Here is a 56,406-nt window from a genome sequence, read left to right on the forward strand (position 1 = left end):
GAACGCGCCAGCGCCGCCAGCGGCTCCGAGCGGCCGTGACGGCGCTCGTGGGTGCGGGCCTGCTGGCCACCGCGGCACCGGCGGCGACGGCGCAGGGCACCCCGGTGGACGGCGGCCCGAGCCCGACGGCCGGGAGCAGCGCCTCCCGGGTGGATCGGGGTTCCCTGAACGCCGCGGTGGCCGCCATGGTGAAGCAGGGCGGTGCCTCGGCCGCGCTGGGCGCCGTCCGGGAGGGCTCCCGCCTGACCTGGAAGGGCGCGGCCGGTACCTCCGAGGTCGCCACCGGCGCGCCGGTCGACGAGAACGGCCGCTTCCGCATCGGCAGCGTCACCAAGGCCTTCGTGTCCACGGTGGTCCTCCAACTCGTCGGTGAGCACCGGCTGGGCCTGGATGATCCGATCGAGCGCTTCCTGCCGGGCGAGGTGCCGAACGGGGCCGCCGTCACGGTGCGCCAACTGCTCAACCACACCAGTGGTCTGCCCAACCACACCAATGACCCGGCCTTCGACTTCACCAAGCCGGACTGGGTGGAGAGCGGCAGGTGGAAGGACTACCGGGCCCAGGATCTGATCGACATCGCCAACAGGCTCCCGCCGCCAGCCGCTCCCGGCACCGCCTGGAACTACTCCAACACCAACTACGTCCTGGCCGGGATGATCATCGAGAAGGTGACCGGGCACACCTGGAACGAGGAGGTGGACCGCAGGATCGTCCGCCCGCTCGGTCTGACCCACACCTCCATGCCCGTCAGCTCGCCGTTCATCCCCGGCCCGCACGCCCACGGCTACCTCCAGCTGCCCACCGGGCCGGCCGACGTCACCCTCGAGAACCCGACCTGGGCCGGCCCTGCCGGGAGCGGTATCTCCACCGCCGCCGACCTCGACCGGTTTATCGCCGCCCTGCTCGGCGGCAAGCTGCTCCGCCCAGCCGAACTCGCCGAGATGCAGCACACCACCGGCCTGGGCGACGGCAAGGACTACGGCCTCGGCCTCCAGCGGTACGACACGCCGTGCGGGCTGTACTGGGGCCTCACCGGCGGCATCCCCGGCTACAGCACCGGCATGTTCGGCGCGGCGGACGGGCAGCGCCAGTTCGCCGCGTCGGTGAACTTCTACGACCTGTCCGACCTCGCGGCCAGCGGAAAGGCGTGGCAGGACCTCGTCGACGCCGGGACCTGCGCCGGCCGGGGGTGAGCGACCGGCAGTCTCACCCGTAGGCCCTTGTCTGACTATTCCCGACGGGCGCGAATAGTCGGACAAGCCCCAGGACAGGCGCTGTCCCAGCCTCGCCCCAGCCCGGCCGGTATGTCTGGTATACCGGGACGATCCCAGCCCATTTCCCCAGGTGGCAGTGTTCCGACCCGGACCTGGGACAGAACTGGGACAACCCACCGCAGCTCGGCCACCTTGATGCCCGTCCCGGGTGCCGGGACGGGCGACCCGTCTCGATCAACCCTGACCGATCTCAACGAAGTTTGACCGTACGACGGTTCGTGTCTGTCGATCGGGGGTTCACCGGTACGGCCGCTGGTCGTCGCGGTAAGCGGTGATGCCGCCTTCAAGCCGCCAGGAGCGACTGTGCCGGGACAGGGTCCAGGCTTCCGGCGCGTGCCGGGCGGCACTGATCCAGGCCGCAAGCTCGGGAAGGGCGATCTGCCGCAGGGCGTGCCGAGCCGCGGCCCGTTCGGTGGCCGGGAGCGGGGCAACACGAACCCGCACCGTGGACCACCATCCGGGATGGATGCCGCCGCCGTAGTTGGAGGAGATGGGTGGCACCCACTCAACGTGCAACGCAGTCCCGTCCCCCCAGAGGCGGTCGCCGAAATCCAGGTCGACGGTATCCGTCTCCTGCGCGCCGAGGACGGTGCGGATGTCCGTTGGAGTGAGCGGCCACGACAGATCGCGCGGCAGACGGCGGTTACGGGCTGGCATGCGCCTGAGGATGGCAGATGCCATGGCGGAAGCGCATGCACGTTTCGACCTGGCGGTGACCACGCAGGCCGTGCGGATCGCCGACCTGGTCGCCGCCGAGAAGGCGGGCGAGCCGGTCACCGTGTACGCCACCTACGCGAGCCTGGAGCGCATCGTCCAGGGGTGCTGCCTGCCCGACCAGGCGGGAGCTGGTGGTCGCGCTGGTGTCCGCTCCGGACGATCCGTGGTGGGAGGTCCGGGTGTTCCATGCGAAGCTCTACCCGGCGAAGGACCGGAAGGCGTGACCTGCTGGTGGGTGGGGGAATCCAGGGGGCCTGGTCGGCTGTCCCGGGTCCGGTCGGCGGTGGTGCCGGCCAGGCTCGTCCTGGTGTCGTTGTCGCCGCCGCTGGCCGTGCCGTCCTGGAGGTGGTTCCGGGCGCTGCTGTAGGTGCGGAGGCGGTGGCCGTCAGAGGTGTGGGGCAGGCGGATGCGGTGGGCGGGTCCGGCGGGCGGGGGTCGGCTCTCCTACCCGTTGCCGATGGTGAGTTGGGCGATGGTCCCGAGTACCTCGGTGTCGTCCACGTCGAGCAGCGAGGCGCGGACGGACGTCGGGTCGCCCGCGGCATAGCCGTTCTGGTTCAGGGTCGCGACCGGGACGATTGACTTCACGGTCGTGCCCGTGCAGTTCGGGGTGAACCGGGAGGTGCCGAGGGCACCGGAGTGCTGGTCCTCGGCGATCACGGTCGCGGACCTGACGAAGCCACCGGCGTCGCAGGAGTACTCGATGGTGACGTTCACCGTCGTCGAGGCGCCGCCGGAGACGGTCGCGCCGTCGATCCGCACCCCGGTGCCGGCGTGCGCCGGAGCTGCGCCGAGCAGCATTCCCACGGCCAGTGCGGGGGCGCCGAGCCAGGTCACGATCCTGCTGTTCATGAGGGCCCTTCAGTTGTCGGTTACCGGTCATGCTACGAACGGCGGTGCGCACCGGCCAGGTCCAGCGATGAAGGTTGGACCGGCGTTCATCGGGACGCCAACCGTCGACGGCTTCCGGGAACCAGGGATCAGCCGCCCGCACCCTGCACTGCCCGGCGGCCCGAGCCGTCCCGGCCTGCGGCACTCAGCGGCCGCGCGGGCCGCGTCGGGCCGCTCGCAAGCGCTGGTGGCGGCGTCGGTCCCGCCACCACTGCAACCGGTCGTGTGAGGTCTGGGGGAAGACGGTGTTGAGCACGGCCCAGGCGGCGGCCGACGCGGGTACGCCACACTGCCCGGCACGACCGGGACGACGAAGACCGCGCCCCATCCGCCGGGCATCGGCGATGGCTGACCCCGGGCGTGCGGGGCACCGCTGCGGCCGGCACGTCGGGCGGCCGGGCCCATCGTTTGTGGCAGAGTGTCAGTTCGCATTCGAGCGAATGCCCATGACCGGGGAGTAGACATGCGAAAGACCCTCAGCTTCGGACGGACCGCCAGGACCGCGGGCGCCCTGCTCGCGCTGGTGATCTCGTCGACGGTGGCGACGGAGCAGAGCGCCGCTGCCGCAACGCCGGCCTTGCAGAACCGGCAGTCGGGGCTCTGCCTCGGGATATCCGGGGGCGGCAGCGCGAACGGGACGCCGGCCATCCAGTGGGAGTGCAACCACAATTCCGACCAGGCATGGTCGTTCGTGAAGTCCGGTGACGGCGTCGAGCTCGTCAACGATTACGGGATGTGCCTGGAGGCGCCCGGCTGGACCACCGCTGCGGGGGCCCAGCTCGGGCAGTGGACCTGCCACGGTGGTGCGAACCAGATCTGGTACTGGAGCGGCAGTGACACCGGGCCGATCCACCTGATCAACAAGAACTCGAACATGTGCATAAGCAACCGGGGCGGCAGCATGTCCTGGGGCACGCCGATCATCCAGTGGCCGTGCAACACCGCCGCCGACCAGCTCTGGGACACCCTCTGAGTACCGCGACGGGCTGACCCGACCGCCACCGCGGCACCTCCGGCCACGGTACGGGGACCCGGAATCAAGCGACGTACGACGAAGGCGGCGAGCGCGGCCGGGCCTTGCTGGAAGCGGTCTGCCCGGGACGTCCGGGGTCTGGCCGCAGCCGCCGCCCGAACGGCGGGCGCGGCGGCAGCCGGTGAACCCCAAGCGGCTCGCCCGGCAGGCCGCGAAGGAGCGGACGGCCCGGCCGCTGAGCACCGCCGCTGAGGCGGCTCTGGCCCGGGCCCACGAGGAGGCCGGCCACCTCAACCGCGCGGCGGCCAAGCGCCAAGCCGCCGAAGCCGCACGCGAGCGGCGGGCGTCGGCCCGGCGGCAGGCCGAAGAACGGCACCGCGGCCGATAGCACCTTGCCCCTCTTTCACAGTGGTCTTTCACAGTGGCGGCCTGCCCCCGAGCCGACGGTGGCGGGCCGCCGTACGGACCGGGAGCGCTATGCCCTGACGCGATCGGAGTCCCCGGCCTGGTCGAGGTGGTGGGCGAGCACGGCGGCTGCGTCCCCGGCGTCCGACCGGGTTGGCGGCGTGCCGGAGCCTGTCGTGCACGCCGAGGCGTGGCAGGTCGGCGCGACGCTGCACGCCGCCCTCGCCCAGCACCCCAACCGCCCCCGACTTGACGGCTGCGCTGGAGGGGGCTGGTTCAGGAGAGCCAGTCGGCGTAGTGGGTGGGGGCGATGCGGGCATCGTTCGGGGCGGTGAGGACGTCGCCGTGGGCGGCGGCGAACATGCCGGCCGTGTCATCGGTGACGACACGGCGCCCGTCGCCCTTGGCGGTCACGGTGAGCCGGCCGAGTTCGTCGAGGGGGTAAACGTCGGGACCCGCGATGTTGACGATGCCGTTCAGGGGGCTGCCTGCGGCGACTTCGGCGACCACGTCGGAGACATCCGCGGCGGCGATCGGCTGGATCGGTGTGCGCGGCAGGCAGATGGTGTCGCCGTCGGTGGTCATGGCCAGGGTCGCGTTCATGAACTCCATGAACTGCGTGGCACGGACGATGGAATACGGGATCGGTCCGGCCTTGAGGATCTCCTCCTGAAGCACCTTCGCGCGGTAGTAGTCCAGATCGGGCACCTGGTCCACGCCGACGATCGAGAGGATGACGAAGTGCCCGACCCCGCCTTGCCGGCTCGCGGCGAGAAGGTTGTCCATCGAGGTCCGGAAGAAGGCGAGCGAGGCGTCGTCGAAGGTCGGGGAATTCGTCAGGTTGACGACGACGTCGGCGCCTGCCACGGCCGCCTCCAGCCCCTGGCCCGTGATGATGTCCACGCCCGTGGACAGGGAGTGCGGTACGGCCTGGTGCCCGGCGGCGTTCAGGTTCTCCACGACCCGTGACCCGATCAGCCCGGTTCCGCCGATGACTGCGAACTTCATGGCATGCGCCTTCTTTCGATGACTGATGTCCGATATGTGCCCTGTGTAGTGCTAACCCTCGACGAACGTGACCGTCTCGGCGAGCGGTGCCCGGCCCGTACGGGCGTAACCCACCGTGACGTCCTCGAAACCGATCGACATACCGCAGAAGGAGATGAACTCGCCCGGGGCGACGCGACGTCGACCCCGCCACGCTGCGCCAGGTCATGGGCCGGCTGGTGCGCACCCGGCTCTCGCGCCGCGCGGCACCGAGCGGGCCCCGCCCGCACCTGGGTATGCCGCAGCCAGTTCTGACGGACCGCTCGGGCCCCAGGGCCTGCAGCCCTTCCGCCGCGCCCGGTCAGGCGGCGGGTGTCGAACTCCGGGGCTTCACGCCAACGGTCGTCCCGGCTGGGGCGAGACTGTCCGGGAGAGCCACAGGCGGATTGCTTCCGCTGTCGTGGCCACGTGCTCCTCGAGGACTGAGTGGTGGTCACCTGGCACTTCGCCGGCTCGCAGGTGCAGTGTCGGAACGGTCGTCTCTCCCTGCCAGTCCAGGAAGATGCGCGTGTACGCGCCCATCGCCGCGAGAGCGGGCTCGTCGAGCCTGATCGCGCCGCGGACCGGCAGTTCGGCGAGCCACTCCTCGTCCCGGAGCGGGTGGGTGTCCACCAGCACCACCGCCTCGGCGTCGACCCGTTCCGCGACGGCCTGCGCGACCAGGCCGCCGGTGGAGCGGCCCAGCAGTACCACCGGTCGGTCGAGCTGCCCGATCGAGGCGGCGTGGGCTTGGACGAGGGCCTCCATGTCCTGCGGCACGGGGCCGCCCTCGTATCCCGGGTGGGGGAGCACCCACAGGCCCGGCAGGTGCCGGGCCAGCGGGCCGTACTCCCCGGGGGGTGAGCCGAAGGCGGGGAAACAGACGATCGCCGGGCCTTCACCATCGCTGAGCCTGCGTGGGGTGGCGGAGGGGAGCGTCGCCGCCGACGGCAGCGCCCATGACGCGGAGACGAGCAGGTGCATGGCCTCCCGGGGCCGGCCCAGCTCGCACAGCTTGCGATAGAGGAAGGTGAGCGACCCCGGGGGCGGCGGCGGGCGCAACTGGTCGGCCAGGGCCCTGGGCGTGGCGGATTCGAGCACCACCGTGGCGGGGAGGCGCAGCCCGGTCCGTCCCTCCAGCCGGTTGCGCAGCTCGATCGAGGTCAGCGAGTCGAAACCGAGGTCGGGCATCGGGGTGTCCGGGTGCACGTCCGGGTAGCTCAGCACGGCGGCGACCTCCGCGCACACCATCTCCAGCACGTTGGTCGGGGGGAGCGGTTCCGGCGTGCTCCGGACCTTCGGCCGGGACGCGCGGTCGAACGCGATCGGCACCAGAACCGGCTCGTCGGTGCCCAGCGCGGCCTCCAGGAGTGCCACGCCCTCGGCGGGCGTGAGGGGCAGCAGGCCGGGATCAGCGGTCCGGTCGGCCATCATCCCGACCGTCCACGGGCCCCAGGCCAGGGAGAGGGCGGGCAGCCCCAGCCGCCGCCGGTGGCGCGCGAGCTCGTCCAGGTAACTGTTGGCCGCCGCGTAGTTGGCCTGTCCGGGGTGACCGAGTACACCGGCCGCCGAGGAGAACAGCACGAAGGCGTCCAGTTCCCGGTGCGCAGTCAACTCGTGCAGGTACCAGGCCGCTTCGGCCTTGGGGCGCCACACCGTCGCCAGGCGCGCCGGGGTCATCGAGGCCAGGATTCCGTCGTCGAGCACCCCGGCGGTGTGCACGACGGCCCGTAGGTCCTCGATCGAGTCGACCAGCGCGGCCAGTGCCTCCCGGTCGGTGACGTCGAGCCGCGTCTCGCCGGTGCGGCTGGCGACCACGACGCGTACGCCCAGCCCCCGCAGATGGTCGGCCACTGCCCGGCCCAGCGCGCCGCCACCGGTGACCAGGACGGTCCCGCGCCAGCTGAAGGCGCCGCCCGGCACCGGGACCAGGTTCGCGCGCTCGGACACGATCTCCGTCCGCCCGTCGCGGAGTTCGGCCAGGGTGAACCGGCCGGGGTGCTCCTTCTGCGCGACCCGGACCAGGCCGGCCACCGCCGCTCCGGCGAGGTCTCCCGGCCGCACCAGAACGGTCAGGTGCTCGTGAGCGGCCTGCAACTCCCGCAGCGCGAGCGCCAGGGCGTCGGGCGCGTCCCCTGCAGGCACCTCGAGGAGCTTTCCCTGTGGCGGTCCCGTAACCCGGTGCCACTCCGGGCGGAACAAGGTGCCCCGGCCGGTTCCGGTCAGCGCACGCGCGGTGAGTGATTCGACGTACGCCACCGGCCGGCCCGTCTGGTCGGTGACGTCGATCCGCCCCGCACGGATGCGGACGCGCAACGCCGTGGCGCCTCGCGCCAGCAGGTGCACGCCGCGCAGGGCGAACGGCACTCCGTCGCTGAGCAGCCGTGCCGGGTGCAACGCCGCGTCGAACAGGGCGGGGTGCAGCGCGAACCGCCCCGCGTCCGGGAACTCCCCGCGCACCTCGCCGAAGAGTTCGTCGCCGCGGCGCCACATCCTACTCAGCCCGCGGAACGCGGGTCCGTAGTCGGCGTGCTCGACTTCGAGCTCCTCGGCGTCCGGCGGGGGCCACTCGCCGATCTCCACCTGCGGCGCGGGCCGGGAGTCCAGCCGGCCGCTGGCACAGCAGACCCCGTTCGCGTGCACCTCGAACGGCCGCGCGCCGTCGGACTCCGGTCGCACCACGATCTCGGCCCGCCGGGTTTCCGGCAGGCGGATCGCCGTGTGCAGGACCAGTTCGTCGACGCTGTTGCAGCCGGCGCGTTCCCCGGCGTACAGCACCAGCTCCAGGATCGCCGTGGCGGGCACGATCGCCGCTGCGCCGACGACGTGGTCCAGAAGCCACACCGGACTGAGGTCGGCGACGCACACCACTTCACCGGAACCGGGCACGATCACGGTCGACTCGACCAACGGGTGCTCGGCTGCGCGGTCGAGCCAGTAGCGCTGGCGGTGGAAGGTGCGGGTGCCCCGCAGCCGGGCCACCGCCTGCTCGGGGTCGGTGGTGGGGATGACGCCCTCGACGAGCGCGGCCAGCGTGTCGCCCGGGCCCAGTTCGACCAGGGCGGCGCCGTCGACCATGGCCACGTGGTCGGCGAAGCGGACCGTCTCGCGCACGTGCCGCACCCAGTAGTCGGGATCGTCCGGGCGGGCGCCGATGATCGGAATAACCGGCGGACGGTACGTCAGGCTCCGTGCCACCTCGGCGAACTCGGCCAGGATGGGGTCCATGAGCGGGGAGTGGAAGGCGTGGCTGACGGTGAGCCGCGTCACCTGCTCGAACCCTGCGGTGACGGCCAGCACGTCCTCCTCCGGGCCGGACACGACGACCGAGTCCGGTCCGTTGACGGCCGCGATCGCGGTGCGCGGAGTGAGCCGGATCTCGCTCTCGGCGGCCCGGACGGCGACCATGGCGCCGCCCGCAGGCAGTTCGCGCATCAGCCGCCCTCGGGCAGTGATCAGTCTCGCCGCGTCGGGCAGCGACAGGACGCCCGCCACGTGAGCCGCCGCGATCTGCCCGGCGGAGTGCCCGATCAGCGCGTCCGGCCGGTGTCCCCAGGACTCCAACAAGCGGAACAGCGCCACCTCGTAGGCGAACAGGGCCGCCTGGGCGAAGTCCGTCCGGTGGACCAGGTCGGTGCCGATCGCCTCTCGTAGCTCCGGATCCAGCTGGGCGCACGCATGCTCGAACGCCGCGGCGAACACCGGATACCTGGCGGCCAGGTCCCTTCCCATGCCGCGCCGCTGCGCCCCCTGCCCCGGGAAGAGGAACGCCACCCGCAGCTGCTCGTACTCCTCGACGATCACGTGCGCGTTGGTGCCCGAGATCCCGAAAGCCGACACCCCGGCACGGCGCGGACGGTCCTGCGCCGGCCAGGGTGTTGGCTCGGTGACCAGGCGGAGCGCACCGGCGGCCCAGTCGACGTGCGGGGTGGGCTCGTCGATGTGCAGCGTGGCGGGAACGGTGCGGTGCCGCATCGCCATCACGGTCTTGATCACGCCCGCGACCCCGGCCGCTGCCTGGGTGTGCCCGAGGTTGGACTTGACGGTACCGACCAGGACCGGAGTCGACCGGTTCTGGCCGTAGGTGGCGAGCAGCGCGGCCGCCTCGATCGGGTCGCCCAGGGCGGTGCCGGTTCCGTGGGCCTCGACCACGTCCACCTCGGCGCCGGTCAGCCCGGCGTCGGCCAGTGCCTGCTGGATCACGGCCGCCTGGGCGGGTCCGCTGGGCGCCGTGAGGCCGTTCGACGCCCCGTCCTGGTTGACCGCCGAGCCTCGCAGCAGGGCCAGGATCGGGTGACCGTTGCGCACCGCGTCGGCCACCCGCTCGAGGACCAGCAGCCCCACTCCCTCCGACCAGGCCGTGCCGTCGGCAGCCGCGGAGAACGGCTTCACCCGTCCGTCCGGGGCGAGGCCGCGCTGCCGGCTGAACACCACGAAGCTGTCCGGCGTGGCCATGACGGTCGCACCGCCGGCCAGGGCCAGGTCGCACTGGCCGGCCCGGAGGGAGTCCGCGGCGAGGTGCATGGTGACCAGCGACGAGGAGCAGGCCGTGTCCAAAGTGAGCGCCGGCCCGTGCAGACCGAGGCTGTAGGCGATCCGCCCGGAGGCCACGCTCCCCGCCGCACCCAACGCGATCTGGGACTCCAGCTGGTGCGCGGCGCCCCGGAAGCGACCGGCGTAGTCGTTGTACATCAGGCCGACGAACACACCGGTGTTGCTGCCCCGCACCGACTCGGGCGCGATGCCCGCCCGCTCGAGCGCCTCCCAGGCCGTCTCCAGCAGCAGTCGCTGCTGCGGGTCGGTGGCCAGGGCCTCGCGCGGCGACATGCGGAAGAACCCGGCGTCGAAGTCGGCCGCGTCGGTCAGGAAGCCGCCACGAGTGACGTAGCTGGTGCCCACGTGGTCAGGGTCCGGGTCGAACAACTCGTCCAACGGCCAGCCCCGGTCCGTGGGGAATTCCGTGATCGTGTCCTGCCCGGCGGCAACCACCCGCCAGAGGTCCTCGGGGCAGCTGATCCCACCGGGATAGCGGCAGGCCATGCCCACGATCGCGATCGGTTCGGTGGCCTCGCGGGCGGGCGGCGGCGGGCTTGCGGCCCCGCCGGCGAGGTGGTCGGCCACCGCGCGGGGCGTGGGGTGGTCGAAGACCAGCGAGGGCGGCAGGGCGACACCCAGCTCCGTGCCCAGCCGGTCGCGCAGTCGCACTGCGCCGAGCGAGTCCAGACCGGCTTCGACGAACGGCTGGTCCGCCCCGGGCGCCAGGCCGGTGATCCCCGCGGTCTCCCGCCGGACCACATCGAGCAGGTACTGGAACCGGAGCCGTTTCCGCGCCGGCTTGCCCGAGGAGGTCTGCGGAATCCGGCTGATCGGGCGGATCCCGTCCGGTACCCGATGCGGTGGCAGCTGGCGGCGGGAGTGGGCGAGCAACGTCGCCGGATCCACGTCGCCCACGACGTAGGCGACCGGCACCTCACCGAGCACCGCGTCGGGCTCACCCGCCACGACCACGTCCTGGACGCCCGGGCAGCGGGCCAGCACCCGCTCGATCTCGACCGGGTGGATGTTCTCCCCACCCCGGATGATCATTTCACTGGCCCGCCCGGTCACCACCAGCCGGCCGCTCTCCTCGCGGCCGAGGTCTCCGGTGGCGTGCCACCGACCGGCACCGGGCATCCTCAGGTGGATCTCACCGTTCACCAGCCGGGTTTCGATTCCGGGCAGCACGACGCCGTCGATGGCGATCTTTCCGGACGCTTCCGTACTGCCGTAGCCGTCGTGCAGTTCACGGTCGAACGTGCCGCGGAACCGGGCCCGCAGCTCTTGCGGCAGCAGGGCCCCGGCCGACAGACACCGCAACGGCAGCGTGGCCTCGACGTCCAGGAGCTGGGTGAAGACCGTCGGCACGCCACCCAGCGCCGTGAACGGTACCCGGCGAAGCAGGGCGGCAGCCCGGTCCGGCGTGAAACGGTCCATCACGTAGGCGCTCGCGCCCAGAGTCAGGACGCCCACCACGCACATCGAATGCCCGAAGGCGTGGAACAGCGGCAGCGGCCAGAGCAGGTGGTCGTCGCCGGACATGCCCAGCAGTCCCCGGTAGGCGTGCTCCGCCGACCGGAGCCAGGCCCCCTGCGTCGACAGCACGCCCTTCGGGTCCCCGCTGGTCCCGGACGTGTAGTGGAGCCAGGCGGGCTCGTCCGGCCCGAGGTCGTCACGTGGCGGCGTACCGGTGGGCGCGAGCAGGTCGTCAACGGTCACCACACCGACCCCGGCCACCCGCCGGACCTGCGCCAGGTGTTCACGGTCGGTGACCACCAACCCGGCACCGCTGTCCGCCAGCCGGAACCGGAGCTCGTCGTCGCCGCTTCGCGGGTCGAGCAGGACTCCCACCGCGGCGGCACGGCAGACGCCGAGCGTGGCCGTGACAGCGGGCACCCCGTTGCCCAGGTACAGCGCCACCCGGCTTCCGCGATCGACCTGGAGGTTGCCGGCCACCCGGGCAGTACGGCGAGCGAGATCGCGGTAGCTCACCGCGTCATCGGCGTCGGCAAAGGCGATTTTGTCTTTGAGATCCGTCGCGTGATGGAGGATCAGCTCATGCACCGTGCACCTCTGCAATCGGTCACGACGGTCAACTGAAGGCGGGTATCAGGGTTTTGAACCGGGCCGGACCGCGGATGAACGACCTCAATGAGCCCACGGCGCTCCGCCGACGGCACCTGCCTGCCGATCGAGCGGACAGCGACGCACACGGAGCGGTGGCCGGAGGTCGCCCAGGCGGCATGCCCGGTCGCGACCGGCGGGGCAGCGCTCATCCCCCGAGGGCGCTGAACGCTGGACCCGGTCCGCCGGCGGCAGGCACCACGGCCTGCCAAGCCGCTGCCCCTCACCACGCCGCTCCCACACGGCTCGCACCAGCCGGCCGAACCGCTCATCCACACTCCCGTGAACAACTCCACCCACAGCGGTTCGACCCGCAGCACCCCGCCCGTACAGGAGAGGTGCCCCGAGCACAGCCTTTTGCAACGAGCTTCGGGCCAGAGTTCCGACCTACCCGGCAAGCGTAGCGAAGCAGGGCGGGGAACAAGGGCCCGGTCCGATCGGCGTGCTCCGTTCACAATCGGCTATCTGCCGTGGTCTGGAGCTCCGCCGCGTGGACACCCCACTGCCCCTGTGCTGTGGGCGAGTTGAGAGCCCCTCGGCGGAGGATCGCCCGCGACCTGGCGTCGATCGACGCCGAGCGTCACTCATTCACCGCTGTCTTGTGCGTGCGAGGCACCTTCGCGTGGCCTTCCCACCGAAGGCGGCCAGCGCCTCCAGGCCCTGCGCGAACCGGTCTGCCAGCGACGCCTTCGGCCTGGCCGCGGCTGTCGCCCGCGCGGCGGCCTGCTCCTGGTCCTCGGTGATCCCGGGTGCTGTCAGCTGGTCGTGCTGTTCCTGGTCGAGTTCGGTCCAGCCGGCTCGCTGCGTCCGCGCTCATCGGCGGAGCTGCTCGTCCGGGATATGGCCGGTCTGGCGCGATAGAGTGACCACGCTGTCACGTTCCGTGTCCATGGAGGTGTTGTATGCGTTTCTCTCTCGCGGGTGGCCGCACCGCGGTGCTCGCTGCCGCCACGTGTGCCCTGGCATTCGCGACGGCGGCGCCTGTGGCGGCCGCGCCTCCGGTCAGTGGTCCCGCCGACTGCTACCCGGGCTGGGTCTGCTTCTGGCCCCAGGCCAACTACGGCGGCCAGATGGAGGCCTACCAGGGCCCCTACATCCACAGCTGCGACCGTGTGCCCTCCGGCACGGTCCGCTCCGTCGTCAACCGCGACGACCAGACCTGGAGCCTGAGCCGGGACTTCATCTGTAACCGCATCGGCGCCAAGGTCGCCCCGGGCGAGGAGAACCCCGACCTCGGCGCCGACTACTACTACTGGAAGTAGCCGCCCTGCGCCCAGCTAGACCGGACCCCTGACCGCGAGGCCCCGCGGCACCGGAGCAGGCCGTCCAAGCGGCGCCATGCCGCCGTGACTGCGCCCCGGTCAGGGAGTCGGCAGCTGGGGTCGGCCGACCGTACGGCCGGCCGCCCCCCACACAACTGGATGCTGTTAAGACCGACCGGCAAATGGATCACTTGAGGCGGCGTGTGGTGGGACGGTCGCCCCACCGGTAGCGGGTGGTGGCGCGGCGGATCAGCATGCGGAGTGTGACGAGTGCGGCGGCCAGGTGGAGATAGAACTCGACGACCGCGCCGTTCCTCTCGGTACAGTGCCGCAGCTTGCCGTAGCCGTTCATCCACGAGTGCGTTCGTTCCACGGTCCACCGCTTGCCGGCCTGGATCGGGGCGGGTACGCCCTTGCGGGCGATCTCACCGGTGAAGCCCAACTCCCGAAGCAGAGTTCGGGACTTGTTGTTGTCGTAGCCCCGGTCGAGGTTGACATTCACGTCCTGAGGAAGGGGCCCGACCTGCCCGATGGCGGCCTCGAGGGTTGGTCCGAGAAGAGGCGAGTCGTGGCGGTTGGCCCCCGCGGCGATCAGGCCGAGCGGGACGCCGTGGGCCTCGGTGGCGATCGAGCGTTTCAGGCCCTGCTTTCCGCGGTCGACCGGGGACCGGCCCGCACGCTCGCCGCCGCACGGGGCCTTGGTGATGCAGCCGTCGACGGATATCTCGGACAGTTCCAGGCCGATCATGCGGTCGTACGCCTGGAGCGCGAGAGCGTGGACGGCCTCGGAAATGCCTTGTTCCGCCCATTCCTTGAGTCTTCGACGGATGGTGCGGTCCGAGCATCCGGGGCTGGAGAGGCGCTCGTAGCCCGAGCCGTGGACCAGTGCGAGTACCACGTGTTCGAACACGGTCCGGTCGGGGACTCTGCGGCGGTGGCAGCCGAGTGGGTGGCCCACAGCGAACTCCGGTCGTGTGGGCAGGAGTGCGGCGAATTGGTCCCAGAGGGGTTCGAGCAGGCAAGATGGCAGCGCGGGCACGGCTGTCCTTCGTGATCACTGAGCGTAGAGAACTCCATGATCGCGTGGACCCGTGCCCGTTCTGCCGTCCGGGCCACCTCGCCAGCACCTATTGCCGGTCGGTCTAAGAGGGTGTTCGATACCGATTTAGGCTGCCGCAGGCGGTTTCGGACGGAGGTATTGCCCGGTTCTGTCCGGGCTGGCGGTCAGGCGGTCGGTCATGGAGTTCACCATGGCCCACTGGATCATCGAGCGTGACCGGTCCGGCAGTTCCTCGTAGTCACGGTGGAGCCGCCGGTACCGGGACATGATCCCGAAGGTCTGCTCCACGCGCCAGCGGATCGGCTGGACGACGAAGCCTTTCTGCTCCTTGTCCCGGGCCACGACCTCGACGTCGATGTCGAGTGCGGCGCCGTGCTTGACGACGGCGTTGTTGTAGCCGGCGTCCACCCACGCTTTGGTCACGGTGGGCCACTGGGCGGCGAGGGTGTCCAGGACCTGCTTGCCGCCGGCGGAGTCCTGGACGCCGGCGGCGGTGACGATCAAAACCAGGAGCAGGCCGAGGGTGTCGGTGGCTATGTGGCGCTTGCGGCCCTTGACCCGCTTGCCGCCGTCGTAGCCCTGGCTGTCGGCCGGGGCGTTCGGTGAGGCTTTCACGGACTGGGCGTCGATGATCGCGGCGCTGGGCAGGATGCGGCGGCCCTTCTTCGCCCGGAGCTGGTCACGGAGTGTGTCGTGGATCCGCTCGGTGGTGCCGTCTCGTTCCCATTCCTTGAAGTAGCCGTAGACGGTGGTGTGGGGTGGGAAGTCGTGCGGAAGGTAGCGCCATGCGATGCCGGTCCGCGCGACGTAGAGGATCGCGTTGACCACCTCGCGCAGCCCGGTCGTGGGCTCACGTCCTTCGGCGCGGGTGCGTCGCCACTCCAGCAGCATGGGCTCGATGAGCTCCCACTGATCGTCCTTCAGGTCCGAGGGATACCGGCGTCGTTCCGTCACAGTTGATCAATATCGCGGACACGGACCCGGCCGCCACGAGATCCTGGAACCGAGTCCGCGCCGCAAGAACCAAAGCCGGACAGTTGGGGGGAATCCCCTATCGAACACCCTCTAAGAGGCTGCGCAGATAGGCGGTTGGTGGGACCAGTCGGCGGACGAGACAGGCACAGGTTCCTTGATCATGGAGTTGCGACGCTCTGTGATCATTGGGGAGACCTGTGCCTGTGCTGCCATTCTGGCTGACCGAACCGCTCTGGGACCAATTCGCCGCCCTGCTGCCGCAGCGGCCACAGTTCGATCCAGCCCACCCGCTGGGCTGCCACCGACGCCGGATCAGCGACCGGATCGTCTTCGACAAGCTGCTCCAAGTCCTGCGGTTCGGTTGCTCCTACGAGGCGATAGCGGACTCGACCTGCTCGGCCGCCACGATCCGAGGCCGCCGCGACGAGTGGATCGGCCTGGGCCTGTTCGCCCGCCTGAAGCAGATCGCTCTCCAGGCCTATGACCGCGTCGTCGGCCTCGTCCTCGACCAGATTGCCGTGGACGGCGCCATCACCAAGGCCCCCGGCGGCGGCGAAGCGGCCGGACGCTCACCCGTCGACCGGGGCAAGCAGGGCATGAAACGGTCCGGGATGACCGGTGGCTACGGCATCCCGCTCGGCCGCGTCCTGGCCGGCGCCAACCGCCACGACTCGCCGCTCCTGGCGCCAACTCTCGATCTCCTGGAGGGACTTGGGCCGTTGCCCGACGAGATCACCGTCCACCTCGACGCCGGCTACGACTCGGACAAGTCCCGTGCCGTGCTCGACGAGCGGAAGCTGTGCGGTCAGATCGCGCGCAAGGGGACCAAGGCGCCGGTCCAGGCCACCCGGCGATGGCATGTCGAGCGCACCCACGCCTGGCAGAACGCCTTCCACCGCCTCGCCCGCTGCTACGAGCGCCGCACCAGCGTCATCGAAGCCTTCTTCGACCTCGCCGACACCGTCATCACCGTCCGCAGTCTGATCCGCCGAGCCTGGACCACCCACCGCTGGGACACCCGCCCCCGACGCCGCCCATGACCAGCCGCCTATCTGCGCAGCCTCTAAGAGGGTGTTCGATACCGATTTAGGCTGCCGCAGGCGGTTTCGGACGGAGGTATTGCCCGGTTCTGTCCGGGCTGGCGGTCAGGCGGTCGGTCATGGAGTTCACCATGGCCCACTGGATCATCGAGCGTGACCGGTCCGGCAGTTCCTCGTAGTCACGGTGGAGCCGCCGGTACCGGGACATGATCCCGAAGGTCTGCTCCACGCGCCAGCGGATCGGCTGGACGACGAAGCCTTTCTGCTCCTTGTCCCGGGCCACGACCTCGACGTCGATGTCGAGTGCGGCGCCGTGCTTGACGACGGCGTTGTTGTAGCCGGCGTCCACCCACGCTTTGGTCACGGTGGGCCACTGGGCGGCGAGGGTGTCCAGGACCTGCTTGCCGCCGGCGGAGTCCTGGACGCCGGCGGCGGTGACGATCAAAACCAGGAGCAGGCCGAGGGTGTCGGTGGCTATGTGGCGCTTGCGGCCCTTGACCCGCTTGCCGCCGTCGTAGCCCTGGCTGTCGGCCGGGGCGTTCGGTGAGGCTTTCACGGACTGGGCGTCGATGATCGCGGCGCTGGGCAGGATGCGGCGGCCCTTCTTCGCCCGGAGCTGGTCACGGAGTGTGTCGTGGATCCGCTCGGTGGTGCCGTCTCGTTCCCATTCCTTGAAGTAGCCGTAGACGGTGGTGTGGGGTGGGAAGTCGTGCGGAAGGTAGCGCCATGCGATGCCGGTCCGCGCGACGTAGAGGATCGCGTTGACCACCTCGCGCAGCCCGGTCGTGGGCTCACGTCCTTCGGCGCGGGTGCGTCGCCACTCCAGCAGCATGGGCTCGATGAGCTCCCACTGATCGTCCTTCAGGTCCGAGGGATACCGGCGTCGTTCCGTCACAGTTGATCAATATCGCGGACACGGACCCGGCCGCCACGAGATCCTGGAACCGAGTCCGCGCCGCAAGAACCAAAGCCGGACAGTTGGGGGGAATCCCCTATCGAACACCCTCTAAGAGCAGATAGGTGCTGTGGAGGCCTCGGTGGCCCGGCACGGCTGCGCGTGGACACCGTCCGCTTCGGCCGGATCGACACCCCACTCCTGCGCTCGCGGCCGGGGCTGGACTCCGACGACGCTATCGCCGCCGCCGGGTCGACCACTCCCTTCGGCCGCTTCGGCACCGTCGAGGAAGCCGCCGCCTCGGCCCTTTACAACGGAGCGTCCGTCTGCTGGCGTGCCGGGGTCGAGAAGGCGGCGAACGCAACGTCCAGCAGTTTGCCGAGGTCCTCTTGGCCGTCGCTCGCACTCCATTGCCCGAGGACGATCCACAAGATTTCGAGCGCCGCCGCTACGCGAACGTTGGCGACGACCGACGACCCGTCGGCCGAGGAGGTTGTCTTCTGCAGTCGGGCGACGATCTCTGGTCGCCATTCAGTCTGCTTCTCGCGGAGGCGTGCGCACAGGGCTGGGGTCTGCTCGATGAGGCCGAGGATCGTCACGAGTTCCTGGACGTCGCGTACAAGGAACCTCACGGCTGACTCCAGGGCGTTGCGCAGCCTGCTCCAGTCGTCCTGGTTGGCCCGCTCGGCATCGAGCGCGTCCGTGATGACGTCACCGACAGGGTCGAAGACGAACAGGACCACGTCTTCCTTGGTGCGGAAGTAGCGCAGGAAGGTGCTCCGCGACACTCCGGCGGCTTCGGAGAGGTCGGCGAAGGTGACCTGGTTGAAGCCGGTGAGGCAGAACCGGTTGAACGCGACGCGGGCCAGCTCTGCTCGCACCGCGTGGCGGCTGATCTCACGGGTACCGACTGGCGCTGCGCTCATGGGGACGAGTGTACTCCGACACACTCGTTTGCTTCTTCGGATACAGGTTTCTAACCTGATACTCAGTGTCAGTCGCGATGCTGAGATTCGCGACGCTGTCCCCAGCCGGCGGCCCGGTCACGGGCCGTCTCTTACCGCGATATGGAGCCACCTCATGAGCTACGAAGACCTTCCCGCCCTGACGATCGACGTCTCGGACGGGGTCGCGACGGTGACAATCGATCACCCGCCGCTCAATCTGATGGACGCGGTCCTCCTGCCGTCACTCCGGGCATTCGTCGCGCGTGTGCGGGACGACGCCGACGTCCGCGTCATCGTCTTCGAGAGTGCTGACCCGGAGTTCTTCGTTGCGCACGGTGACATGGCCTACCTCACCGACCCTGACGCGCTGCCTGCGGCCACTCGCGCCGCGATCGCGGCCGCGCCGGGCTCGACCGTCCCGGAAGGCCTGAACATCCTCCAGGCGATGAGCGAGGAGGTCCGCTCGCTGCCGCAGGTCACCATCGGCAAGCTGGCGGGCTTCGCGCGCGGCGCGGGCAACGAGTTCTTCATGTACCTGGACATGCGATTCGCGGCGATCGGCAAGTCGGGGCAGGGGCAGCCGGAGTCCTTGATGGGGATCCTCCCCGGAGGCGGTGGCACGGTGAACATGACGCGCCTTGCAGGAAGGGCCCGCGCGCTGGAGCTCATCCTCGGCGCCGAACTCGTGGGCGCGGAGCTCGCGGAACGGTACGGCCTGATCAACCGTGCCCTGCCCGCCGCAGAACTCGATTCCTTCGTCGACGCCCTCGCCCGACGGATCGCCGGCCTCCGGCCGGAGGTGATCTCCATCACGAAGGCTGCGGTCGACGCGGTCGCGCCGCCGATTCCGCGTGCGGCGTACGCCGTTGAAAACGAGGGCCTATTCGCGGCGTTCGGCGATGAGGTCACCGAGCTCGCCCACAGGCTGCTCGCCGCTGGTATCCAGACCCGCGAGGGCGAACGCGACCACGAGCGCATCGCCAACAGCATCTGAGTGCCTACGCTCTCGCCATCCGTGCGCAGAGGCTCCGTGGGAAGAGTTCCCCAGCCATGGCCAGCACGCGCGTTGTCGAGTGCTCAGGTCGACCGCCCTGGTTCGCCGAGCCCGTAAGCGTTGACAACGCTGTCCGGCCGCGCGGATAGGCGCGGTTGGGAAGGTGGGTAGCCAAGCGGGCACAGGTCCCTTTGACCATGGAGTTGCTGACGCTCTGTGATCACCGAGGTGTCGGCGTACGGCCTTGACTCCCCAACTGCGTACGCCTAAACGTCCCCAGCTATCAGGCGGTCTCTGGCGCCAGATCTTGGCTGCTTGCCAGGAGGTCCCAACCGCTCAGGCCCAGTGCACGCGGGGCCTCCGCTACGCTGTCGACCCCATGGGACAGCTGCCGGAGAGCGTAGACCGCGACATCCTGGATCACCGGATCGTCTTCGCGATCAAGGCAATCCGGGAGGTGTCGGACTGCACGTTGCACGAGGCGTTGGACGCCTTCGTCGCGCGCTACGAGGAGCTCCGCCGTGATCGACCGGACGACTTCCAGCTGAACCGCGAAGAGTACGGCCGAGGCTTCTACTCCTGACGCACACTGACACCGGTCAAGCTCGGCGGACAGTCGACGTCCAACGAGGCTGGATGTCAGGCCACTTCCGCGTCTCGCTCGATGGCCTTGAGGCGGTTCTTCAGGCGGTAACTGGGGCCGTTGATGGAGATCACGTCGCAGTGGTGGAGGAGCCGGTCGAGGATGGCGGTGGCGAGGACCTCGTCGCCGAAGACTTGTCCCCACTCGCTGAAGGTCTTGTTCGAGGTCAGGATGATCGAGCCCTTCTCGTAGCGCTTGGAGATCACCTGGAAGACCAGGTTCGCCTCGGCTCGCTCCAGGGGCTGGTAGCCGACCTCATCGACCACCAGGACGCCGGGCCGCAGGTAGGTGCCGAGTTTGTTGGCCAGGCGACCGGCTGTCTCGGCGGCCTTGAGGTTGCGGACCATGTCGTCGAGGCTGGTGAAGTAGATGGAGTAACCAGCTCGGCAGGCCGCGACCGCGAGCCCGACGGCGATGTGTGTCTTTCCCACCCCGGGCGGCCCGAGGAGGGCGGCGTTGGCCTTGGCCTCGACGAAAGAGAGGGTGGCGAGGTCCTTGACCTTGCGCGGGTCGAGGTCGGGCTGGAAGGAGAAGTCGTACTCGTCGATTGTCTTGTGGTGGGGCAGCTTCGACAGCCGCAGGCCCTGGCGGAAGCGCCGGTCGTCGCGGACGGCGAGTTCCTCGGACAGGACCAGGTCGAGGAAGTCGAGGTAGCCCATCTTCGCCTCGTCCGCCCGCCGGGTGAACTCGTTGATGGTCTCCGCCAGGTGGGGCAGGCCGAGCTTGGCGGCCGTGGTCCGGATGCGGTTGCCGGTCAGCTGGCTCAAGAGGGTTCCTTCGTCGGTCGGTTGGTGGTGAAGGGGCGGGTACCGGTCAGCTCGTCGTAGACCGACAGCGGACGGCGGCCGACTTCGATGCGGGTGATCGCGGCCCGGTTCAGCAGGGATTGCAGGGGTCCGGCTTCCCGGCCGAGAGGCCGCTCGTGGCGGGGCTGGGAGGGGACATCACCCGTGGTGGTCCGGCGTCCCTTGCCGGTGGGCAGGCCGTCCCAGTGCGTCTCCTGGACGACGCGGGCACCCCGGCCGACCGCCCTGGCGTGCATGGCCAGCAGTGTCTCGCCGTCGGTGCCGGGGACGGTGGAGTGCAGCATGATTTGCGACTTCGTGGCCCGGATCTCGACCAGCTGGCGCGGTCGCACCTTGCGGGCCGGCACCGAGTAGAGGTTGCCGCCGAAGGCGACCAGGCAGTCCTTGCCGACGGGCCGCAGGTGCCGCTCGGCCACCAGATACGGGGTGGGTGGCAGCGGTTTGAGGGCCGCGTGGTCGCGGGCCGCCCGCTCGCCGATGACTTCGCGGTGTGTCTTGTGGATCTGAGCGCGCCGGATGGGCACCCAGGCGGCGAACGCGGAGTCCATCTCCTCGATGGAGGAGAAGGCCCGGCCGGACAGGACGTGGTCGCGGACGATCAGGACCTGGCGTTCGACCCGGCCTTTGCCGGTGGGGCGGTAGGCGGCCAGGACGTCGGGGTCGAAGTCGTAGTGGCCGGCGAAGCCGACCGCCTCCGGGTGCAGCGGGACCGCCTCGCCCGGGGCGACGTGGCGGCGGACGACGGTCTTGGTGCGGTCGTAGACGATCGTCATCGGTGCCCCGCCGAAGTGCGCGAACGCCCTGCGGTGGCAGTCGAAGAACGTCTGCAGGTCCTGGCTGGTGGTGAAGCAGCAGAACGGGTCGCGCGAGTACGACAGCGTCATGTGGAAGGAGTAGACCTTGTCGATGCCCATGTGGGCGAGGATCTTGCCCTCGTCCCCCCAGTCCACTTGGGCCTGGGCGCCCGGGATCACCTCGAACCGGCGGTGCATCCCCGCCAGCTCCTTCGGTGTGATGCCGAGTTCTTCGGCGATCCGCGGGCGGGCCTCCTGGAGGTAGAGCTTGACGCGCTGGTAGTTCCCGGTGAACCCGTACTCGGTGGCCAGGCGCTCGTGGATCACGGCGGCCTTCATCAGGACCTCCGCCCGGAGCATCGAGTCGACCAGCGGCGCGAACTCGTCGATGACCCTTGCCCGCGAGCGTCCGTTCGACGACCGGCGTGGTGGGGTGGCCGGGCCCGGGGCCGAGAGGTACTTACGGACCGTCTTCCGGTCCAGCCCCGTCTCCCTGGCGATCTCCGACAGACTCATCGACCCGGAATCGAACAGGCCACGGAAACGCCTCAGTTCCAACCAGCGATGCGGATCCAGAACCACCGTCAGCCGCCCTCCGCACTCTCCTCACCGACCAAGCAGCAGAGTGTCGGGCAACAGCCCACGACGCATCAAGAAGCGGCCACGTTCATCCGTACGTGGCTGGGGACGTTCACGTGTACGCCGACACGAGGAGACCTGTGCCTGCGCTTCCACCATGGCTGACCGAGCCGCTCTGGGACCAATTCGCGGTCCTGCTGCCCGAGCGGCCGGAATTCCACCCGGACCATTCACTTGGCTGCCACCGCCGACGCATCAGCGACCGGATCATCGTCGACAAGATGCTGCAATTGCTGCGCTTCGGCAGTTCTTACGAGGCGATCGCCGACACAACCTGCTCGGCCCCCGGGACCGAAGCCCCTGATCAGGGGTGTCCGTCAAAGCGAATCAAGCCCAAGTCCTGCCGAGCAACAGGGAGGCCCTGTTGTCCCAGTCTGTCGCGCTCGTGCCTGTTGCGTCCAACTCCCGTGCGTCGTCGTGTGATTGCCTCGCTCACACGTACGGGAACGCGGCCGACCATGGTGAGCGTGTTCGACGATATCCGTCGGACACGACCGATGCCGAGTGGGCCCAGGCCCGCGTCACGCTGCCCACGCCGGGCTGGTTGGAGGGCAGGGGCGGGCAACCGGAGGCGTACTGCCACCGGACCATGCTGGACGCGATCCACTACCTGGTCGACAACGGAATCAAGTGGCGGGCGATGCCCGCGGACTTCCCGCCGTGGGACCACGTATACGCGTTCTTCCGCCGCTGGCGCGACCTGGGCCTGGTCAAGGAGTTCCACGACCGACTGCGCTCGTGGGTCCGCTCCCGGGCAGGCCGGGACGCCGAGCCGAGCGCGGGCGTGATCGACTCGCAGTCGGTCAAGGCGGACGCCGTCGTCGGCGCCGACAGCCGCGGCTTCGACGGCGGCAAGCTGATCAACGGACGCAAACGACACGTCGTCGTCGACACGCTCGGCCTGCTGCTGGCAGTGACGGTCACTCCCGCGGACATCGGCGACCGCACCGCTGCGAAGGCACTGCTCGCCCAAGTAGCCGACGCGCACCACCTGCTGGATCTCATCTGGGCCGACGGCGGCTACACCGACGGCCTCATCGAGGACTGCTTCACCGCCCTGGTCCTCGCCGGGCTGGCTCCTGCCGCTCAAGGGCGACGGCACCCCCGTCCCCGGAGCGCTGCGCATGGGCATCGCCCCGGGCAGCCGCAAGCACGAGTCCTCGTCCCCCTGGCCGAGGCGGTGGCGGCGATGGAGCGCGGGGAGCACCCGTCCCGGCTGGTCCACCAGTTCGGCACCGACGGCAGCCCCGTCGAGCAGGTCGACGACGACGCCGAGGAAGACGGTGAGCTTTGATGGCGGGCAGGGGCATGTTCGGCAGGGTCCGCGAGGCGCTGTTCCCATCGCGGAAGGCACCGGTGTAGTCGACGACGCAGGCCGGGCAGGTGAAGGACAAGATGTTCGGCGGCTCCACCAAGGCCATGGCCGCGGCCTACGGCGTGAGCCGGAGGACGGTCGAGCGCTGAATCGACGGCACCCGCCAAGCCCCCGGAGCTCTCGCGCGCCGCCGAGAGGCGGTGGGAGAAGGAGAACGCCACCCGTGCCAGGCAAGGCCGGCCACCGCTCCCGCGCCCGACCACCTCGGCCGACTGGCTGGCCACCGACGCGGTCCGCGTGCAGACCACCGAGCGCAGCCGCGAGCGCAAGGCCAAGCAACTGGCGCAGCTCGGCACCTTCTCCGGCCACACCGCCCGCGTCGGCCGTGCCACCACCTTCAACATCCGCGGCTCGGACGCCGTCCGCTCGCGCGACGTCCACGTCACTCTGACCGGCGAGCAGGCCGCCGCCTTGGCGCTGGCCGAAGACGAGGACGAGGTGCGGGCCGTCATCGGCCCGGCGCTCGCCGACTACTTCAACGGCGGCACGTACGGAGGCTTCGGATCGGACGACTTCGAATGGGACGAGAACGACTTCGACGTCCGCTGAGAGGCGGCTCCGTGTCCGCCGCGACGTGCGCACCGGACCGGACGGGCCCGCTGCCGCTGTGGCAGCGGGCCATCCGACTTCCGGACAGTCACCGGTCGACGCCGACGGCGCCCGCCGGAGTTCGCCATGAACCCCGTTCCGGATATTCGGCGACATGAGCGATGGGAGGAATTGGGCGGGAGCCGGATTTCCGGCTCTTCGTAGACGAGGGTGCAGCGGTCGGAAGCTGGGCACCGGTAGCCGTACTGAGCGGTCAGCGACCCAATCGGGCCGCGAGGCCGTCGAGTACGCACTCCAGGCCGAACGCGAACTCCGCGTCGGGGTCGGGTTCTTCGGCCTCATGGACGCGGCGGGCGAGCATCGGGTGCTCGCCCGCCGCGAGGACGGCGCTGATGTAGGGGCCGAGGCTGCGCTGCCACTGCTCCTCACTCAGGCCGGTGCGTTGCTCGGCGCGCCGAGCGGCCTGCTGGGTGGCCACCGAGCCCAGCACGTACGCGTGCACGGCGCTGAGCGCCTGCGAGGCCAGGGTGATGTCGGGCGTGAGCGCGACAGCGGCGCGCAGGGCGGATTCGGCCCGGCGCAACGTGTTGGGGCCGAGCGAGGGCCTGCCCGCCAGTTCGGCCGCCAGCCACGGGTGGCGCAGCAGGGTCGCGCGCTGGGCGTGCGCGACCGCGGCGAGGTCGGTGCGCCAGTCCGGGGTGGGGTCGGGGAGCGGCTCCTCGCCCTGGGCCGCGTCGACCATCAGGTCCACCAACTCGTCGCGGTTGGTGATGTAGCGGTAGAGGGTGGCCGTCCCGGAGCCGAGGTCGCTCGCGACCCGGCGCATCGAGACCGCGGCCAGGCCCTCCGCGTCGGCGACGGCCAGCGCGGCGGCCACGTACTGGTCCACCCCCGGGGCGCGTCGGGCCGGTTCGGGGCGAGGCCTGGTCCACACCGACCAGGGAGCGGGTTCGGTCATCGGGTGCTTCCCTTTCTCGTTGACCGGCATTCTAGCTTCTGGCTACGGTGTAGCCATGACGGAAACAGTGTATCCGGAAGCGCCGGTCCTCGTGGTCGGGGGCGGCAGCGTAGGGCTGCTCACCGCGGCGTTGCTCGCCCACCACGGCGTCCCCGCGGTGCTCGTCGAACGCCGCTCGGGGCCGTCGGTCCACCCGCGCGCCACCGGCATCGGGCCCCGGACGGTCGAGATCCTGCGTGAACTCGGGCTGGACGCCGCCGTCGACGCTGTCGCTGTCGACCTGCGCGGTGCCACGGCCAAGGCGGTGGCGCGGACCGTCGTCGAGATGGGCGCGGGCGATGTCGTGACCGTGCCCATGCCGATCCGGTCCGCCACCGAGCTGGACACGACACCGTTCAGGCTGCGTGGCGTCTGCGCACAGGACCGCCTTGACGCCGTGGTGGCGGCCGACCTGGCGCGCCGCGGAGCGGATGTGCGCTGGTCGACCCGCCTGGTCGGCATCGCGCAGGACGCCGACGGGGTCGACGTCGAGCTGGAGGGGCCCGACGGTCGCTACTCGCTGCGCTGCGCGCGCGTGGTGGCCGCGGACGGCACACACAGCGCCGTGCGGACCGCGCTCGGCGTCGGCACCTCCGGGGCGGGCGACCTGGGCAAGTCGAAGATCAACATCCTGTTCCGCGCCGACCTCCGGCCCCACCTGCGGGGGATGTCCTTCGGCACCTGCACGATCACCACGCCGGAGGCACCCGGTCTGCTGGTGACCGTGGACGGAGCGACCACCTGGGTCTTCCACATGACCTGCGACGTGGACGGGGGCGAGCACCCCGAGGACTTCACGCACGAGCGCTGCGTCGCGGTCGTCCGCTCGGCGGTCGGCGATCCCGACCTCGACGTCGAGGTGCGCAGCGTGCTGCCGTGGCGGCCCCGGAGCGCCCTGGCCGACCGCTTCGCCGTCGGCCGCGTTTTCCTGGTCGGCGACGCCGCGCACACCGTGGCACCCCTGGGTGCGTTCGGTCTCAACACCGGTGTCGCCGACGCCCACAACCTGGCGTGGAAGCTGGCCGCCGTCCACCACGGCGAGGCAGGCGCCGGCCTGCTCGACACCTACGCGCAGGAGCGCGAGCCGGTCGCCACGGCGACACTGGACCAGGCGATGCGCAGGTTCGCCGACCCGGCGCTGCACTGGGGGCGTGGACCCGAGGCCGACGCCGCCAGGGGTGCGGCGGGGGTGTGGGCGGCGCCGGTCGTGCACCTCGGCCAGCGGTACGACTCGGCCGCCGTCGTCGATCCGCGGCCGGAACTCCCGTCCACGCTCGACCTGGCGGTGGCGCTGGACGGGTCGCCGGGTTCACGGGTGCCCCACGCGTGGGTCGACGGGGTCTCCACGCTCGACCTGGTCGCGTCCCGGTGGACCCTGCTGGTGGGCGCCGCGGGCGACCGGTGGCTCGCCGCCGCGGCGGGCGTCGGTCTGCCGGCGCACCGGGTCTTCGCACCGTGGCTCTCCGACGACGGGGCCCTGCTCGTGCGACCGGACGCGATCGTCGCGATGCGGGTCACGGCGCCGGTCCCGGATCCGGAGCGGTTCCTCGCCGACGCCCTGGACCAGGTGCTGGCCAGGCCGGTCGCGGTGCCGAGTGTCTGACCAGGGGCGAGGCGCCCCCGTCACAACTACGGCTTGGCCGTGCTGACCTCGAAGTTCGAGGAGTACGCGCGTACTTCCCGTTCGACGACCCGACCGCCGCCCGGATGTCCGCAGGCCTCCGCCGACACCTACCCGCACGCCGCCGGGGCGCGCTGAGCACGATGAGCCGTGCCACGACCTTCACGATCCGCGACTCGGATGCGATCCGAGCCCGCGACGTCCACCTGGACCTCTCGGGCGAGCAGGCCGCCGCCCCGGCCCTCGCCCATAGCGGTGGTAGACCTCCGGCAGGAAAGTCCAGCGGCGCGCACTCGTCCCCGGCGGCCCGGGCGCCGGCCACGAAGGCGAACGTCGCGAAGACGAACGTAAGGTGCGAATCGCCCCGAAGATGCTGGCTATCGAGGCGACTTAGTATCGCAAACCATCCCTAAACGCCCACTCGGGCGTGATGTGTGGCTGCGACTGGCGATCGCGGAGTCCTGCCCGGTCGCCGCGGTTGTGCCCCTGCGCCCCCGCAGCCGCTACGGCGGCCGCGGGGGCGCGGTGGGTCAGGGGGCGCAGACGGCGTAGGGAGTGATGTTGGTGTAGTTGGTGCTCGGGTTGTCGGCGAGGATCTGCCAGGTGTTGCCGACGGGTCGGCTGGTGGTTTCGACGGGTGGGACGGCGCCGCCGCTCTGCTGGTATCCGCCGCCGGTGATCACGCTGCCGGTGGGGCAGGTAGCGGTGGCCACGACCGGGACTCTGGCCGTGGCCACTCCGAAGGGGTTGGTGCCGGCGGGGACGGTGGTGATGACGGTGTCGGTGGAGGCATTGATCACCGACACGCTGCTCGAGCCCTCATTGGCGACGTAGACGCGGGTGCCCCCCGGGCTGAACGCCACCCCGTTGGGGTTGGCGCCGACGGGGATGGTGGCGGTGACGGTGTTGGTGGCGGTGTTGATCACCGACACGGTGTTCGAGAGCAGGTTGGTGACGTAGGCGGTGGTGCCGTCCGGGCTGACCGCCACCGTCTGCGGGCGGGTGCCCACGGGGACGGTGGCGGTGACGGTGTTGGTGGCCGTGTTGATCACCGACACGTTGTTGGAGTTCTGGTTGGCGGTGTAGGCGGTGGTGCCGTCGGGGCTGACCGTCACCCCGATCGGCCCGGTGCCCACGGGGATGGTGGTGGTCACGGTCCTGGTGGCCGTGTTGATCACCGACACCGTGTTGTCAATGAAGTTGGCGACGTAGGCGGTGGTGCCATCCGGAGTGAAGGCCACCCCGATCGGCCCGTTGCCGACGGGGATGGTGGCGGTGACGGAGTTGGTGGCGGTGTTGATCACCGACACGTTGTGCGGGCCGTCGTTGGTGACGTAGGCGGTGGTGCCGTCCGGGCTGAACGCCACCCCGTTGGGGTTGGCGCCGACGGGGATGGTGGTGGTGACGGTGTTGGTGGCGGTGCTGATCACCGACACGGTGTTCACGTTGCCGTTGGTGACGTAGGCGGTGGTGCCGTCCGGGCTGACCGCCACCCCGAGCGGCCCTGAGCCGACGGGGATGGTGGCGGTGACGGTGTTGGTGGTCGCGTTGATCACCGACACCGTGTTGCTACTGGCGTTGGTGACGTACGCGAAGGTCCCCGACGTCGCGGCCTGAGCCGGGACGGCCGCCGTCACGGGCAGGGCCACGATCCCCAGCACAACCGGTCCCGCCACCAAGGCACGCAGCCACGTTTTCCACCGCGGGGCCCGGCCCAGGCCCGTATCGTGCCGAGCCGGTCCCCACAGCCGTCGCTTCCTGAAAGCCAGCATCGCCATACCTCTCGCTCGAAGAACCGGAAGGGTGGCGACGCGGGCCCTGGGACCGGGACGGATCGTGCCGTGACGACGGACGCGACCACCAGGGCCGGCCCCGCAACCGCGGCCACCACCCGTGCCCCCAGCCGCGTGCTCTGACGCCGCACCGGCCCGCAGCGGCTGGACAGGACCTCAAAGAGCACAGGCCACCGCGCGTCACCGTAAGCGGAATGGAAAGAAATATGGTGATTCGACACCTTTTCGTTCGAGTGATCAGGCCTGCGGGTGAGTATGTGTGGCCGCCGGCGGCTATCGGCATGAAGCGCGTGCGGGGCATCCCGGCGGCCGCGCGCCAGGCGCGGCCGTCGGGTTCCAGCCACCACTGCCGCGCCGCCGAGTAGCTGTGCTGCCTGGCAGGCCCCCTGCGGAGCCCTGCCAGGGCTACGCCGGTCCGGGCACGGCCCCGGCGGTGGTTTCGGCCCGCTGGCGCCCCGTCAGGGCTTTTGGGGGAGGGTTCGTTTCCCCGACTTTTCCCTGAACATCTCCCCGGCCAGTGACTTCACTGTGGGTTTGAAGGTTTCCGCAGGTCAGAGGACAAATTGTGGGTTGACGGGAATCCCGGTAACCCCTCTGTCCCCCTTTTTGGGTGGTGTGGCTGGTGGCGGGCGGGTGCCAGCGGGGTTCGACGCGCTCCTGGGCCGCTCGGGCCCTCCCTGACGGCACTGCGCCCGACGCCGCGGGCGGGGTCGGCCTGGCGATCTCCTGGGCGATGGTCTGCGTGGGAGCGTCAGGTTGGCATCGTCAGCTGTATGTCAGTGGGATGGGCTCAGCTACCTTGCGAGCTTTGCTGACGGGTAGTGCTCGCCTATCGCTGACGTGAGTGACGAAGGACCATGTCATACCATGTCATTCTCACGCAGACCGCAACAGCGCGTCAGAGTTTATGCCGGTCAGAACCGTAGGCCGGGGGAGTGGGGCAGAATCGGTTCTGCCCGGCCGGTCGCTCGGGCTTTGTAGGCAAGGGGGAGGCATCGGTGGGGATTTTTTCGTCGCGCGGTCGTGAGGTCCAACCGACTCCGCCGCCGGGATTGGTGGCAGAGGCGGCAGCATACCCTGGCGGTTGGGTGTACGAGATCGCCACCGAGTACGTCGACGACCCCCGGGGCTACGTGCCGCCGGAGGCGGTCCGCCGCGGTTGGAAGGTCGGTCAGGACGGGGTGCTGACCGGTGAGTTCCAGGACAATCCACGGTTCGGGCCACCGCAGGACGACTTCTCCCGGCTCACCTCCCCCGATCACTGGCTGGGCTGGCTGGGCGAGGACCCGGCGCTGGCCGTCCGGGAGTCGATCGCCGGGATCCTCGGCGAGCAGGCGCCCGGGGCCACGGTGGCGTGGCTCAAGGTGACGGACGTCCCGCGGTTTCTCACCGGCGGCCGCCCGCACCCGGAAGACGAACAGCGCATCACCGTCACTCGGGCAGGCCTTGCGGTGCCGTTCGCGCTGTCGGTCAGCGCGCCCGGGCAGCGCCGGGAGGTGCTCTGGGGCGTGTTCAGCTGGGCCGCGGTCGGGCTGGACCGGCCCGAAGAACGGCGCGACCGGCTCTGGTTCGACTTGCGCGTGGACGCCGACTGGGCTGAGGAACAGCTGCGTTCGCGTATCTACGGGGTTGTCGAGGCCTGAGCGCCGGCAGCAGCGTCGCCCGGCCTGTTGTCGCACGCGCGGCTCCCCGACGCCCGGGGAAGCGCCGCGGCTCACCCGCTGTCTGGCCGGTGGCTGTCGTCCTCGACCTGCCGTCGGGGGACCAGTGCCTGGCTGGTTGGGTGGGGCGGTGGCGTTGAGGGTTCGCTGCGCCTGCGGCGGGCCTCTTCTTCACACGAAATCGAGTCTCCACCGAACCCGGGGCGGTTCAGTTAGAGGTGGGAGGCCATCAGGTCATGGTCCACCGTCAGACTGCCGCGGTCCAGCGGGGGCAGCCCCAGGTGGTCGCAGATCAGCTTGGTGAGCTGGTTCTCGAAGTTCCTGTCCTCGTGGTCCAGTCCGGCCGCTGTGATGAGGGGGGCCAGCTCGTTGGGCCAGTGTTCCCCGACGTACTCGGGTCCTTCGTAGTCGATGCAGGATGAGGTCCGGCCGTCCTTGTAGTGGTAGGCCTTGGGCCCGTGGGCCTTGGCGATGCACGGGTTGGGGACGAACACCACCAGCTCGGCACCCGGGGGGCACAGCTCTCGGTAGTCGATGTCGCCGTAGTCGTCGCGCGACGGATTGACCAGGTTGTGCACGATCACGCCCCAGTCGCCGGGCGCCGCATCATTGCCATAGGCAAGCGGCGGCCGGTGCAATGCGACTAGCGCTTCTGTCATGGAGGCCAGGCTGGTTCCCCTGAAGTACACCAGGACGGATTCGTCGCCCCCGTAGCGGTCTTCGCCCAGCCACGCGATCACGCCGCACTTGATCCAATCGGTCATGCTTGGCACCGTAACCCGAGTCACTGACACACCTCATGTCTCCCTCGGGCAGGAGCGTGCCAGTGACCGGCGGATCCGCTGGACCGGGGCGGTCCGGCTGCCCGGAGCAGCAGGTTGTGATCGTGATCGAAACCGACCTGGTCGTACTCGGGACGCGGGGCCCCGCTCGGTTTCGGCAGGGGACCAAGACACGGCTTTGAGGGTGGAGTCGAGTGGGCAGTGTCTGCGGCAGCGGCGCTGCTGGCGACCATGTCGGCCGACCAGCAGAACCTCAACTGCCCGCCCGACCTGGAGCTGTCGAAGCTCACAGTCGACCACGCTCTGCGGCTGTCGGCGATCACCGCCGCCCAGCCCACCGTCACCGCCGCAAACCAGAGCCTGCTGGCGCTCTTCGCCGCGCTGCCCACTCCCGACGACGAGGAGGACCCGAACTTCTGGTTCGACGTCCAAACCGCCAGTGACAGCCTCTACATGGTGACCGCGAACATCGCGGGCTGGATCCAGCTGACCTTCGCGTACCCCACCGAGACCGCGCTTGCCGGAACTATCCTTGATGCCTTTCGGATGCTGGACGCTGAACAACGCGAGGCAGTCGCGGAAGTCGTCGGCAAACGCCTGTCCGACGTCGACCGCGCCACGTACGCCGGCGAACTGTGGATCAGGGCCGTCGAGAAGGCAGCCTTCTCCGCGCTGATCGCCAACAAGGCTCCCAACGACCCTGAAGCAGTGGGGACCTTCCGCGACAGCTGGTTGCGTACTTGAGCGTCCTCATCCCGGCCGACGCGCGGATTCCTTGAAGGCCTGCCCCGGACTCCAGGGCAGACCATCAAGGTATCGGTGTCGTTGCTGGTCAGCGGGTTGTCCCGGAGCCTTGTAGCTGGTGCCAGGCACGGGGTGGGGCGTCGTCAGGGGGACCAGATGTCGGCGCTGGGCCCGTGCTCTTCGAGGGCGGCCAGGCTGGCGGCGCCGGCCGGGACCCGCGTTCCGCGTAATTCGCGGGCTCTAGAGGATCTGACGGAATGAAGCCGCGGGTCAGGGCGTTGAAGCCGGGATCGCGGGCCGAAACTGAGCGCATCCGGGCCCACGTCGTCCTGTGCTGGCTCGCCCTCCTTCTCATCCGCATCGTCGAGACCCAGACCGGGGCGACCTGGTCCGAGGCCCGCCGCGAGCTCCAGCGCCTCGTTCACCGGCCCCACCGGCACGTTCCAGCAGGTCACCGGCCTGACCAAGCCTCAGCGAGACCTGCTCGCCAAGCTCCGCATCCCCACCCCAAGCAGGTACTCGACCTCCAGCCCGCACCCCGCTGACCAGCCGAAACACCACCGCCTAGAGAAACGCCCTCCAGGTGGCCACACCCATGTCCGCGCAGGTCAGAGCCCAGATTTGATCCTCCAGCCCGCTGAATTACGCGGAACGCGGGGCTGTGGGTGTGGGCTTTGTGGTGGGCTTCGGCGAGGTGGTCCAGGCGTACGGTGTCGGGAGAAGCGCGGGTGATGCGTTCGGTGCCGTCGAGGATGGCGGTGAGGGCGGCTTCGCGGATGAGGCGGGCGAGGCTGCCGATGCGTCCGGCGGTGCGCTGGTGGAGGTAGGTGGTGTGGCGGGGCAGGGTGCCGGGCCGGTGCCGCTGAAGGTCGAGGGCCGCCTCCATGTCGCTGATCAGGTCGGTGAACGGTCGGTGGGTCCCGAGGCGGGCCGGGAGAGCGCCGACCTTGGTCAGCACGGTGTGCGAGTGGTGCGGGCGCCGGTCGACGGTTGCGGTGGCGAGCGTCTTGGGCATGATCGGTGAGGGCGGTTCAGGGGCGCACCGCGCCCATGTACGGCATGACGTCGAGGCCGACGATCCGGACGTCCTCACCGGTGCGCGGCGCATGCAGGATCTGACCGTTGCCGATGTAGATGCCGACGTGGTGCAGGTCGGAGAAGTAGAAGACGAGATCGCCGGGCTGCAGGTCGGACTTGGCGACGTGATTGCCGGCGTTCCACTGGTCCTGGGAGACGCGCGGGAGCGAGATACCGCCGGCGCGCCAGGCCGCCTGGGTGAGACCGGAGCAGTCGAAGGAGCCGGGGCCGGTCGCGCCCCACTGGTAGGGCTTGCCGAGCTGGGCGTAGGCGAAGTCGAGCACGGCCTTCACACGGCCGGACGCTGGGCCGTTGTAGGTGGAGGGACGATTGGAACTGCGGGAGGCGGCTTGGCCGTTGCCGTCGCTGTCGGCGAGGACCTTGGCCCGGTCGGCGGCCTTCAGGCCGTTGAGGATGGACTGGGCCTGGGCGAGCTTGGCCTGGACCTCGGTCTTCTTCGCCGCCATGGCGGTTCGGGTCTGGTCGAGTTCGGCGAGCTTCCCGGCGGTCTCGGCGCGTTCCTGGTTCATGGTGCGCTGCAGCAGCTGGGCTTCGCGGAGCGCGTTGGCCAGCCGGCCGCTCGCTTGGTTTTGCTGAGAGGCCCTCTGGAGGTACTGCTCGGGAGAGTTGCTGAGGATGAGCTGGAGCGACGGGTCGATCCCGCCGTCGCGGTACTCCTGCGAGGCGACCGCTCCGAGGATGCCCTGGATCTTGTTGATCTTCTCCTGCTGGGCGGCGAGCCGGTCCTGGAGCGTGGATGCGTCGGCCTGGAGTCGCCGCTGCTCGTCCTGCGCTTTGTCGTACTGCTCGGTCGCGGACTCGGCGTCCTCGTTGAGCTTGTCCACTTGGGCCTTGACCTGGTCGATGCTCTGACCGGGTTCGGCGTGGGCGATGGCGGGGAAGAGGGAGGCGGCTCCGGCGGTGGCGGCCAGCACGGTCATCTTCGCCCTGCCGGCGGGCTTCGGGCGTCGGCGCGTTCCCATCAGGGCGTCACTCCTCGTTCGCGGGTCTGATCTCCCGTACAGCGAGGGGCCGCCACCGGGGTGAGTGCAAAAAGCCTGGAAGTCCAGCCCAGGGCGAGGGGCGCCGGCGGGTGGCCTCCAGTTATAACTAAGGAACTTAGTAGTTCGCTTGAGTGTGTTGTGCAACCGTCGCCATCGGCCGGACATGGGGGGCGGTACAGGCGTGCGTGCGTCGCACGGTGAGCTCGGCGACCGACCGTATTCGGTCCGATCCGGCCTCAGAATGACATCCACACCGCTGAACTGATGACTGCTCCAAGAAGCCGACCCAGGCGGCACTCGCTACCCGCGCCACGCCAGGCGCAAGCCGAGAAGGCCCACCGCAAGGACACCTTCGCCCTGTTCGACATCCACGAGTCCGTCCCCACCTCGGCCACCGCCGCGCAGCTCGCCGCGGCCGCCGCCCGCCGCACCACCGGCACCCGGACCTGCGAGCAGTGCGGCGTGCGCCCCGAGACCTCGTATTCCCAGGTCGATGGCTGGCTGCGGTGCCGTATCTGCGCCCGCCCTGCCACTCGCACCCCCGCCGTCCCGGCTCTCCCTGGCAGGGACGGCCGTTCGTACCCTCTCCCGACGTCCCGGAAGGCACGCGATGACTGACGGCACCCGCCCCGTCCCGGACTCCGCCGCTGCGCCCGGGGGGTTGGAGTTCGCCTTGTGCAGCAGCCGGCCCGCGCCTGCCGATCGGGACCTGGGTCGCCCGTTCCCCTCCGTTGGTGCGTGGGGCGATGGCCGCGCTTCGCCGCCCGCTACGGCTTTGACCCCGATCACCCGGTGCCCTGTAGGGTCGCCGGATGTACGACCAGCACCACTCCACTGGTCGCCCCGAACCCGTGCCCGCGCCCGACCCCGCCGCCGTGGTTGCGGCCGAGGGCGGCCGGGCGCTGTGGGATGCGACGGTCGCCGCTCTCACGGCTGTCCGCATCGACGTGGTCCAGGCCGGGGACGGCCGCCCCGGCGCGGTACTGGAGCTCGGACCGCGTGGCCTCGGCGTCGCGGTCCGCTGGCAGCCAACCGACCAGGCCCCGCTGCCCAGCGGCATCCTCACCGTCAACGCCTGCAGCCGTGACGGCCGCTCCGTCCCCGCCCGCCTGGTGCAGAATCTGATCCCCGAATGCCACCTCTGCGACGCCGGGCTGCGCACCACCTACGCAGAGCACCGCCTGGTCGTGGTGTATCCCGACGCGGTGATCCCATGATGAGGACGGTTGAAAACGGCCAGGTGTGCTGTTCGCTCCCCAGCTCCCGGGTTCGACGTAATTCGCGGGTTCTAGAGGGTCTCCGGGGTTGAACGTGCAGGTCATCGGGCTGCGGTGGGTGCTGGCGCCCGAGAATGCCTAGAGACGCGACTTTTCTGATTCTCCTGCGCTGGCCTGCTGCTTCGGCCTATCGTCTGGAGTCGTGTACGTGAAGACGACGAAGCGGGAGAACAAGTCCGGGACGGTCCGGTACCTGCACCTAGCCCACAACGAGTGGGACCCGGTGAAGGGGCGGGCGGTGCCGAAGGTGCTGTTCACCTTCGGCCGCGAGGACGACCTGGACCGCGACGCGGTCAAGCGCCTGGTCGCGTCTCTATCGAGGCTGCTGGAGCCGGGGGACACCCTGGCCGCGACCGCCGCCTCCGACCTGGAGTTCGTCTCCTCGGTGCCGTTCGGCGGCGCCTACGTACTCGACCACCTCTGGCGCCGACTGCGGATCGATCAAATCGTGGGCCGAGTCGGGCAGCCCAAGCGGGGTCGCCGCCGGGACATGGCCGCGACCGAGCGGGTGCTGTTCGCCCTTGTCGCCAACCGCGCGCTGGCCCCGTCCTCGAAGCTCGCAGCCGCGGACTGGATCACGAACGACGTGCACATCGACGGCCTGGCCGATGCCGGCGAACAGACCTGCTACCGGGCGATGGACTGGCTGCACGAGGTCAAGGACGACCTGGAGAAGCAGGTGTTCGACGAGGTCGCGAACCTGCTGAACCTGGAGGTGGACCTGCTGTTCTTCGACACCACCAGCACCTACTTCGAGCTGGAGGAGCCCGACGAGCCGGTCGCCCGCGACAACGCCGGCCGCAGGCTGGAGGGCGACGGCCAGGCAGGCGGCGACGCGAAGCCGGTCGGGTTCCGGACCTACGGCAAGTCGAAGGACTCCCGCGACGACCTGCCGCAGATCGTCATCGGCATGGCCGTCACCCGCGACGGCATCCCGGTGCGCTGCTGGTGCTGGCCGGGCAACGCCTCCGACCAGACCCTGATCCGGCAGGTCAAGGACGAGATGCGGGACTGGACCCTCTCCAAGATCGTGTGGGTGGCCGACCGCGGATTCTCCTCCGCCGAGAACCGCCGCTACCTGCGCAAGGGCGACCACGCCTACATCATCGGCGAGAAGCTCCGCTCCGGGAGCCCCGAGGTGCAGGCCGCCCTGTCCCGGCAGGGCCGCTACCAGGACGTCGGCGAGAACATGCGCGTCAAGGAAGTGCGGATATCCGACACCGACCGGTTCGTGATCTGCCACAACCCTGAAGCGGCCGAGCGTGACCGGCACATGCGCGAACAACTCGTCGCCCAACTTGCCGACTTGATCGCCGACACCGACAAGCTCAGCGACTTCAAGCGGGGCGAACTGCGCGGCAGGATCGCCGACAAGCCCGGCCTGAACCGCTACCTTCGCGCCACCCCGGCCGGCAAGCTCCGCATCGACCAGGCGAAGATCAAGGCTGAGGAGAACCTCGACGGGAAGTACCTCCTGCGCTGCTCGGACCCTCACCTGAGCGCCGAGGACATCGCGCTCGGCTACAAGCAACTGCTGGAAGTCGAGCGCGGCTGGCGCGACATGAAGCAGATCATCGACCTGCGGCCCGTCTACCACCGACTCGAAGAACGCATCCGAGCCCACGTCGTCCTGTGCTGGCTCGCTCTCCTGCTGATCAGGATCACCGAGACCACCACCGGCGACACCTGGCCGCACATCCGACGCGAGCTCGACCGCCTCCACCTGGGCACCTTCACCGGCCCCACCGGAACGTTCCAGCAGGTCACCGCCCTGACGAAGCCTCAGCGGGACCTGCTCGCGAAGCTGCAGATCCCCGTCCCCAAGCAGGTCGTCGCGCTTCAGCCCGCAACCCGCTGACCAGCAGAAACGCGACCGCCTAGAGAAACGCCCTCCAGGCGGTCACAAGCACGTCCGCCCAGGTCAGACCCCGGATTCGCCACTCCAGGCTGCCGAATTATGTCGAACCCGGGCAGCTGGTTGAGGCGTCACTGAAGGATCGCCGTGGCGTTGGTGGCCGAGCGCCGCCCCGACCGGCCGGTACTGGCCGGTCGGGGCGGTTGTGCATCTGCTGGCCACTGCCATCGAGAAGGGCCGGGACCTGTCCTCGATGAGCGGTGTCCTGCCCGGCGCCGCCTACCGTCTGCTGCCGGCCCGACGGCGGGGCCGGCCGGTGGCTAGCGCAGATGCCGGGTGAAGAACCGGGTCGCGGCGTCCCCTGCGAACTGCGGGACGCCGGTGTGCCCGCCCATGTTGGCGTGCAGGGATTTTGCCTTGGAGCCGAAGGCGTCGAACAGGTCCAGGGCCGCCTGTCGGTCGTTCCCTTCGTCGTCCCACTGCAGCAGAACGTGCAGCGGAATGGTGACCTGGCGGGCCTCCTCGAACATGGCGCGAGGCACGAAACTACCGGCGAACAGACTGGCGGCCGCGATGCGCGGCTCAACCACCGCCAGCCGGATCCCGATGGAGATCACTCCCCCCGAGTACCCGACCGGGCCGCCGATCTCGGGCAGCGTAAGGAGGGCGTCCAGGGCGGCCTGCCATTCCGGGACCGCCTTGTCGACCAGCGGAAGGATGAGGGCGTCGACGATCTCGTCGCTGACCGGATCGCCGGCCTCCATCGCCCGCCGCAGGTCAGCGCGGGCCTGCTCTACGGCGGGCCAACGAGGCCGGTCGCCGCTCCCGGGGAGCTCGATGGTGGCCGTCGCGAAGCCCTCTGCCGCAGCGTGCCGGGCCCGCGCCACCAGTCGGGGGTACATCTTGCGCAGCCCGAGGGGAGGGTGGCCGAGAAGGATCAGCGGCGCCGGTGCGGACGCGGATCCGGGTGTCCACAGGACGCCTGGGACCTCACCGAGGGTGAATTCGCGTTCGAGGACGCCGCCGTCGAGGCGCTGTTCAGAAGTGAAGTGCATGGTCGTGCCTTTCGGGAGTGCTCAGAGACGGCGCTCCCGGACGACCTATCGCCCGACCGTGACCCCGGAGGAGAGCACCCACGTGAATACGTTCACGGGTACCACCTCCTCGTCCTCTTGCACGGCCTCCGGAAGATTAGCAGTGGTCACCGTGGTCCGCCCAACGGGTTTTTACGGAGGCTCCGTGTCCGGATGCCACGGAGTCGGAACACTACGCAGAGCTACTCGGGGTCCCATCGCAGCTTCCCGAGTGGAGGGCGTCCGCTGGGGCACCAAGACCAGCAGGTCCGTCCCCCCACTCAGCGCGGGGTGGGGAAACTCGGGGTTCCGACCGCGCTTCCGTGAATGATCTTGGGTCTGCCGTAATGCCAGGGTGATGTTGAGCGCCGGAGCCGTGCGGGGTCGAGGAGGGCGGCCATGCGTAGCGCGGGCAGGGCGGGCCCGCGTCGGCTGTGCGGGGCGCCTCCTCGGCGCGGCATCCATAGCGTTCGCGAGTTCGGCCCGGTGGACCCGTGGTGGCCAGGGTCCGGGTTGCACCTGTCCGTGATCTTGAGGGTGCCCCCGTCAGCAGCAGCTGCCCACACAGGGTTGGTCTCAGCGATCGGCGCCTGGCTGAAGGACGTACAGATGGGAAGTCAGCCCCACCAGCCCGAGGCGCCGCCGCCGGCCGGGGCGTTTCGGGCACGGTCGGGGATCAACCCGAGCAGCCGGCCACCGCGGTCGGGCTACCGAGGCAGTTGGTGGGGCTGTTGCCGTTGACCCGGCTTCCGATGAGGGTCACGGAACTGCCGTTGTTGTAGACGCCGCCGGGGGCAACGGCGGACTGGTTGTTGTTGATGTTGCTGCGGACGACCGTGACCGTCACGTTGCCGAAGGTCGTGAGCCCGCCGCCGCCGGTCCCGGCCTGGTTCTCGTTGAGATTGCTGTCGTCGATGCGCAGCGTGCCGTCGTTGGCGACGCCACCGCCCAGTTGGTCGGCGGAGTTGTCGATGATCCGGCTGCGGCTGATGGTCATGTCGCCGTCGTTGGCCACGCCGCCGCCGTTGTGCACTGCGTGATTGCCGGTGATCATGCTGTCGGCGATCGTGGTCGTGGTGCCGGTGACAGCGCCGATGCCTCCGGAGAAGTTGCCGCGGTTGTCGCGGATCCGGCTGTCGGTGACGGTGAGCGTCCCGAAGTTGGCGATGCCTCCGCCGAAATCCCCGTCGGCGTCGCCGTTGCTGATGGTGGCGTCACAGAGGCGGTGGGCCGTCGAAGCCGTCGGCTGGGAGTGCGTGCAGGTCGGCCGGTTCATGTACTCGATCAACATGGAGTTCGTCCGCGCGGGCTGAGTTTCAGGAGGTCCTGAACATCCCGCTGGCCTGAGGACGGCGGGATGACCGCGGCCCACGTCGCCAACTGACCGCGGTGTTCACCAGGTGGCGGTGCCGTGGGTCGGGGAGCTCATAGTGGACCGGTGCCAGCCCTGTCGGTAGAACTCGGGCAGGGCACGTCGAGCGGCGCCCTCAAGTGAGCTTCCACAGCCGGACAGTCGTCATGTCGTCGTTTCCGGTGGCCAGGGGTCTTGCCGTCGGAGCTGAACGCTAGCGAAAGCACTGAATCGGGGCCACGGTCTCCGGGAGTGGGGTTATGAGACGACCGCTAGCGGTTCGCCGACGCCCGCGGCTTCAAGGCCTACGCCGGCGCCTCACCCGTCACCCGAGCCTCCGGCAAGAAGTCCAGCATCATCCGCCGCTGGGTGGAGAACGACCGGCTCAACCACGTCGGCTACCTCTGGGCCATCACCGCCCCACCTGGTGCCAAGGCCCACTACCGGCGCCGCCGTGACGACCACGGGGACTGGCATGCCGCCGCCCAGCGCAACCTGTTCAACCGCATGCTCGGCCCGTCGGCTGTTTGACGAACACGCTGTTTTTGGTGTCCAAGGCGGCGCAGGATGCGACGGGTGACGGGCGGATCCTGCTGGGGAAATGAGCGGCAGGGTCCCCCTGGTACGCGGTATGGTGCGCCGATGTCAGCGATCAAGAAGTTCCAGGTCACCTTTGACTGCGCAGAACCTGAGCGCCTCGCTCGCTTCTGGTGTGAAGTGTTGGGGTACGTCATGCCGCCGCCACCGGAGGGGTTCACCACCTGGGACGATTTCAACCGCACCCTGCCTCCTGAGAAGCAGGGATCATGGTTCGCCTGCAGTGATCCCTCAGGTGTGGGCCCGCGCCTGTACTTCCAGCGCGTCCCCGAAGGCAAGATCGTTAAGAATCGGGTGCATCTCGACGTCCGGGTCGGTACCGGGCTCGTGGGGGACGAGCGCCTCGCCACGCTCGAAGCCGAGTGCGCACGACTGGTCGCGCTCGGTGCGACCCACGTGCGGACGCTGTACGCCGATGAGGAAAACGAGTCGTGCATCCCGATGCTGGACATCGAGGGCAACGAGTTCTGTATCGACTGAACATTCTCCGAGCCGGGGAGGTGGGGAGCCACCTCCCTTGGGCCTCTCTGGTCTCGTATGGGGCGGGAGTTACCCCGCGAGGGCGAGGTTGTGCAGCCGGGCGATGCCGAGCATCCGGCCCGAGCCGCCAGGCCGCCGGCCCTGGCGCGGCCGGTCGGCGGGTGCTGCCGGGCCTGGTCCAGCGAACACCTCACCCCGGGAGGGATGGCCGTCCGGACCACCTGGCACGAGCCCGCCTGCCGGACCACGGCCAACGGCTCGCTGCGCTTCAGCCGCCCCCAGGCCGCCGAGTACGTCGCGGTGCTCGACCTCGAGGCCGCGTGGCGCCGCGTTGAAGCCGAGGACGCCCCCGGCGAGCTCACGCGCTGGTGGACTGTCACCAACGCCGAGGGCCGTGAGCCGTGTCGACCCGTCATGGTGGACAGTCACGAGTCGGCGAAGGAGACCGCCAGGCGCCGCCACCCGATCGTGCGGGCGGTCGCGCGCCGGTACGGGATCAGCTCGCAGTGCCTGCGTACCGGTCAGCAACACGCCGCCGGGGCCCGTCAAACGGGGCCTCGGCGGTCCGGCGTTCGCCACTGCGGAAGCCGGAACGCCGCAACTGACCGAGACCCGACGCGCCCCCGGCGACCTCCTCGTGCTGGCCGAGGAGACCGCCGGAGTCCCGGCCTGACGATGCTCACCGCCCTGTTCCTGGCCGCGGCGGCCACCGCCCTGCTGGTGCACCTGTGCGCCGCCATGGTGCGGCGTGGCGGCCTGCGGGTTGCGACACCCATGAGTGCCTGGCGGGACGCCGCTGTGGGCTGCTTCGCTGCCGCGGCCGCGCTGTACGCCTTCGGGCTGTTGAAGGGCTGCCGGCGGGTCGAGGACGAGCCGCGGGTGTGCGGACCGGCTCGGTACGGCGACCCGGCGGAGTCCGAGGTGCTTCCCAAGGGCAGCCTGCTGTCGCTGAGCTCCGGCCGTAGCTGGAGCGATGGGTACGGCATCGAGTTCGTCCCCTCGTTCGTGAACCCCGCTCCGGCGCTGTCCCTGGTCGGTGCGGCGGTCGCCGTGCTCCTCGGTGCCGTCCGGCACGAGCAGTCGCGCCGGAACAAGTAGGCGTCGGCCAGGGCTGCTTGACGTATCCGGGGCGAGGAACATCCGGGGCGGAGTGTGCGCCCGGCCGACGGCGGAGCACATCTCGGCAGTGTGCTGATTTGACCAACTCTTGGTCCGGGAAAGGTGACTTGCAGATATGCGGGAACCTGCATGAGGTCGACGCGGGGCGGGCGTGCGGAGGCGCTCCGCTGCCGGACGCGGCGTGAAACGGCCAAAGGCGCCGGAGTCCGATTCGCGGGAGCTCCTGACTTGAAACCGCGACGAGTTCGCAGAAATCGCCGTCTGGGAAAGTCGGTTGGCCGGGGCGGATTCGAGGCTACGAAGCGCAGAGCCTCGATCACCGGCTGCACAGAGAAGTCTCAGCGGCTTCTTCGGTCGCCGCGGAGACGTCCTGGACATACGCTGGTGCTATTGACGGCGGTCATGTGGCCGCCGGACAGAGCGATTTGTCGCCGATGGCGTCCTGGCCATCGCATGAGCCAGGCGTGCGGCCCGCTTCCGTGACGGCCGTGGTCCGCGCCGGCACTTGCTGCTGCTTTCTGTGCGACCAGGGGGTCGCAATGAGAAATCCAACTCGGGTACACCATCGCGCCGCGAACATCTTCGCGACGGCGCTGATGACCGGAGGCATGATGCTGGCGACGGTTGCCACCGCGACCGTCTCCCATGCGGCGGAGTTCCCCGCCCAGATCAGCCCCGGCGACCAACAGGCCATCCTCTCCGAGACCAACAGCGTTCGCGCCCAGGCCGGCCAGTCAGGTCTGACCTGGGACGGCGGGCTTGCCTCCGCGGCACAGTCCTGGGCTGACAACCCGGCATCCACTGCGGGCGGCTCCTTGCACCACGCGCCGATAAGCAACGCCGCTGAGAACATGTCGGGCGCCGGGCCGAGCCAGGCCACGGGGCAGTGGGCCGGCGAGAAGAGCGCCTACGACTCCGATCCCAACCATGACCCGTACGCCAACCAGGCGGGATACTACCGCTGGGGTCACTACTACAACATGATCAACCCTAGCTACAGCAAGATGGGCTGCGGAGCGAAGAGCGGCGTCACGGTGTGCCGGTACGCGCCCTGAGCCGCCCGGCACCCCCGGACGCGGACCGGGTCGTCGCCGTCGACTCCGTCGTCGTCCGATCGCTGCTGGCCCGGGCAGCGAGCCCGGGCCTATGTGGTCTCAGTGGGCGTTTTGGCATGTCTAATCCTTTAAATGCCTTATAGGTCTGACGATTTGGCGCCGTTATGCCCGATAGGTGAGTAGCGTCCTTCCTCCGATCAGAGGATCGGCTGTCCGTCTCGCCCGCATCCATGCCTTGAAGTCCGTCTGGTTTGAAGAAGTCACAGAAACGCCCAACGGACAGTGGAACGGGACGCTCCGCCCCGTCCGTGCTGACGCTGTGTCATGACCGAGCACAAGCCGTACCCGAGCGACCTGTCCGACGCCCGATGGGCCCTCATTGAGCCGATTCTGGCGGCATGGAGAAAGGCCCGACTCGACCGCAGACCAACCGGCCAGCCGGCGAAGGTCGACCTGCGCGACGTCTTCAACGCCATCCTCTACGTCAACCGCACCGGAATCCCCTGGAAGTACCTCCCGCACGACTTCCCCAACCACGGCACCGTCTACGCCTACTACGCCGCCTGGCGCGACGAGGATATCTTCGCCCAACTCAACTACGACCTCACCGGACTCGCCCGCGTAAAGGAAGGCCGCAAACCCGAGCCGACCGCCTCGGTCATCGACACCCAGAGCGTGAAGACCTCCACCAACGTGCCCCTGACCAGCCAGGGAACCGACGCCGCGAAGAAAATCGTCGGCCGGAAGAGGGGCATCCTCACCGACACCATCGGACTCATCCTCGCCGTCACCGTCACCGCCGCAAGCCTGTCCGAGAACGCCCTGGGAATACGCCTCCTCAACCAGGCCAAGAAGACCTATCCGAGCATCTCCAAGAGCTGGGTCGACGCTTCAAGAACGCCATGATCGAGCACGGCGCAAGCCTGGGTATCGACGTCGAGGTCGTCCACCGGAAGTCCGACGTACCCGGATTCCACGTGGTGAAAAGACGGTGGGTGGTCGAACGGACTCTGGGATGGATCATGCAGCGCCGCCGCCTTGCCCGCGACTACGAGACCCTCCCGGCCAGCTCAGAAGCCATGATCCACATCGCCTCGATCGACAACCTCACCAAGCGCATAACGGACGAGACCACACCAACCTGGCAAGGAACCTACTAGGACATAAAGGGCAAACTACTCTCACCAAATGCCCTCTAAGTGGATGTTAAGTCCCTTTTCTCTCGGCTTGTGATCGCTCGTTCGTGTGAACCTCGACCGTACTGGCGTGCCCGTCGGGGTTCGGGTGATGTTCTGCGGCGCATGGACAGACGGGCGTATCCGAGCGACTTATCGGACGAGCAGTGGGCGTTGATCGAGCCGATGATCACTGCCTGGAAGCAGGACCGGGTGGCGCGGTCGGCGACCGGGGACCCGGGGTCCTGCGACCTGCGGGAGATCGTGAACGCGGTCTTCTACCAGAACCGGACGGGCTGTCAGTGGCGCTACCTGCCCCATGACCTGCCGTCCTGGTCAGCGGTGTTCTACTACTTCGGCCTGTGGCGCCAGGACGGGCTCGACCAGCGGATCCAGGAACTCCTGCGCTGCCAGGTCCGGGAGAGGGCCCGCCGATTAGAGGACCCGTCCCTCGTGATCATCGACACCCAGTCCGTCCGCGCGGCCGCCGGTGTTCCGAAGACCACGACGGGACTGGACGCGAACAAGAAGGTGTCGGGCCGCAAGCGGGGACTGGCTGTCGACGTCATGGGGCTGATCATCGGTGTCGTCGTCCTGGCCGCCTCCGCTCACGACAACACCGCCGGCACTGCCCTGCTCGACCAGGCCGCCGAACGGTGCGGGATGCGTCTGGAGAAGGCCCTGGTGGACCAGGGCTTCAAGGACGAGGTCGTCATCCACGGTGCACTGCTGGACATCGACGTCGAAGTCGTCCGCCGCAACCCGGCCGACCAGGGCAAGGGCTTCGTCCCGCAGCCGAAACGGTGGGTGGTGGAGCAGACGAACGGCACCTTGATCGCCGCCGACCTGACCGAGACCGAAGCGCGGCTCACAGACCTGGCCACCGCCCGAAAGATCATCGCGGAGGTCACGCCGGCGGGAACCGAATCCGAACCACCCGAGACGAACACCACCTACCAGGCCATCGTGAATGCCTTCAACCAGCACCCCGACCAGGCATTCCGGGCACGCGAGCTGCACGACCTCCTCGGCATGCCCACCGACGAGGCGTCCGTCAACATCACCCGCAGCCGCCTCGGACGCCTCACCCGCCAAGGCTTCCTCACCCAACCCGGACGAGGCCGCTACCAGAAACGGACTTAACGTCCACTCATGGCCCATCAGGCCATCTCCGGCAACCTTCCGCACCTCGGGGGAACCTCAGGGCGGTCCAGCCGGGTGTCTGTTTCATGAGTCGGAAGGTGTGTTCCAGGTCGAAGCGTCGCAGGAATGATTGCCACCAGCGGTTCACGTCCGCTGGCGCGGCGCCGGTGGCCGAGCACCACAGTCAGACCGGTTTCGGGTCGCGGTCGCCGGGCAGGCGCTCGACCTGGAGGCGGATCAACGTGCCATGCAGGACGGGGAGTTCTTTCCCTAATCCTCCGGCCGGGCTGACACTCACGATCCGGCCTTCCCCCGCGCGGGGGAGGCCGGATGATCCGTGGGATGGATGTGATCGGCGCGGGTGACGCGGAATCTTGGAGCGTCGGCAATCCGGATATACGGGGGTCATGGTGGTTGTTCCTGCGAACTCGGAGGTAGGTGGCGTTCCTAAGCCGCCGACTGCAAGCGCGGGGCGGATGTTGTGGTGGCGGCGGTGGCCTGTGTGGGCGCCCATGGTCGCTGCGGTGTGGGGCGTGTTGTACGCCGCTGTCGAGGTCACCTGGGCGGTGACGGACACCACCGTGCAATGGAAGGAGCACTCCGCGTACGCGCCGGGGGTCCAGCTCTTCCTGGCAGCCCTCGCGCTCCTGGCCGGCGGCGCCTGCCTGGCCAGCACCCGAATGCTCGCCAAGCTCGGCCGGGTCGCGGTGGCGACGGCACTGATCGTGGCGCTCCCGGTGTTCGTCGTGGGAATGAACGGGCTGCCGATCTATTTCGTGACAATTGCGACGCTCTCGGGGATCGAGAGCGCCACCGGGCTGGCCCAGGTGCTGCTGAACACGGTCGGCGCCGCCCTCCTGCTCCTCGTCGGTTTGTCGTACCGCCGACGGCTGCGCGGAGACTGCCCGCGATGCGGGCGGCCGCACGTCGGCGCAGCCGACGGCCCGCTTGCCCACCCAGCCGCCTCCCGAGCCCCGGGGCGGACCCGCGTCGCGGTGTACCTGCTCATGGGCGGACTCCTGCCGTGGGCGGGAGCCAAGACCATCTGGACGCTGGGCGGCAACGCGCTCGGCGTCGCGGGCGATGACTGGCAGAGGACGACGAGCGTCGGCGCGTCGGGGCCGTCGAAGGCAACCGCGTCGGCGGGGATCGATGTGACCGTGCTGGCCGCGATGGTCGGGATCTTCCTGCTGCTGGGGCTGCTGTACGTGTGGGGGCAGGTGTTTCCCCGCTGGACGCTGTTCTTGTCCGGACGACGGGTCCCGCGCCTGCTGCCGTTGATCCCGGCCTGGCTGACCGGTATCCCACTGACGATGTACGGGGCCGCCCTCCTCATCATGGCGCCGCTCATGGCTGCCGGTGTGCTACCCAAGATCAAGCCGTCCCCGCCGTTCACCACCAGCTCGGGGATCACCTGGTTTGTCGAGTTCGGCGGCCTGGCATTCGGCGGTCTGGGTATCGGCCTCATCGTGGCCGCCCGCTCCTACGCCGCCCGCACCCACCCCGTCTGTGCCAGCGCCACGGCGACGGAGGGGCCCAAGTAGCCGGGTACCGGAATGTCAGCTTCCCGCTGGTGATCAATGAGTAGCCGCGGCGGTTCCCGGTCAAAGCGCGCAAGATCGCCCGGCAGGCCGACTGGGCCTTCGCACGCCCGGCACCGGCCGCGATCACCCGAGCAAGACTCCCGTTCGATCGACAAGCCCCGCGATCGGTACGACAACTTCCCCTTAACCGGGCCGTCGCCACGGCTGAGCAGGACGACCCAGCCCAGGCGCCGGTGGTGCGGCTGCCGGTGGCCGACGCGGCCGGCCTCGACCTGTACCCGGCCATCGGTGCCGTCCTCGACCAAGCTGCCCGGCCCGACACCGCCGCGGGCGGCCCGGTGCTGCTCCCGGCGATGACCGGTACGTCCTACCAGTGGCGCTGACCACCCCCACGCGCGTACCGCTGTGCCGGGACACACTGGTCGTCACCAGCTATGGGCCCTGAGCTGGCGGCTTCGTTGCGGTGGAACCGGATAGTTGTCACCGATGGGCCAAGACTGTTGTACCTGGCGCCAGTTGCCGCGCTTGTTGTCACCCAAATCCGGCTGGCGGTTGAGCGGTTCGCGGCCGAGGCGCGGTGTGAGGTTGGGACTGCCAAAGGCAGCTGGCGGGCCCGCGTCCCATGAGGAAGGACCCCCGGTAGAAGGGGGTCCCGGGTCCCGAGGGCGGTGTGGTTCCGTGCGAATCGTCGGTTACCGCCTGCGGAGTGGGGGAGTGCGCGCCGCCTGCGCGATCTTGGCCCGCGGGCTCAGGCGAGGGCGGCGACCAGTAGGGCGAAGGCGGCGATGATGACGGCGACGCGGGCGTAGTGGAACCGGTCCCAGCGGTTCATCTGCTCCTTCCAGTCGGCGGGCCGGTTCTCGGGGGTCCAGGTCTTGCCCTGGTTGTTGATCGGGACGAGCAGCAGGATCGACATGACCACGCTCAGGATCAGCAGCGCGCCGGCGGTGACGACCAGGCCGGTGCCGTGGTGATGCCATCCGGCGACGGCCCAGAGCGCGGCGAGGACGAGCGAACCGATGTACCAGACCGGCATCACGGCGCCGAGCATCCGGCCCCCGTGGGCGCGGGCGAGTTGGTCACTGTCCTCGGGGAGGGCGTTGAAGATCGGGTTCATGACGAAGGCGACGGAGAACTCCACCCCCACCATCAGACCGACGACCACGGTGGTGAAGACCTCGAGTGCGTTGAGCATGATGATCCTCCCGGGATCTAGCAGTGCTAGCTGATGAGTCAACGCTAATGCTTCTGATGCTCGCTTGTCTAGCGATGCTAGGATCGGGTTATGTCGGTACAGGAACGCAAGCAGCGCGAACGGGCGGACCGCGAGCGCCTCATCGTGGCGACGGCCCGCGAACTCGCCGAGCAGCAGGGCTGGGACGCGGTCACCACCCGCCGGCTCGCCGAGCGCATCGAATACAGCCAGCCCGTCCTCTACAGCCATTTCCGCGGCAAGCGCGAGATCATCGGCGCCGTCGCCCTGGAGGGTGCCGCCGAGATGGCCGCGGCGCTGCGGGCCGCGACCTGGGCCGCGGACGGCCCTCGCGCCCGGGTCACCGCCCTGGCCCGCGCCTACCTCGACTTCGCCGAACGCAACCCGGCGGTCTACGACGCCATGTTCCAGCTCGATGGCGGCCTGGCCTTCGCGGCCGAGGACACCCCGGAGCCGCTGAAGGACGGCTTCGCCGCCCTGATGGAAAGCCTGGGCGATGTCGCCGGGGACGGCGTTGACCCGGGACTGTTCACCGAGGTGTTCTGGGCGGCCCTGCACGGGCTGGCCACCCTGACCCGGGCGGGCCGGCTGCCGCGGGCGGAGGCCGAGCGGAGGGTGGAGCTGCTGGTGGACAGGCTCGCCATCCTCTGACACACCGTCCGGGTGGACGGGCAGCCGGGGTCGTCCGGCCCGGCTGCCGGCCTACGGCATCACCGCTCACGAGCCACCGCACCGAGCATCGGCCGGCACTCCCTGATCGAGGCGTTGGACAATCCGAACAGCCGTGCCGCCTACGACCAGCGCCAGAAGGAGAGGGAGAAGAAGGCCCGTCAGGCGCACCGCGAGCTGATGCGGACTCTGGCTTGCGCCGACTGCGGCCAGGTGCCGAAGGAGGAGAGCACCTGGGAGTATGGCCCCGACGGCCGCGAGCAGTGGGCCCGCCGCCCCGGCGGCCCTGGGCGCATTCGCGGTGATGGCGGTGACGGTGCCGATGTTCTGGGCCAAGCTGCCCGCCTCCGTGGGCAGCCCCCGGGCTCCCCAGGGCGTGGCCGCCTGGATTATGATGCCTGCTACGCGCCGCTTCTGCTGTGGGGACCGCTGGTCGCCGTCATCACGGCCGCCTACGCCCGGCGGCGCCGGCGCACCGCCTGACCGCTCCGTGTCCCGTCGCCCGAGGCGGCCGGAGACACGGCACGTTGAGAAGGGCCGGAAACCTGTCGCGGCCGCACCGGATCCTCCGGGGCGCTCGATCCATGCGTGTGAATTTCGACGGAGCCACCCCAATGCCGCGAATGCTGCTACTCAGTGAGTTCCCGCTTCACTCCGACTTCCATGTCGGACTGGACAGGCCGGTGTTCGTCGCGGCGGGCGACCGGGTCTCGTACGAGGACGGCGACGTCGTGGTGACTCGCCCGACCGGTGAGCGACGCAGGCAGCCAGCCCGCAATGGCTACGGGATCTGCCGCTGATAGTCCGGCGGTCAAGATCGCTTGGCAAACGGCCGGGATCATCTGTCACAGGACAGTCGAACGGTGGTGGGACGGGCTCGGCGGCCGATCCGCGGGGCTGGGACAGGGGCTGTCCCGGGTGTGTCCCAGCCTCGTCCCAGCGTGTCCGGTTTCGACCGTTTCGCTAGGACGGTCCCAGGCCATTTCCCCTGGTGGCGGCCTCGCGGTCCTCGGCCTTACTCCAGGGTCTTCGCGGCGTTGCGGATGACGTCGAGGACGGCCTTGGGCTGTGAGAGCATCGGGACGTGGCTGCTGTCGAGGCTGACGGTCGTGGCCTTCATACGTTCGGCGGAAGCGCGCTCCCGGTCCGGGTTCACCGTGCGGTCCTGGAGGCCCACGATGTACCAGCTCGGCTTGGCTCGCCAGGCGTTGCCGGGAACCTGCTGGTCGAAGAGGTCCGCGATCGGCGGGTTAGCGGTCGCCAGCACGAGCTTCTGTTCCTCCAGCGGCAGATCACCGCAGAAGTGGCCGATACCGACTCCTTGAGGTAGATGCGGTTGTCGGCCACCTCGAGGTGCTCGAAAACCGGCGAGCTAGGAAATGCGTCCAGGTGCTGCTGCGAGGTCTCGTCGTCATCCGGGGCGAGCGCGCAGATGTACACCAAAGCGCCCACCCGGTCGTGCACGCCCGCCTTGGTGATCAGCGTGCCGCCGTAGGAGTGGCCCACGAGCACGACCGGGCCGGGCACGTGGTTGATCGCGCGAGTGACGCAGGCAACGTCGCCTTCGAGCGAGTCGAGGCCGTGCTGTGAGACGAAGACCTCGCGCCCCTCGCCCTGGAGTGTGGGGATGAGCTTTGCGAAGCAGGAGCCATCAGCCCACAAGCCGTGGGCGAACACGACGCTAGCCTTGCCTGCCATGCTTTCCTCCTTCGTCGGCGCAGGACAGTGAAGATCCAATTCGTTGGATCTTCACTGTCGTACCCTAGGTGGGAACTACGGGGGCCGCTCTCCGGCATATGAGTGCTTCTGCTGCTCCCCTGCGGAATTCACCTCTGAGCTTGACTCTGTCGGGGATCTTGGACGATCGGGCTCACGTACCGAGGGTCCGCCAGGACTTCAGCCGGGGGATGTCGTTCTCGTCCAGGAAGGTTTGGTAGGCGGTCGGCGGTCTCGGTGACGGGAGTTCCTCGGTAGCGGCAGCGGCGCATGCCGTGCCCGTGAGCGAACTCGTTGATCGTGCCCTCGATACCGGAGCGGACCGCGTAGCGGGCCTTCCAGACGGCCGTCTGCTGCTCGGCGCGGACCCGGATTTGCAGATCGCGGAGCTCTCGTGGCGGGAAGCCCACGTTCCGGGCGTCGCTGGAGCTGGTGCAGCGGGGACGGTCCGGACACGGCTGGCACTGCCCCTTGGCGAACCGCGCCACGATCAGCGGGGCCGCAGTGGGTGAAGAGGTCGGGTAAGGGCCGTGCCAGCCGGCGCTGACCTGGCCGTTCGGGCAGGTGACCTGTTGGCGGTCGAAGTCGATGTGGAAGTCGTCCCGGTCGAAGCCCTCGCCTCGGCGGTGCTGGCGTGTGGGGTTGCCGGGAAGCGGCCCGCTGACGGTGACCCCATGTTCACGGGCGGCTCGTTCCAGGTGGACCAGCGAGGTGTAGCCACCGTCGACCAAGTGCTCGGCGGGCAGCAGCGCACGACGCGCCAGGCGGGTGTGGATGCCGGGCAGGGCCTGGCCGTCGTTCGTGGCCGCCGAGGTGGTGGCCACGTCCGTGATCACGTTGACGCTGTCGGAGGCACACGTCTCGGTGACATGCGCGGCGAAGCCCTTCCAGCTGATGATGTGCCCGTGACGGACGTAGCGCGCTGTCGTGTCGTAGGGGGAGACGATCGCTGCCGCCGAGGGCGGCAGGCCACCGTCGGCGGCGGTACGCCAGCGCAGGCGGCCCGCCGCGTCGCGGTAGTAGTTCTGCACGACGATCTGTCGCAGGGCCTCGGCCTGTAGGCCGGGCCGGTAGCCCGGCCCGTGCCGATGGAGGTGCTCCAGCAAACGGCAGGCATCGTCGCCGGCGGTGATGATCCTGGTCTTGGGCCGGGTGGGGTTCTTGCCCAGACGGACCGGACGGCCGTAGCGGCGCCCCCACTCCTCGTCGACCAGGCCGGTCAGCAGGTGCGAAGCGGTGCGGGCCACTTCTTCCAGCGCGGCACGGACCGCCTCGGTGACCAGTTCCAGCCGAGTCAATTCGCGCACTGCGGCCAGGACGTGGGTCGAGTCGGTGCGCTGCGTGGTGCGCTCGCGTACGAGTCCGGCCTCCTTCAGGCGCGCGAGTGCCAGATCGAGCAGGCGGTCGGCGCGGTCGTCCAGCACCAGGCGCTCGCGGAAGTCGGCCAGCACGCTGTGGTGGAAGCCGGGATCGTCCAGTTCCATGGCCATGGCGTACTTGAAGTCGATGCGGCAGCGGACCGCTTCCGCCGCTTGCCGGTCCGACAGGCCGAGCAGGAACTGCAGCACACACACGGTCGCCAGCTGGGCGGGCGAGATGCCTGAGCGTCCGTCCCGCGGGTACCAGCCCGCGAAGTCGTCGTCGCGCCACAGCCCGTCCAGCCGGTCTATCACCCACATCGCCGTCGTACCGCCTGGGTTGCTCGCCCGCGCGATCTGCGCGGTCAGAGGCGGGATTTGCTCACCGGAACGGGGACGGAGCGACAACTGACACCTCGACAACGACAGGGTCTTCGATCAGCCCGGAGCATGCCCGCTGATCAGGCGGGCACACCGGGAACTCCAAGATCCCCGACAGAGTCAAGCTCAGAAGTGTCCACTGTTCGGGGCGGAGCCCGCTCGGCTGGGAGATCCCAGCCGAGCGTCTGTCCGAACTGCTCGCGGCCTGAACAAGCGACCACGTGTTGCAGCGATCCCTGGAAACCGCTTTCGACGGCCTATGCCTTCGTCGTCTTTTGAATACCGTTGCCGTGCCGGCCCGGTGCACGGGCGCCTCTGCGGGTCCGCTCAAACGACGCCGGTCGAGTTCCCCAGCGCGCCGGCGGTTCTCAGGCAGGCGTGGTTCAGCCGCACAGGGCCGCGTCGACGGCATCCTCGGCCGGCTGCAGGTCCGCCATGCTGGTCGGGTCGGCGGTCATCGTGACGCTGGCGGCGCGTCCGTCGTCGGTGGCGGCGCTCCAGGTTCCGTAGCCGGGGATGCTGCCGTTGTGCCACCAGACGGTCTTGTGGCACGACAGCTGTGTCCTCATGATCCCCAGTCCGTAGTCGTAGCCGGGCATGCCCGTGGGGACGGTGGTGCGCATCTGCTCGAGCTCGGGGCCGCTGAGGAGGTGGCCTTCCTTCATGAGCTCGGAGAAGAACCGGGTGAGGTCGGAGCTGGTGGAGACCATCGCGCCCGCCGCCCAGGCCGCGGAGGGGTCGATCTCGGTGACATCACGCAGCGATCCGTTTGGGCCGTCCTTGTGGTAGCCGTGGGGGTGGGGCCCTCGAAGGGTGGTCTCGGCGGGGGCGGGGAGGTAGGTGCGGCGCAGCCCGATCTTCTCGGTGATGCGCTTGTCGACCTCCTCGGCAAGGGGCTGTCCGGTGACCTTTTCCACGATCATCCCGGCCACCAGGTAGTTCGTGTTGCTGTACCCCCAACTCGTTCCCGGGGCGAAGACGGCTTCGTGTCGCAGCGCGATGTCCAGGGTGTCGCGGGGAGAGAGGTAGCGGCGCTGGAGGATGTCGTCGGTGACGTCGTCCTCGTAGTCGGGAAGTCCGCTGGTGTGCTGCAGGAGTTGACGCACCGTAATGTGGCGCCCGTCGATACCTTGCCCGCGCAGGAGGCCGGGCAGGTAGGTCTCGACCGGGTCATCGAGGCGGATCCTGCCCTCGCCGACCAGTTGCAGCACGACCACCGCGGTGAACGTCTTGGTGACGCTGGCGATCCGCACCTGGCTGTCCCGGGGCACCTTCGCACCGGTGGCCAGGTCCCCGACGCCCGCGGCATAGGTACGGGTGTGGCCGGCCTGGTCACGGACGGCGGCCAGAGCGCCAGGCACGTGATCGGGGCTCACCATTGCGTTCAGACGCTGCTGGGTGGCGTCCGGCCTGGCGGCCCCCGGGGCGGCGTCGGCGGACGGGGCGAGCGTGCCGAGGGCGAGGGCCCCGAGGGTCACGGCGACGGCAGCGTGAGTCGTCCTGCGACGCAGGACGTGGAACCCAAGCGGTGTACGTGAGTTCATGGAATGTCACCTCTGATGGTGTGTGTGGTTTGGTGTTCGCCGGGGTTTCCGGCGCGGTCAGTGCCCGGAGAGGTTGCGGCGGACGCACTGGACGTACTGGTGGAGGCCGTCGGGGCGGTAGCACTCCTGGGTGTGGTTCGCGTACCAGGCGATGAAGGCGGCGGCCAGGACGGACAGCGCGATCGTGGCGAGCGAGAGCAGCAGGCCGACGAGCGCGCGGCCCCGGCCGGTGCCGGTGCGTCCGGACGCTCGCAGGGCGATGGTGCCCGTGATCAGGCCGGCGGCGCCGAACAGGGCGCCGACGACCGCGAACGAGGTGAACAGGCCGAGCGTGCCCAGCGCCACGGCCGCCGTCGCCGGGGTGTCGCGTGCTGCTGCGGGCCGGGCGGCCGTCGTTCCAGGGGCGTGCATCCGCTGTCCTTCCGTGATCGGCCCGGTCGCTCCGGGCCTGACCGATCCTGGAACACGGCGCCCCGTGCCCGCCTCCCGGGCGGGAGGGAAACCGCGCTCCCCCGATCGGGGGAGGAGGCCGGGGGTGCGGGACGTCATACTCGGCGTCCATGACCTGGGGAATCCGGCCGTTGCTACGCGGCTCCACATACACGGGCGTGCTGTTCGCGTTCCCCGGCGCGGCGGCGAGCACGGTGCTGCTGCCGTTCGCCGTGCTGCCCGCGCTGCTGCGGGAGTCCGGCCCGTACGGGGTGCGGGCCGCGCTGGTGCCGGTGGTGTGGGCGGGGCTGATCGCCGCGGCCGGGCTGGCCCGCACCACCGGGCGGGTGCTGATCGCGGGGGCCCGCCGCCTGCTGGCCGCGCCGCTGCCGGAGTCGGCCGGGCCGCCCGGCGTGGACTGGCGGCGGACCCCGCTGTGGCTGCTGCTGCACGTCGCCGCGGGCTGGAGCGCGACGTTGACGGCCAACCTGCTGCTGGCGGCGCCGGCCCTGCCGGGGCGCCGGCTCGGCGACGAGGCGAAACTGTCGCTGTTCGGCCGGACGCTGCGCTCCGGGGACGGCTGGGCGAGCTGGGCGGCGGCCCTGCTGTGCGTGCTGCCGGCGGCGCTGGTGTGCGTGGCGGTGTCGGGCGTCCTGCGCCGACTGGCACCGCGCCTGCTCGGCCCCTCCCCGGCCGAACGGCTCGCGCCGGCGGCCGCGCGGGAACGGCGGCTGGCCGAACGCAACCGGCTGGCCCGGGAGTTGCACGACCCGATCGGACACACCCTGACGGCGGCCACCATCCAGGCGGCGGTGGTCGGCGAAGTGCTCACCAGCGATCCAATGGCCGCCCGGGCCGCCCTGCGCGGCATCGAGGAGTCGACCCGGGCCGCCTCGGAGGACCTCGACTACGTCCTGGGCGTGCTGCGCGAGGAGGCCGCGGGCACGGCACCCGCCCGGACGCCGACCGACCTGCCCGAACTGCTCGACCGGCTGCGGCACACGGGCACGGTGGTCGAGCCCGACCTGTCAGGCGACCTGGCCCGGGTGCCGGCGGCGCTGTCGCGGGCGGCCTACCGGGATCCTCCAGGAAGGGGTGACGAACGCGCTGCGGCACGGCGCGGACGGTCCGATCCGCGTCACGGCGGCGCTCTCGCTCGACGGCCTGGCCCTGGGCGTGGCCAACCGGACCGGCCGCGGCCGGAGCGGGCGGGCGGCCTTCCCGACCTCCGGCCACGGACTCCCGGGCCTCGCCGAACGGGTGCGCCTGCTGCACGGCGAGTTCCGGGCCGGGCCGGCCGGCGCCGGCGCTGGGTCCTGGAGGCCCGCCTCCCCGTCCGGACTCCCGCATGAGCGCCACGCTGCTGATCGCCGCCGACGACGCGGTGACCCGCAGCGGCCTGCGCGTCCTGCTCGCGGCGCAGCCCGGGATCACCGTGGTCGGCGAGGCCGCCGACGGCCCCGAAGCGGTCGAAGGGGCCCGGCGGCTGCGGCCGGACGTGGCGCCGATGGACGTGCGGATGCCGCGCTGCGACGGCATCGAGGCGACCCGGCGGATCCTCGCGGAAGTACCGGACCCGCCCAAGGCCATGGTGATCACCACGTTCGAGAACGACGGCCACGTCACCGCCGCGCCCGGCGCCGGGGCCAGCGGGTTCGCGCTCGAACGCCTCCCCGTGCCCCGCATCGCCCAGGCCGTTCGGACCGTCGCGGCGGGGGAGGAGATCCTTTTCCCGGCCGACCTGCGCCGGATGGTCACCGCCCGCCCGCTGGACTCCGCGAAGGCCCCGCCGGACGCCGGCCTGACACTCCGTGAGGAGGCCGTGCTCTGGCTGATGGCCACCGGACGCTCCAACCCCGACATCGCCCACGCGCTCACCGTCAGCCCGGAGACCGTCAAGACCCACGTCGGGAACATCCTGACCAAGCTCGGCGCGCAGAACCGCACCCACACCGTGGTGATCGCCTACGAATCCGGCCCGGTCCTCCCGGGGCTGCCCGGCTGACGACCCCGCCGGGCACCCGGGCCAGGCGTGAGGTCCGGCCCCCTGCCCCGGGGAGGCCGGTTTGGCGGAGCGCCCGAGTATCTGCCTCACCGCGCCAAGCGGTCACCGCTGCCCCCGGCTGGGAGTCGCGGCGCGGAACAGGGTGGCCGGCACCTTGGGGTGGTAGCCGGGCGCCGTCGGGGCGGGTGGCTCGGCCTGTTCGGTGCGCTGCCGTTCATGGTGAGCCGGAATGTGGGTGATGACCTCGTCAGGCGTCGGGTTTGATAGTGGAGTCGGGTATTGGAACTCCGCGCACAGCGGTGGCCGTTCGCGTTCCCGCAGCGGCCCCCGCCGGCAAGATCACGGTCTACGGCTGGAGTATCAGGAGGCCGGGACCGGGTCCCGCCAGATGTCCATCGGCACGGCGCGGACCGCGCGTCCGTGCGCGTCGAGGATCCGGCCCATCCGTTTCACGGTGCGCAGCGAGATGCGGCGCTCGGCCACCCGCAGGTCGGGGAACCTGCGGGCGAGTGCGGTTTCCAGTCGCTGGACGTCGGCGAGGGAGCGCTGCCAGACGGAGAGGATGAGGTTGTGCGTGCCGGTGACGGACACGCACAACCGGATCTCGGGGAGTCTGGCGAGCTGGGGGCCGATCTCGTCGAGTCGGTCCGGGGGAAGGTCGGCCCGGAAGGTCGCCAGGACCGGCCGTCCGGCGTCGCGGGCGGCGATCTCGCAGCGGAAGCGGATCGCGTCGGAAGTGGCCAGCCGGTCGAGGCGGCGGCGCAGTGTGGAGGGGCTGAGCCCGGTGGCGGTGGCCAGCTCGGCCTGGTCGAGGCGGC

The 56,406-nt window shown here is 69.9% G+C and carries 50 protein-coding genes and 6 pseudogenes (1 of these 56 running past the window's edge); 31 read left to right on the plus strand and 25 right to left on the minus strand.

Going from position 1 to position 56,406, the window contains the following annotated elements; translation table 11 throughout:
- The first annotated feature begins 35 nt into the window (after nt 1–35).
- Complete coding sequence (locus tag ACSMTC_RS39130) at nt 36–1,193, plus strand: serine hydrolase domain-containing protein (protein ID WP_436564523.1); 1,158 nt, start codon at nt 36–38, stop codon at nt 1,191–1,193.
- A gap of 318 nt (nt 1,194–1,511) precedes the next feature.
- Here the strand turns inward: ACSMTC_RS39130 and ACSMTC_RS39135 are convergent, their stop codons facing one another.
- A complete protein-coding gene (locus ACSMTC_RS39135) occupies nt 1,512–1,955 on the minus strand; it encodes a hypothetical protein (protein ID WP_436564524.1) in 444 nt (147 codons plus the stop codon).
- Between ACSMTC_RS39135 and ACSMTC_RS39140 the strand changes: the two genes are divergently transcribed.
- Nucleotides 1,954–2,358, plus strand: a complete 405-nt coding sequence (locus ACSMTC_RS39140) for a hypothetical protein (RefSeq protein ID WP_436564525.1) — start codon at nt 1,954–1,956, stop codon at nt 2,356–2,358. The genes ACSMTC_RS39135 and ACSMTC_RS39140 overlap by 2 nt on opposite strands.
- Before the next feature lie 77 nt (nt 2,359–2,435).
- Here the strand turns inward: ACSMTC_RS39140 and ACSMTC_RS39145 are convergent, their stop codons facing one another.
- Complete coding sequence (locus ACSMTC_RS39145) at nt 2,436–2,843, minus strand: hypothetical protein (RefSeq protein WP_436564526.1); 408 nt, start codon at nt 2,841–2,843, stop codon at nt 2,436–2,438.
- 502 nt (nt 2,844–3,345) lie between these two features.
- Between ACSMTC_RS39145 and ACSMTC_RS39150 the strand changes: the two genes are divergently transcribed.
- Both ACSMTC_RS39150 and ACSMTC_RS39155 read left to right on the plus strand, forming a co-directional pair.
- Nucleotides 3,346–3,855 carry an RICIN domain-containing protein gene (locus ACSMTC_RS39150; protein WP_436564527.1) on the plus strand — a complete coding sequence of 170 codons (510 nt, stop codon included), beginning with the start codon at nt 3,346–3,348 and terminating at the stop codon, nt 3,853–3,855.
- Between the two features lie 118 nt (nt 3,856–3,973).
- Nucleotides 3,974–4,243, plus strand: coding sequence for a DUF2992 family protein (locus ACSMTC_RS39155; protein ID WP_436564923.1), 270 nt, complete (start codon nt 3,974–3,976; stop codon nt 4,241–4,243).
- Nucleotides 4,244–4,536: 293 nt separating this feature from the next.
- Here ACSMTC_RS39155 and ACSMTC_RS39160 read toward each other — a convergent pair whose 3' ends face one another.
- From ACSMTC_RS39160 to ACSMTC_RS39170, 3 genes and pseudogenes are all read right to left on the minus strand, one after another.
- Nucleotides 4,537–5,268, minus strand: a complete 732-nt coding sequence (locus ACSMTC_RS39160) for an SDR family oxidoreductase (protein ID WP_436564528.1) — start codon at nt 5,266–5,268, stop codon at nt 4,537–4,539.
- Nucleotides 5,269–5,637: 369 nt separating this feature from the next.
- Entirely contained in the window at nt 5,638–11,886 is a 6,249-nt protein-coding gene (locus ACSMTC_RS39165) for a beta-ketoacyl synthase N-terminal-like domain-containing protein (RefSeq protein WP_436564529.1), read from the minus strand.
- A gap of 234 nt (nt 11,887–12,120) precedes the next feature.
- Nucleotides 12,121–12,299, minus strand: a pseudogene (locus tag ACSMTC_RS39170) (IS5/IS1182 family transposase); the annotation flags it as partial.
- A 549-nt stretch (nt 12,300–12,848) separates the two neighbouring features.
- Between ACSMTC_RS39170 and ACSMTC_RS39175 the strand changes: the two are divergent.
- Nucleotides 12,849–13,208 carry a peptidase inhibitor family I36 protein gene (locus tag ACSMTC_RS39175; RefSeq protein ID WP_436564530.1) on the plus strand — a complete coding sequence of 120 codons (360 nt, stop codon included), beginning with the start codon at nt 12,849–12,851 and terminating at the stop codon, nt 13,206–13,208.
- 187 nt (nt 13,209–13,395) lie between these two features.
- Here the strand turns inward: ACSMTC_RS39175 and ACSMTC_RS39180 are convergent, their stop codons facing one another.
- Both ACSMTC_RS39180 and ACSMTC_RS39185 read right to left on the minus strand, forming a co-directional pair.
- Nucleotides 13,396–14,247 (minus strand): IS5 family transposase, encoded by an 852-nt coding sequence (locus tag ACSMTC_RS39180; RefSeq protein ID WP_436564531.1) that lies wholly within the window; start codon nt 14,245–14,247, stop codon nt 13,396–13,398.
- 126 nt (nt 14,248–14,373) lie between these two features.
- Entirely contained in the window at nt 14,374–15,222 is an 849-nt protein-coding gene (locus ACSMTC_RS39185; protein WP_436557617.1) for an IS5 family transposase, read from the minus strand.
- Nucleotides 15,223–15,440: 218 nt separating this feature from the next.
- Between ACSMTC_RS39185 and ACSMTC_RS39190 the strand changes: the two genes are divergently transcribed.
- On the plus strand, nt 15,441–16,283 hold the full coding sequence (locus ACSMTC_RS39190) for an IS5 family transposase (RefSeq protein WP_436557618.1): 843 nt from the start codon (nt 15,441–15,443) through the stop codon (nt 16,281–16,283).
- A gap of 46 nt (nt 16,284–16,329) precedes the next feature.
- Here the strand turns inward: ACSMTC_RS39190 and ACSMTC_RS39195 are convergent, their stop codons facing one another.
- Complete coding sequence (locus ACSMTC_RS39195) at nt 16,330–17,178, minus strand: IS5 family transposase (RefSeq protein ID WP_436557617.1); 849 nt, start codon at nt 17,176–17,178, stop codon at nt 16,330–16,332.
- A gap of 308 nt (nt 17,179–17,486) precedes the next feature.
- On the minus strand, nt 17,487–18,104 hold the full coding sequence (locus ACSMTC_RS39200; protein ID WP_436564532.1) for a TetR/AcrR family transcriptional regulator: 618 nt from the start codon (nt 18,102–18,104) through the stop codon (nt 17,487–17,489).
- A gap of 154 nt (nt 18,105–18,258) precedes the next feature.
- Between ACSMTC_RS39200 and ACSMTC_RS39205 the strand changes: the two genes are divergently transcribed.
- Nucleotides 18,259–19,119, plus strand: coding sequence for an enoyl-CoA hydratase/isomerase family protein (locus ACSMTC_RS39205; protein WP_436564533.1), 861 nt, complete (start codon nt 18,259–18,261; stop codon nt 19,117–19,119).
- A gap of 379 nt (nt 19,120–19,498) precedes the next feature.
- Nucleotides 19,499–19,702, plus strand: coding sequence for a hypothetical protein (locus tag ACSMTC_RS39210; RefSeq protein WP_436557616.1), 204 nt, complete (start codon nt 19,499–19,501; stop codon nt 19,700–19,702).
- Nucleotides 19,703–19,758: 56 nt separating this feature from the next.
- Here the strand turns inward: ACSMTC_RS39210 and istB are convergent, their stop codons facing one another.
- Together istB and istA are read right to left on the minus strand one after the other, a co-directional pair.
- Nucleotides 19,759–20,529: an IS21-like element helper ATPase IstB gene (gene istB / locus ACSMTC_RS39215; RefSeq protein WP_436557615.1), complete on the minus strand. Its 771-nt coding sequence runs from the start codon at nt 20,527–20,529 to the stop codon at nt 19,759–19,761.
- Complete coding sequence (istA, locus tag ACSMTC_RS39220) at nt 20,526–21,878, minus strand: IS21 family transposase (protein WP_436557614.1); 1,353 nt, start codon at nt 21,876–21,878, stop codon at nt 20,526–20,528. Before istA ends, istB begins: the two co-directional genes overlap by 4 nt.
- Nucleotides 21,879–22,081: 203 nt before the next feature.
- Between istA and ACSMTC_RS39225 the strand changes: the two are divergent.
- The 3 genes and pseudogenes from ACSMTC_RS39225 to ACSMTC_RS39235 all read left to right on the plus strand — a co-directional run.
- Nucleotides 22,082–22,285 (plus strand): annotated as a pseudogene (locus tag ACSMTC_RS39225) (IS5/IS1182 family transposase); the annotation flags it as partial.
- A 101-nt stretch (nt 22,286–22,386) separates the two neighbouring features.
- Nucleotides 22,387–23,295 (plus strand): IS5 family transposase, encoded by a 909-nt coding sequence (locus ACSMTC_RS39230; protein ID WP_436564924.1) that lies wholly within the window; start codon nt 22,387–22,389, stop codon nt 23,293–23,295.
- A gap of 318 nt (nt 23,296–23,613) precedes the next feature.
- The gene (locus ACSMTC_RS39235; protein WP_436564534.1) at nt 23,614–23,925 is read left to right on the plus strand and encodes a hypothetical protein; all 312 of its coding nucleotides are present in this window, start codon (nt 23,614–23,616) and stop codon (nt 23,923–23,925) included.
- 253 nt (nt 23,926–24,178) lie between these two features.
- Here the strand turns inward: ACSMTC_RS39235 and ACSMTC_RS39240 are convergent, their stop codons facing one another.
- Complete coding sequence (locus tag ACSMTC_RS39240) at nt 24,179–24,883, minus strand: TetR/AcrR family transcriptional regulator C-terminal domain-containing protein (RefSeq protein WP_436564535.1); 705 nt, start codon at nt 24,881–24,883, stop codon at nt 24,179–24,181.
- Nucleotides 24,884–24,938: 55 nt separating this feature from the next.
- Here ACSMTC_RS39240 and ACSMTC_RS39245 point away from each other — a divergent pair, with 55 nt between their 5' ends.
- Nucleotides 24,939–26,525, plus strand: coding sequence for an FAD-dependent monooxygenase (locus ACSMTC_RS39245; protein ID WP_436564536.1), 1,587 nt, complete (start codon nt 24,939–24,941; stop codon nt 26,523–26,525).
- Between the two features lie 548 nt (nt 26,526–27,073).
- Here the strand turns inward: ACSMTC_RS39245 and ACSMTC_RS39250 are convergent.
- A complete protein-coding gene (locus ACSMTC_RS39250) occupies nt 27,074–28,192 on the minus strand; it encodes a beta-propeller fold lactonase family protein (RefSeq protein ID WP_436564537.1) in 1,119 nt (372 codons plus the stop codon).
- Between the two features lie 1,232 nt (nt 28,193–29,424).
- Here ACSMTC_RS39250 and ACSMTC_RS39255 point away from each other — a divergent pair.
- Nucleotides 29,425–29,979 carry a hypothetical protein gene (locus tag ACSMTC_RS39255; RefSeq protein ID WP_436564538.1) on the plus strand — a complete coding sequence of 185 codons (555 nt, stop codon included), beginning with the start codon at nt 29,425–29,427 and terminating at the stop codon, nt 29,977–29,979.
- A gap of 230 nt (nt 29,980–30,209) precedes the next feature.
- Here ACSMTC_RS39255 and ACSMTC_RS39260 read toward each other — a convergent pair whose 3' ends face one another.
- Entirely contained in the window at nt 30,210–30,761 is a 552-nt protein-coding gene (locus tag ACSMTC_RS39260) for a hypothetical protein (RefSeq protein WP_436564539.1), read from the minus strand.
- A gap of 219 nt (nt 30,762–30,980) precedes the next feature.
- Here ACSMTC_RS39260 and ACSMTC_RS39265 point away from each other — a divergent pair, with 219 nt between their 5' ends.
- Nucleotides 30,981–31,523 carry a hypothetical protein gene (locus tag ACSMTC_RS39265; protein ID WP_436564540.1) on the plus strand — a complete coding sequence of 181 codons (543 nt, stop codon included), beginning with the start codon at nt 30,981–30,983 and terminating at the stop codon, nt 31,521–31,523.
- Between the two features lie 667 nt (nt 31,524–32,190).
- Nucleotides 32,191–32,547 (plus strand): hypothetical protein, encoded by a 357-nt coding sequence (locus ACSMTC_RS39270; RefSeq protein WP_436564541.1) that lies wholly within the window; start codon nt 32,191–32,193, stop codon nt 32,545–32,547.
- Nucleotides 32,548–32,554: 7 nt separating this feature from the next.
- On the opposite strand, the gene ACSMTC_RS39275 is transcribed toward ACSMTC_RS39270, so the two are convergent.
- Nucleotides 32,555–33,583 carry a C40 family peptidase gene (locus ACSMTC_RS39275; RefSeq protein ID WP_436564542.1) on the minus strand — a complete coding sequence of 343 codons (1,029 nt, stop codon included), beginning with the start codon at nt 33,581–33,583 and terminating at the stop codon, nt 32,555–32,557.
- A gap of 285 nt (nt 33,584–33,868) precedes the next feature.
- Here ACSMTC_RS39275 and ACSMTC_RS39280 point away from each other — a divergent pair, with 285 nt between their 5' ends.
- The 3 genes from ACSMTC_RS39280 to ACSMTC_RS39290 all read left to right on the plus strand — a co-directional run bounded on the left by ACSMTC_RS39280 (nt 33,869) and on the right by ACSMTC_RS39290 (nt 36,739).
- A complete protein-coding gene (locus ACSMTC_RS39280; RefSeq protein WP_436564543.1) occupies nt 33,869–34,222 on the plus strand; it encodes a hypothetical protein in 354 nt (117 codons plus the stop codon).
- A gap of 194 nt (nt 34,223–34,416) precedes the next feature.
- On the plus strand, nt 34,417–34,821 hold the full coding sequence (locus ACSMTC_RS39285; protein WP_436564544.1) for a hypothetical protein: 405 nt from the start codon (nt 34,417–34,419) through the stop codon (nt 34,819–34,821).
- A 202-nt stretch (nt 34,822–35,023) separates the two neighbouring features.
- Nucleotides 35,024–36,739 carry an IS1634 family transposase gene (locus ACSMTC_RS39290; RefSeq protein ID WP_436561280.1) on the plus strand — a complete coding sequence of 572 codons (1,716 nt, stop codon included), beginning with the start codon at nt 35,024–35,026 and terminating at the stop codon, nt 36,737–36,739.
- A 317-nt stretch (nt 36,740–37,056) separates the two neighbouring features.
- Here the strand turns inward: ACSMTC_RS39290 and ACSMTC_RS39295 are convergent, their stop codons facing one another.
- A complete protein-coding gene (locus tag ACSMTC_RS39295) occupies nt 37,057–37,791 on the minus strand; it encodes a dienelactone hydrolase family protein (protein ID WP_436564545.1) in 735 nt (244 codons plus the stop codon).
- A 694-nt stretch (nt 37,792–38,485) separates the two neighbouring features.
- Entirely contained in the window at nt 38,486–39,100 is a 615-nt protein-coding gene (locus tag ACSMTC_RS39300) for a hypothetical protein (protein WP_436564546.1), read from the minus strand.
- A gap of 336 nt (nt 39,101–39,436) precedes the next feature.
- Here ACSMTC_RS39300 and ACSMTC_RS39305 point away from each other — a divergent pair.
- The 6 genes and pseudogenes from ACSMTC_RS39305 to ACSMTC_RS39330 form a co-directional block, all read left to right on the plus strand.
- A pseudogene (locus tag ACSMTC_RS39305) lies at nt 39,437–39,676 on the plus strand (transposase); the annotation flags it as partial.
- Nucleotides 39,677–39,802: 126 nt separating this feature from the next.
- Nucleotides 39,803–40,237, plus strand: a complete 435-nt coding sequence (locus ACSMTC_RS39310) for a VOC family protein (protein WP_436564547.1) — start codon at nt 39,803–39,805, stop codon at nt 40,235–40,237.
- 675 nt (nt 40,238–40,912) lie between these two features.
- Entirely contained in the window at nt 40,913–41,335 is a 423-nt protein-coding gene (locus ACSMTC_RS39315) for a hypothetical protein (protein ID WP_436564548.1), read from the plus strand.
- A 560-nt stretch (nt 41,336–41,895) separates the two neighbouring features.
- Entirely contained in the window at nt 41,896–42,411 is a 516-nt protein-coding gene (locus ACSMTC_RS39320; protein WP_436564549.1) for a CAP domain-containing protein, read from the plus strand.
- Nucleotides 42,412–42,735: 324 nt separating this feature from the next.
- Nucleotides 42,736–43,571: pseudogene (locus ACSMTC_RS39325) on the plus strand (IS5 family transposase).
- A gap of 141 nt (nt 43,572–43,712) precedes the next feature.
- A pseudogene (locus tag ACSMTC_RS39330) lies at nt 43,713–44,423 on the plus strand (IS5 family transposase); the annotation flags it as partial.
- Nucleotides 44,424–44,751: 328 nt separating this feature from the next.
- Here the strand turns inward: ACSMTC_RS39330 and ACSMTC_RS39335 are convergent.
- Nucleotides 44,752–44,994 (minus strand): annotated as a pseudogene (locus ACSMTC_RS39335) (NF041680 family putative transposase); the annotation flags it as partial.
- A gap of 247 nt (nt 44,995–45,241) precedes the next feature.
- Between ACSMTC_RS39335 and ACSMTC_RS39340 the strand changes: the two are divergent.
- Both ACSMTC_RS39340 and ACSMTC_RS39345 read left to right on the plus strand, forming a co-directional pair.
- A complete protein-coding gene (locus tag ACSMTC_RS39340; RefSeq protein WP_436564550.1) occupies nt 45,242–46,273 on the plus strand; it encodes a hypothetical protein in 1,032 nt (343 codons plus the stop codon).
- Nucleotides 46,274–46,509: 236 nt separating this feature from the next.
- Nucleotides 46,510–46,656, plus strand: a complete 147-nt coding sequence (locus tag ACSMTC_RS39345) for a hypothetical protein (RefSeq protein WP_436564551.1) — start codon at nt 46,510–46,512, stop codon at nt 46,654–46,656.
- Nucleotides 46,657–47,021: 365 nt separating this feature from the next.
- On the opposite strand, the gene ACSMTC_RS39350 is transcribed toward ACSMTC_RS39345, so the two are convergent.
- Nucleotides 47,022–47,468, minus strand: a complete 447-nt coding sequence (locus ACSMTC_RS39350) for an anthrone oxygenase family protein (RefSeq protein ID WP_436564552.1) — start codon at nt 47,466–47,468, stop codon at nt 47,022–47,024.
- A 90-nt stretch (nt 47,469–47,558) separates the two neighbouring features.
- Between ACSMTC_RS39350 and ACSMTC_RS39355 the strand changes: the two genes are divergently transcribed.
- From ACSMTC_RS39355 to ACSMTC_RS39365, 3 genes are all read left to right on the plus strand, one after another.
- Nucleotides 47,559–48,137, plus strand: a complete 579-nt coding sequence (locus ACSMTC_RS39355) for a TetR/AcrR family transcriptional regulator (RefSeq protein WP_436564553.1) — start codon at nt 47,559–47,561, stop codon at nt 48,135–48,137.
- Between the two features lie 114 nt (nt 48,138–48,251).
- Nucleotides 48,252–48,638 (plus strand): hypothetical protein, encoded by a 387-nt coding sequence (locus ACSMTC_RS39360; RefSeq protein WP_436564554.1) that lies wholly within the window; start codon nt 48,252–48,254, stop codon nt 48,636–48,638.
- Between the two features lie 140 nt (nt 48,639–48,778).
- A complete protein-coding gene (locus ACSMTC_RS39365; protein ID WP_436564555.1) occupies nt 48,779–48,955 on the plus strand; it encodes a hypothetical protein in 177 nt (58 codons plus the stop codon).
- Between the two features lie 215 nt (nt 48,956–49,170).
- Here the strand turns inward: ACSMTC_RS39365 and ACSMTC_RS39370 are convergent, their stop codons facing one another.
- The 5 genes from ACSMTC_RS39370 to ACSMTC_RS39390 form a co-directional block, all read right to left on the minus strand.
- Nucleotides 49,171–49,422, minus strand: coding sequence for an alpha/beta fold hydrolase (locus ACSMTC_RS39370; protein ID WP_436564556.1), 252 nt, complete (start codon nt 49,420–49,422; stop codon nt 49,171–49,173).
- The gene (locus tag ACSMTC_RS39375) at nt 49,308–49,853 is read right to left on the minus strand and encodes an esterase/lipase family protein (RefSeq protein WP_436564557.1); all 546 of its coding nucleotides are present in this window, start codon (nt 49,851–49,853) and stop codon (nt 49,308–49,310) included. The genes ACSMTC_RS39370 and ACSMTC_RS39375 overlap by 115 nt, the downstream gene beginning before the upstream one ends.
- A gap of 128 nt (nt 49,854–49,981) precedes the next feature.
- Nucleotides 49,982–51,550 carry an IS1182 family transposase gene (locus tag ACSMTC_RS39380; protein ID WP_436564558.1) on the minus strand — a complete coding sequence of 523 codons (1,569 nt, stop codon included), beginning with the start codon at nt 51,548–51,550 and terminating at the stop codon, nt 49,982–49,984.
- Between the two features lie 443 nt (nt 51,551–51,993).
- Nucleotides 51,994–53,154, minus strand: a complete 1,161-nt coding sequence (locus tag ACSMTC_RS39385) for a serine hydrolase domain-containing protein (protein WP_436557569.1) — start codon at nt 53,152–53,154, stop codon at nt 51,994–51,996.
- A gap of 57 nt (nt 53,155–53,211) precedes the next feature.
- Entirely contained in the window at nt 53,212–53,565 is a 354-nt protein-coding gene (locus ACSMTC_RS39390) for a DUF4190 domain-containing protein (RefSeq protein ID WP_436557568.1), read from the minus strand.
- Nucleotides 53,566–53,714: 149 nt separating this feature from the next.
- Here ACSMTC_RS39390 and ACSMTC_RS39395 point away from each other — a divergent pair, with 149 nt between their 5' ends.
- Entirely contained in the window at nt 53,715–54,935 is a 1,221-nt protein-coding gene (locus ACSMTC_RS39395) for a histidine kinase (protein WP_436557567.1), read from the plus strand.
- Nucleotides 54,932–55,588: a response regulator transcription factor gene (locus ACSMTC_RS39400; protein WP_436557566.1), complete on the plus strand. Its 657-nt coding sequence runs from the start codon at nt 54,932–54,934 to the stop codon at nt 55,586–55,588. Before ACSMTC_RS39395 ends, ACSMTC_RS39400 begins: the two co-directional genes overlap by 4 nt.
- Before the next feature lie 360 nt (nt 55,589–55,948).
- Here the strand turns inward: ACSMTC_RS39400 and ACSMTC_RS39405 are convergent, their stop codons facing one another.
- Nucleotides 55,949–56,406, minus strand: partial view of an Lrp/AsnC family transcriptional regulator gene (locus tag ACSMTC_RS39405; RefSeq protein ID WP_436557565.1) — the end only. It continues 631 nt past the right edge of the window; 458 of the gene's 1,089 nt are visible here — the last part of the coding sequence; the start codon falls outside the window, past its right edge; the stop codon is at nt 55,949–55,951.

The sequence above is a fragment of the Kitasatospora sp. HPM-01-4 genome (genome assembly GCF_051374625.1).
GTDB lineage: Bacteria > Actinomycetota > Actinomycetes > Streptomycetales > Streptomycetaceae > Kitasatospora.

Bases quoted from the DNA above. Each gene is read 5' to 3' on its own strand.
- ACSMTC_RS39140 (WP_436564525.1), top strand. From the start codon at position 1,954: ATGGCGGAAGCGCATGCACGTTTCGACCTGGCGGTGACCACGCAGGCC.
- ACSMTC_RS39135 (WP_436564524.1), bottom strand. From the start codon at position 1,955: ATGGCATCTGCCATCCTCAGGCGCATGCCAGCCCGTAACCGCCGTCTG.
- ACSMTC_RS39145 (WP_436564526.1), bottom strand. From the start codon at position 2,843: ATGAACAGCAGGATCGTGACCTGGCTCGGCGCCCCCGCACTGGCCGTG.
- ACSMTC_RS39150 (WP_436564527.1), top strand. From the start codon at position 3,346: ATGCGAAAGACCCTCAGCTTCGGACGGACCGCCAGGACCGCGGGCGCC.
- ACSMTC_RS39160 (WP_436564528.1), bottom strand. From the start codon at position 5,268: ATGAAGTTCGCAGTCATCGGCGGAACCGGGCTGATCGGGTCACGGGTC.
- ACSMTC_RS39175 (WP_436564530.1), top strand. From the start codon at position 12,849: ATGCGTTTCTCTCTCGCGGGTGGCCGCACCGCGGTGCTCGCTGCCGCC.
- ACSMTC_RS39200 (WP_436564532.1), bottom strand. From the start codon at position 18,104: ATGAGCGCAGCGCCAGTCGGTACCCGTGAGATCAGCCGCCACGCGGTG.
- ACSMTC_RS39205 (WP_436564533.1), top strand. From the start codon at position 18,259: ATGAGCTACGAAGACCTTCCCGCCCTGACGATCGACGTCTCGGACGGG.
- ACSMTC_RS39210 (WP_436557616.1), top strand. From the start codon at position 19,499: ATGGGACAGCTGCCGGAGAGCGTAGACCGCGACATCCTGGATCACCGG.
- istA (WP_436557614.1), bottom strand. From the start codon at position 21,878: ATGAGTCTGTCGGAGATCGCCAGGGAGACGGGGCTGGACCGGAAGACG.
- ACSMTC_RS39240 (WP_436564535.1), bottom strand. From the start codon at position 24,883: ATGACCGAACCCGCTCCCTGGTCGGTGTGGACCAGGCCTCGCCCCGAA.
- ACSMTC_RS39245 (WP_436564536.1), top strand. From the start codon at position 24,939: ATGACGGAAACAGTGTATCCGGAAGCGCCGGTCCTCGTGGTCGGGGGC.
- ACSMTC_RS39260 (WP_436564539.1), bottom strand. From the start codon at position 30,761: ATGACCGATTGGATCAAGTGCGGCGTGATCGCGTGGCTGGGCGAAGAC.
- ACSMTC_RS39275 (WP_436564542.1), bottom strand. From the start codon at position 33,583: ATGGGAACGCGCCGACGCCCGAAGCCCGCCGGCAGGGCGAAGATGACC.
- ACSMTC_RS39280 (WP_436564543.1), top strand. From the start codon at position 33,869: ATGACTGCTCCAAGAAGCCGACCCAGGCGGCACTCGCTACCCGCGCCA.
- ACSMTC_RS39285 (WP_436564544.1), top strand. From the start codon at position 34,417: ATGTACGACCAGCACCACTCCACTGGTCGCCCCGAACCCGTGCCCGCG.
- ACSMTC_RS39295 (WP_436564545.1), bottom strand. From the start codon at position 37,791: ATGCACTTCACTTCTGAACAGCGCCTCGACGGCGGCGTCCTCGAACGC.
- ACSMTC_RS39300 (WP_436564546.1), bottom strand. From the start codon at position 39,100: ATGTTGATCGAGTACATGAACCGGCCGACCTGCACGCACTCCCAGCCG.
- ACSMTC_RS39310 (WP_436564547.1), top strand. From the start codon at position 39,803: ATGTCAGCGATCAAGAAGTTCCAGGTCACCTTTGACTGCGCAGAACCT.
- ACSMTC_RS39315 (WP_436564548.1), top strand. From the start codon at position 40,913: ATGCTCACCGCCCTGTTCCTGGCCGCGGCGGCCACCGCCCTGCTGGTG.
- ACSMTC_RS39320 (WP_436564549.1), top strand. From the start codon at position 41,896: ATGAGAAATCCAACTCGGGTACACCATCGCGCCGCGAACATCTTCGCG.
- ACSMTC_RS39340 (WP_436564550.1), top strand. From the start codon at position 45,242: ATGGTCGCTGCGGTGTGGGGCGTGTTGTACGCCGCTGTCGAGGTCACC.
- ACSMTC_RS39350 (WP_436564552.1), bottom strand. From the start codon at position 47,468: ATGCTCAACGCACTCGAGGTCTTCACCACCGTGGTCGTCGGTCTGATG.
- ACSMTC_RS39355 (WP_436564553.1), top strand. From the start codon at position 47,559: ATGTCGGTACAGGAACGCAAGCAGCGCGAACGGGCGGACCGCGAGCGC.
- ACSMTC_RS39365 (WP_436564555.1), top strand. From the start codon at position 48,779: ATGCTGCTACTCAGTGAGTTCCCGCTTCACTCCGACTTCCATGTCGGA.
- ACSMTC_RS39375 (WP_436564557.1), bottom strand. From the start codon at position 49,853: ATGGCAGGCAAGGCTAGCGTCGTGTTCGCCCACGGCTTGTGGGCTGAT.
- ACSMTC_RS39380 (WP_436564558.1), bottom strand. From the start codon at position 51,550: ATGTGGGTGATAGACCGGCTGGACGGGCTGTGGCGCGACGACGACTTC.
- ACSMTC_RS39385 (WP_436557569.1), bottom strand. From the start codon at position 53,154: ATGAACTCACGTACACCGCTTGGGTTCCACGTCCTGCGTCGCAGGACG.
- ACSMTC_RS39390 (WP_436557568.1), bottom strand. From the start codon at position 53,565: ATGCACGCCCCTGGAACGACGGCCGCCCGGCCCGCAGCAGCACGCGAC.
- ACSMTC_RS39395 (WP_436557567.1), top strand. From the start codon at position 53,715: ATGACCTGGGGAATCCGGCCGTTGCTACGCGGCTCCACATACACGGGC.
- ACSMTC_RS39400 (WP_436557566.1), top strand. From the start codon at position 54,932: ATGAGCGCCACGCTGCTGATCGCCGCCGACGACGCGGTGACCCGCAGC.